At 43.2% G+C, this 57,671-nt stretch carries 58 protein-coding genes (1 of these 58 running past the window's edge); 1 reads left to right on the forward strand and 57 read right to left on the reverse strand.

Annotated features, from left to right (window positions below):
* The coding region (locus tag QZ995_RS09450; RefSeq protein WP_301805979.1) for a hypothetical protein at positions 1–241 on the forward strand (241 nt) is incomplete at its 5' end.
* Positions 242–255: 14 nt separating this feature from the next.
* On the opposite strand, the gene QZ995_RS09455 is transcribed toward QZ995_RS09450, so the two are convergent.
* From QZ995_RS09455 to fliM, 57 genes are all read right to left on the reverse strand, one after another.
* Positions 256–1,935, reverse strand: a complete 1,680-nt coding sequence (locus QZ995_RS09455; RefSeq protein ID WP_301805981.1) for a ribonuclease J — start codon at positions 1,933–1,935, stop codon at positions 256–258.
* A 441-nt stretch (positions 1,936–2,376) separates the two neighbouring features.
* Positions 2,377–3,240, reverse strand: coding sequence for a 4-hydroxy-tetrahydrodipicolinate synthase (dapA, locus tag QZ995_RS09460; protein ID WP_301805984.1), 864 nt, complete (start codon positions 3,238–3,240; stop codon positions 2,377–2,379).
* Between the two features lie 62 nt (positions 3,241–3,302).
* Positions 3,303–4,529, reverse strand: a complete 1,227-nt coding sequence (gene dapG, locus QZ995_RS09465) for an aspartate kinase (RefSeq protein ID WP_301805986.1) — start codon at positions 4,527–4,529, stop codon at positions 3,303–3,305.
* Between the two features lie 13 nt (positions 4,530–4,542).
* The gene (locus QZ995_RS09470; protein ID WP_301805990.1) at positions 4,543–5,583 is read right to left on the reverse strand and encodes an aspartate-semialdehyde dehydrogenase; all 1,041 of its coding nucleotides are present in this window, start codon (positions 5,581–5,583) and stop codon (positions 4,543–4,545) included.
* Positions 5,584–5,615: 32 nt separating this feature from the next.
* A complete protein-coding gene (locus tag QZ995_RS09475; protein ID WP_301805992.1) occupies positions 5,616–6,212 on the reverse strand; it encodes a dipicolinate synthase subunit B in 597 nt (198 codons plus the stop codon).
* On the reverse strand, positions 6,209–7,108 hold the full coding sequence (dpsA, locus tag QZ995_RS09480) for a dipicolinate synthase subunit DpsA (protein WP_301805994.1): 900 nt from the start codon (positions 7,106–7,108) through the stop codon (positions 6,209–6,211). The genes QZ995_RS09475 and dpsA overlap by 4 nt, the downstream gene beginning before the upstream one ends.
* Positions 7,109–7,271: 163 nt before the next feature.
* A complete protein-coding gene (locus QZ995_RS09485; protein ID WP_031413736.1) occupies positions 7,272–7,550 on the reverse strand; it encodes a YlmC/YmxH family sporulation protein in 279 nt (92 codons plus the stop codon).
* A 170-nt stretch (positions 7,551–7,720) separates the two neighbouring features.
* Positions 7,721–8,173 carry a dUTP diphosphatase gene (gene dut, locus QZ995_RS09490; protein ID WP_301806002.1) on the reverse strand — a complete coding sequence of 151 codons (453 nt, stop codon included), beginning with the start codon at positions 8,171–8,173 and terminating at the stop codon, positions 7,721–7,723.
* A 15-nt stretch (positions 8,174–8,188) separates the two neighbouring features.
* Positions 8,189–9,445 carry a M16 family metallopeptidase gene (locus tag QZ995_RS09495; protein WP_301806005.1) on the reverse strand — a complete coding sequence of 419 codons (1,257 nt, stop codon included), beginning with the start codon at positions 9,443–9,445 and terminating at the stop codon, positions 8,189–8,191.
* A gap of 170 nt (positions 9,446–9,615) precedes the next feature.
* Complete coding sequence (locus QZ995_RS09500) at positions 9,616–10,596, reverse strand: polysaccharide deacetylase family protein (RefSeq protein ID WP_301806007.1); 981 nt, start codon at positions 10,594–10,596, stop codon at positions 9,616–9,618.
* Positions 10,597–10,746: 150 nt separating this feature from the next.
* Positions 10,747–12,867: a polyribonucleotide nucleotidyltransferase gene (locus tag QZ995_RS09505; protein ID WP_301806011.1), complete on the reverse strand. Its 2,121-nt coding sequence runs from the start codon at positions 12,865–12,867 to the stop codon at positions 10,747–10,749.
* A 142-nt stretch (positions 12,868–13,009) separates the two neighbouring features.
* Entirely contained in the window at positions 13,010–13,279 is a 270-nt protein-coding gene (rpsO, locus tag QZ995_RS09510) for a 30S ribosomal protein S15 (RefSeq protein ID WP_301806012.1), read from the reverse strand.
* Between the two features lie 151 nt (positions 13,280–13,430).
* Positions 13,431–14,411 carry a bifunctional riboflavin kinase/FAD synthetase gene (locus QZ995_RS09515; protein WP_437124728.1) on the reverse strand — a complete coding sequence of 327 codons (981 nt, stop codon included), beginning with the start codon at positions 14,409–14,411 and terminating at the stop codon, positions 13,431–13,433.
* Positions 14,380–15,312 (reverse strand): tRNA pseudouridine(55) synthase TruB, encoded by a 933-nt coding sequence (gene truB, locus QZ995_RS09520; protein ID WP_301806017.1) that lies wholly within the window; start codon positions 15,310–15,312, stop codon positions 14,380–14,382. Before truB ends, QZ995_RS09515 begins: the two co-directional genes overlap by 32 nt.
* Positions 15,305–16,303, reverse strand: a complete 999-nt coding sequence (locus QZ995_RS09525) for a DHH family phosphoesterase (RefSeq protein ID WP_301806021.1) — start codon at positions 16,301–16,303, stop codon at positions 15,305–15,307. The genes truB and QZ995_RS09525 overlap by 8 nt, the downstream gene beginning before the upstream one ends.
* A gap of 1 nt (position 16,304) precedes the next feature.
* Positions 16,305–16,661, reverse strand: coding sequence for a 30S ribosome-binding factor RbfA (gene rbfA / locus QZ995_RS09530; RefSeq protein ID WP_003341340.1), 357 nt, complete (start codon positions 16,659–16,661; stop codon positions 16,305–16,307).
* Between the two features lie 35 nt (positions 16,662–16,696).
* Positions 16,697–16,978, reverse strand: a complete 282-nt coding sequence (locus tag QZ995_RS09535) for a DUF503 domain-containing protein (RefSeq protein ID WP_003336961.1) — start codon at positions 16,976–16,978, stop codon at positions 16,697–16,699.
* Positions 16,978–19,392, reverse strand: a complete 2,415-nt coding sequence (gene infB / locus QZ995_RS09540) for a translation initiation factor IF-2 (RefSeq protein ID WP_301806047.1) — start codon at positions 19,390–19,392, stop codon at positions 16,978–16,980. Before infB ends, QZ995_RS09535 begins: the two co-directional genes overlap by 1 nt.
* 14 nt (positions 19,393–19,406) lie before the next feature.
* Entirely contained in the window at positions 19,407–19,715 is a 309-nt protein-coding gene (locus tag QZ995_RS09545; protein WP_031413724.1) for a YlxQ family RNA-binding protein, read from the reverse strand.
* Complete coding sequence (rnpM, locus tag QZ995_RS09550) at positions 19,712–20,002, reverse strand: RNase P modulator RnpM (protein ID WP_301806048.1); 291 nt, start codon at positions 20,000–20,002, stop codon at positions 19,712–19,714. The genes QZ995_RS09545 and rnpM overlap by 4 nt, the downstream gene beginning before the upstream one ends.
* Complete coding sequence (nusA, locus tag QZ995_RS09555; RefSeq protein WP_003336958.1) at positions 19,999–21,093, reverse strand: transcription termination factor NusA; 1,095 nt, start codon at positions 21,091–21,093, stop codon at positions 19,999–20,001. Before nusA ends, rnpM begins: the two co-directional genes overlap by 4 nt.
* 22 nt (positions 21,094–21,115) lie before the next feature.
* Positions 21,116–21,574 carry a ribosome maturation factor RimP gene (gene rimP / locus QZ995_RS09560; protein WP_301806053.1) on the reverse strand — a complete coding sequence of 153 codons (459 nt, stop codon included), beginning with the start codon at positions 21,572–21,574 and terminating at the stop codon, positions 21,116–21,118.
* Between the two features lie 288 nt (positions 21,575–21,862).
* The gene (locus QZ995_RS23820; protein ID WP_366919690.1) at positions 21,863–22,339 is read right to left on the reverse strand and encodes a multidrug resistance efflux transporter family protein; all 477 of its coding nucleotides are present in this window, start codon (positions 22,337–22,339) and stop codon (positions 21,863–21,865) included.
* A 5-nt stretch (positions 22,340–22,344) separates the two neighbouring features.
* Positions 22,345–22,842 carry a multidrug resistance efflux transporter family protein gene (locus QZ995_RS23825; RefSeq protein WP_366919691.1) on the reverse strand — a complete coding sequence of 166 codons (498 nt, stop codon included), beginning with the start codon at positions 22,840–22,842 and terminating at the stop codon, positions 22,345–22,347.
* 187 nt (positions 22,843–23,029) lie between these two features.
* Positions 23,030–27,346, reverse strand: coding sequence for a PolC-type DNA polymerase III (locus QZ995_RS09570; RefSeq protein WP_301806057.1), 4,317 nt, complete (start codon positions 27,344–27,346; stop codon positions 23,030–23,032).
* Between the two features lie 163 nt (positions 27,347–27,509).
* Entirely contained in the window at positions 27,510–29,225 is a 1,716-nt protein-coding gene (locus QZ995_RS09575; protein ID WP_301806059.1) for a proline--tRNA ligase, read from the reverse strand.
* A 32-nt stretch (positions 29,226–29,257) separates the two neighbouring features.
* Positions 29,258–30,322 (reverse strand): flavodoxin-dependent (E)-4-hydroxy-3-methylbut-2-enyl-diphosphate synthase, encoded by a 1,065-nt coding sequence (gene ispG, locus QZ995_RS09580; RefSeq protein ID WP_301806062.1) that lies wholly within the window; start codon positions 30,320–30,322, stop codon positions 29,258–29,260.
* A 41-nt stretch (positions 30,323–30,363) separates the two neighbouring features.
* Positions 30,364–31,623, reverse strand: coding sequence for an RIP metalloprotease RseP (gene rseP / locus QZ995_RS09585; protein WP_301806065.1), 1,260 nt, complete (start codon positions 31,621–31,623; stop codon positions 30,364–30,366).
* Between the two features lie 145 nt (positions 31,624–31,768).
* The gene (locus QZ995_RS09590; RefSeq protein ID WP_301806452.1) at positions 31,769–32,920 is read right to left on the reverse strand and encodes a 1-deoxy-D-xylulose-5-phosphate reductoisomerase; all 1,152 of its coding nucleotides are present in this window, start codon (positions 32,918–32,920) and stop codon (positions 31,769–31,771) included.
* Positions 32,921–32,961: 41 nt separating this feature from the next.
* A complete protein-coding gene (locus QZ995_RS09595) occupies positions 32,962–33,810 on the reverse strand; it encodes a phosphatidate cytidylyltransferase (RefSeq protein ID WP_301806068.1) in 849 nt (282 codons plus the stop codon).
* A gap of 18 nt (positions 33,811–33,828) precedes the next feature.
* Positions 33,829–34,599 carry an isoprenyl transferase gene (locus QZ995_RS09600; RefSeq protein ID WP_301806070.1) on the reverse strand — a complete coding sequence of 257 codons (771 nt, stop codon included), beginning with the start codon at positions 34,597–34,599 and terminating at the stop codon, positions 33,829–33,831.
* A 71-nt stretch (positions 34,600–34,670) separates the two neighbouring features.
* Positions 34,671–35,228 carry a ribosome recycling factor gene (gene frr / locus QZ995_RS09605; protein WP_003341354.1) on the reverse strand — a complete coding sequence of 186 codons (558 nt, stop codon included), beginning with the start codon at positions 35,226–35,228 and terminating at the stop codon, positions 34,671–34,673.
* On the reverse strand, positions 35,229–35,954 hold the full coding sequence (gene pyrH, locus QZ995_RS09610; protein WP_003336945.1) for a UMP kinase: 726 nt from the start codon (positions 35,952–35,954) through the stop codon (positions 35,229–35,231).
* 90 nt (positions 35,955–36,044) lie between these two features.
* Entirely contained in the window at positions 36,045–36,929 is an 885-nt protein-coding gene (tsf, locus tag QZ995_RS09615; RefSeq protein WP_301806077.1) for a translation elongation factor Ts, read from the reverse strand.
* A gap of 144 nt (positions 36,930–37,073) precedes the next feature.
* A complete protein-coding gene (gene rpsB / locus QZ995_RS09620; RefSeq protein ID WP_003341356.1) occupies positions 37,074–37,778 on the reverse strand; it encodes a 30S ribosomal protein S2 in 705 nt (234 codons plus the stop codon).
* Positions 37,779–38,070: 292 nt separating this feature from the next.
* Positions 38,071–38,823: a hypothetical protein gene (locus tag QZ995_RS09625; RefSeq protein ID WP_301806081.1), complete on the reverse strand. Its 753-nt coding sequence runs from the start codon at positions 38,821–38,823 to the stop codon at positions 38,071–38,073.
* Between the two features lies 1 nt (position 38,824).
* On the reverse strand, positions 38,825–39,421 hold the full coding sequence (locus QZ995_RS09630; protein WP_301806083.1) for a DUF6115 domain-containing protein: 597 nt from the start codon (positions 39,419–39,421) through the stop codon (positions 38,825–38,827).
* Positions 39,422–39,443: 22 nt separating this feature from the next.
* Positions 39,444–39,773 (reverse strand): hypothetical protein, encoded by a 330-nt coding sequence (locus QZ995_RS09635; protein ID WP_301806086.1) that lies wholly within the window; start codon positions 39,771–39,773, stop codon positions 39,444–39,446.
* 18 nt (positions 39,774–39,791) lie between these two features.
* Positions 39,792–41,189, reverse strand: coding sequence for a DUF342 domain-containing protein (locus tag QZ995_RS09640; RefSeq protein ID WP_301806088.1), 1,398 nt, complete (start codon positions 41,187–41,189; stop codon positions 39,792–39,794).
* Between the two features lie 43 nt (positions 41,190–41,232).
* Positions 41,233–42,024 carry a FliA/WhiG family RNA polymerase sigma factor gene (locus QZ995_RS09645; protein ID WP_301806090.1) on the reverse strand — a complete coding sequence of 264 codons (792 nt, stop codon included), beginning with the start codon at positions 42,022–42,024 and terminating at the stop codon, positions 41,233–41,235.
* 18 nt (positions 42,025–42,042) lie between these two features.
* Positions 42,043–42,435, reverse strand: a complete 393-nt coding sequence (locus tag QZ995_RS09650; RefSeq protein ID WP_301806092.1) for a hypothetical protein — start codon at positions 42,433–42,435, stop codon at positions 42,043–42,045.
* A gap of 2 nt (positions 42,436–42,437) precedes the next feature.
* Positions 42,438–42,923, reverse strand: coding sequence for a chemotaxis protein CheD (locus tag QZ995_RS09655; protein ID WP_301806094.1), 486 nt, complete (start codon positions 42,921–42,923; stop codon positions 42,438–42,440).
* Complete coding sequence (locus QZ995_RS09660) at positions 42,910–43,545, reverse strand: chemotaxis protein CheC (RefSeq protein WP_031413699.1); 636 nt, start codon at positions 43,543–43,545, stop codon at positions 42,910–42,912. Before QZ995_RS09660 ends, QZ995_RS09655 begins: the two co-directional genes overlap by 14 nt.
* A gap of 3 nt (positions 43,546–43,548) precedes the next feature.
* Entirely contained in the window at positions 43,549–44,025 is a 477-nt protein-coding gene (locus tag QZ995_RS09665; protein ID WP_031413698.1) for a chemotaxis protein CheW, read from the reverse strand.
* A 16-nt stretch (positions 44,026–44,041) separates the two neighbouring features.
* Positions 44,042–46,099: a chemotaxis protein CheA gene (locus QZ995_RS09670; protein WP_301806099.1), complete on the reverse strand. Its 2,058-nt coding sequence runs from the start codon at positions 46,097–46,099 to the stop codon at positions 44,042–44,044.
* A 19-nt stretch (positions 46,100–46,118) separates the two neighbouring features.
* Complete coding sequence (locus tag QZ995_RS09675) at positions 46,119–47,261, reverse strand: protein-glutamate methylesterase/protein-glutamine glutaminase (RefSeq protein ID WP_301806101.1); 1,143 nt, start codon at positions 47,259–47,261, stop codon at positions 46,119–46,121.
* 44 nt (positions 47,262–47,305) lie between these two features.
* Entirely contained in the window at positions 47,306–48,196 is an 891-nt protein-coding gene (locus tag QZ995_RS09680; RefSeq protein ID WP_301806102.1) for a MinD/ParA family protein, read from the reverse strand.
* Positions 48,189–49,814: a flagellar biosynthesis protein FlhF gene (flhF, locus tag QZ995_RS09685; protein WP_301806103.1), complete on the reverse strand. Its 1,626-nt coding sequence runs from the start codon at positions 49,812–49,814 to the stop codon at positions 48,189–48,191. The genes QZ995_RS09680 and flhF overlap by 8 nt, the downstream gene beginning before the upstream one ends.
* Entirely contained in the window at positions 49,814–51,847 is a 2,034-nt protein-coding gene (flhA, locus tag QZ995_RS09690; protein WP_031413689.1) for a flagellar biosynthesis protein FlhA, read from the reverse strand. The genes flhF and flhA overlap by 1 nt, the downstream gene beginning before the upstream one ends.
* Positions 51,848–51,861: 14 nt before the next feature.
* On the reverse strand, positions 51,862–52,962 hold the full coding sequence (gene flhB, locus QZ995_RS09695; protein ID WP_301806104.1) for a flagellar biosynthesis protein FlhB: 1,101 nt from the start codon (positions 52,960–52,962) through the stop codon (positions 51,862–51,864).
* Complete coding sequence (gene fliR / locus QZ995_RS09700; RefSeq protein ID WP_301806105.1) at positions 52,962–53,741, reverse strand: flagellar biosynthetic protein FliR; 780 nt, start codon at positions 53,739–53,741, stop codon at positions 52,962–52,964. The genes flhB and fliR overlap by 1 nt, the downstream gene beginning before the upstream one ends.
* Before the next feature lie 3 nt (positions 53,742–53,744).
* Positions 53,745–54,014, reverse strand: coding sequence for a flagellar biosynthesis protein FliQ (fliQ, locus tag QZ995_RS09705; RefSeq protein WP_003336924.1), 270 nt, complete (start codon positions 54,012–54,014; stop codon positions 53,745–53,747).
* A 15-nt stretch (positions 54,015–54,029) separates the two neighbouring features.
* Positions 54,030–54,812 carry a flagellar type III secretion system pore protein FliP gene (gene fliP, locus QZ995_RS09710; RefSeq protein ID WP_301806111.1) on the reverse strand — a complete coding sequence of 261 codons (783 nt, stop codon included), beginning with the start codon at positions 54,810–54,812 and terminating at the stop codon, positions 54,030–54,032.
* Between the two features lie 2 nt (positions 54,813–54,814).
* A complete protein-coding gene (locus tag QZ995_RS09715) occupies positions 54,815–55,486 on the reverse strand; it encodes a flagellar biosynthetic protein FliO (RefSeq protein WP_301806112.1) in 672 nt (223 codons plus the stop codon).
* Between the two features lie 6 nt (positions 55,487–55,492).
* Positions 55,493–55,855 (reverse strand): response regulator, encoded by a 363-nt coding sequence (locus QZ995_RS09720; protein WP_003336921.1) that lies wholly within the window; start codon positions 55,853–55,855, stop codon positions 55,493–55,495.
* A 27-nt stretch (positions 55,856–55,882) separates the two neighbouring features.
* Entirely contained in the window at positions 55,883–57,259 is a 1,377-nt protein-coding gene (gene fliY, locus QZ995_RS09725) for a flagellar motor switch phosphatase FliY (protein WP_301806116.1), read from the reverse strand.
* Positions 57,252–57,671, reverse strand: partial view of a flagellar motor switch protein FliM gene (gene fliM / locus QZ995_RS09730; protein WP_018670832.1) — the end only. The gene runs 576 nt beyond the window's last position; only the last 420 of its 996 coding nucleotides appear in the window; its start codon lies beyond the right edge, outside the window; it ends in the stop codon at positions 57,252–57,254. Before fliM ends, fliY begins: the two co-directional genes overlap by 8 nt.

Raw genomic sequence — 57,671 nt, forward strand, 5'->3', positions numbered from 1 at the left:
CTCAACACTTATTTCTTCATGCTTTCCAACTCTAATTGAATCTGGAGCATCTAGGGAGATACTTTTGAATCTGGATGCTGCTTCTGCTGAACCGCCGCCGCCCAGCGATACAAGAAAAATAAACAATCCCAAAAAACATCACTTTAGTACAATAAAGACTGTCAAAAAGCTGTCAAAACCTCTTTTTAACCAAAACAAAAAGCCGAAAACCCTTGCTGTGCAAGGATTTCCGACTATTTAACTTCATGTCTGGAATTACACTTCCATGATGATAGGTAAAATCATTGGTCTTCTGCGTGTTTGTTCGTATAAATAACGTCCAAGTGTATCTTTTACATTATTTTTCAGCGACGACCATTCATTTACTTTTTCATCCATACATTTTTGCAGAGTTTGGGCTACGATACGATTTGCCTCTTCCATCAATTCTTCCGACTCACGCACATATACGAAGCCACGGGAGATGATATCAGGTCCAGACACGATAGTACCATGTTGTTTACTGAGGGTAACGACAACAACCAGAATTCCATCTTGGGATAATAATTTGCGATCACGTAAAACGATGTTACCTACATCGCCTACGCCCAGTCCGTCAATAAGAACGTTGCCTGCATGCACTTTAGGACCGTATCTTGCCTGACCCTTTGCAATTTCCACGGTATCTCCATTATCGAGTAAGAAGATATTCTCAGATGGTACTCCCACCTGTTCAGCAAGTATTGCATGCATACGTTGCATACGATACTCCCCGTGAATCGGAATAAAGTATTTAGGTTTCATCAGGTTAAGCATTAAACGCAGCTCTTCCTGGCTTCCATGTCCAGATACGTGAACAGTACCATTTGGACCATGTCCTCCATAAATAACTTCTGCACCTGCTCGGCATAAGTGATCGATGGTGCGGGAAACGTATTTCTCGTTCCCTGGAATTGGTGTTGCTGCAATGATTACTGTGTCACCAGGCATCATGTCAATTTTCCGATGGGCGGATCGGGCAATGCGGGTAAGCGCTGACATAGGCTCTCCCTGACTTCCTGTTGACAGAATAACTACTTGTTCTAATGGTAATTTATTACATTCATCGATATCTACAATTACCCCTTCTGGTACATGTAAATATCCTAAATCCATACTTATGGTAATAACATTGATCATACTGCGCCCTACTAACGTTACTTTACGATTGTATTGAACAGCAGCATCAAAAATTTGTTGGATGCGATGAACGTTTGATGCAAACGTGGAAACGATAATTCGCCCCTCCGCTTTATGAAAAACTTCTTTTAACGCTTTCCCTACTGAACTTTCAGATCCAGTAAAGCCTGGACGTTCTGCATTTGTACTGTCTGATAACAAGCAGAGTACGCCTCGTTCCCCAATTTCCGCCATTTTTCCGAGATCAGCTCTTTGATTGTTAACGGGGGTTTGATCAAACTTAAAATCTCCGGTATGGACGACATAACCTTCAGGGGTTTCTAAGCAAACGCCGACTGAATCAGGAATACTATGATTTACTCTAAAAAACGTTGCCGTTAATGTACTGCCAAGACTTACTTCTGAATCACTATTGATCAAGTGACGAGTAGTTGTATTTAGGATACCCGCTTCCTTCAATTTCACATCAATCAGACCTAGCGTTAACTTTGTTGCATATACCGGCACATTAAGGTGACGCAATACGTAACTTAGTCCTCCAATATGATCTTCATGTCCGTGTGTAATAATAATTCCGCGTACTTTATCACGATTTTCTTCCAAATAGGTAATATCAGGTATTACCATATCAATCCCCAGCATTTCCTCTTCTGGGAATTTGAGACCAGCATCAATTACAACGATGTCTTCATCGGTCTCTACTACGTACATGTTCTTACCAATTTCGCCAACTCCGCCCAGGGCAAAGATAAGAACACTTTGATTCAACTTAGACAATGAATGTACCTCCTATATTTAGTTGTCAAATTACACCTCAAATTAAACCGCCCCAAATCGCTTATCCCTATTATATCCGAATTAAAAACAGGAATACAAGTAAGAAAAGCATATATATAAATTTATCTAAACATTAGTACGCCAGCTCTGAAAAGGGGTTGCGGGTTTTTCCCTTTGAAATCCTGCTCTCTACTATTTGTAAAGATATGGGCAAATAAGAGTCAGCTAAGTATCTTCAGTCATCTTTAGTCATCCCATCCTACACTCCATAATCTTATAAACCAATTTGTAAACTGTAAAATTCAGACTCAAGACATATGCTTTAAACAAAAAATCGCTGAGTAGTCATTTAGATATGACATACCCAGCGATTTTGTCAAACGCAAGTAAAATAACGAATTTCATAGGTGCCAGAATGGCTGGCTCCTAAACAGCACCAATCTACAGCCATTCATCTATATAGCTGGCTTCTTCATCCGTCAACTCCACAAGCGGTAAACGAACACCGCCTACCTCAATCCCTTTCTTGTTTAGTGCAGCCTTAATCGGTGTAGGATTAGGATATTTGAATGCTCCTTCAAAGATCGGAACTAGCTTGCGATGAAGAGCTGCTGCCCCTGAAGTATCTCCCTTGAAGAACGCATCCATCATTTCCTTCATCTCTAAACCAATCACATGGCTCGTTACGCTTACTACTCCGACTCCGCCAATAGAGAGTACTGGAATCGTTAAACCGTCATCACCGCTATATAGCTCAAAGCCTTGAGGTGCACGTTCAATGATCTGTGCCATTTGGGTCAGATTACCGGACGCTTCTTTAATACATACTACATTCGGTAGCTCAGCTAAACGTAAGGTTGTGTCCGCTGTCATGTTAATTCCTGTACGTCCAGGAACATTGTACAGCATGATCGGCAGCTCTACCGCTTCGCTAATAGCCTTAAAATGCTGGTACAACCCCTCTTGCGATGTACGGCTGTAATAAGGAGCCACCAGCATGATCGCATCTATGCCCGTTTTTGCTGCTTCTTTTGAGAAAGAAATCGTTTCTTCTGTATCATTGCAACCTGTACCTGCGATGACTTTAACTCTGCCGTTCGCTTTTTGTACACTAAAAGCAAATAAATCAAGCTTTTCCTGATTAGAAAGAGTTGGTGATTCTCCTGTTGTACCACTTACCACGAGCGCTTCTGAGCCTGTGTCTATTAGGTAGTTGATAAGTTTTTCTGTGCGATCCCAGTCAATCTGACCCTTGTCATTAAAAGGCGTTACCATGGCAGTCACAATGCGTCCAAAAATAGCCATGTTTTCATCTCTCCTCTTTCTTCCACTTTCCTTATAGGCTCTCTAACTTCTGCTCCACATAACTATAAACGAGCATTAGACAAATCAAACTGCTGATGCAATGCCCGCACAGCCCTAGCCATGTCCTCGTCATGCACCAGCACCCAAATGGTCGTATGTGAGTCAGCAGATTGCAGAATCTGTATCTCCTCTTTCGTAAGTGCTTCTACAATATGAGCCATAACACCAGGTACTCCTGCAATGCCAGCCCCAATTACCGACACCTTAGCACAATGAGGCATTAGTTGAGGCTCATAGCCCATGTCAGCTAAGATAGTCGCCGCCTTTTCAGCCATATGATCGTGTACCGTATAAGCGACACCTAGTGGATTTACATTTATAAAATCAACACTGATATTATGTTGTGCCATTGCTTTAAAAACCTGAAGCTGGGTATCATATTGTCCTTCTTTAGAGAATACCTTGATCTGTGTAATATTAGGAACATGAGCTATCCCCACTACAAGTCGATCACTAAAGGATTCATTAAAACGGCCTAACTCATGCAGACTGGTAACCAATGTTCCCGGGTCGTCTGAAAATGTGGAGCGCACCCGTATTGGAATATTGGTTTGCATAGCAATTTCCACAGCGCGTGGGTGAATCACCTTAGCACCTAAATGCGCCATGTTGCAAATCTCAGTATACGTGACGGTATGAAGCGACTTAGCCTCGTCTACTATGCGTGGATCGGCCGTCATAATACCATTTACATCTGTAAAGATATCAACCATGTCAGCTTTTAAGGCAACGCCAAGTGCTGTTGCTGTCGTATCGCTTCCTCCGCGGCCTAAAGTGGTCACTTGCCAGTCTTCCGTACGCCCCTGAAACCCCGGAACGATGACAACACGCCCTTGTTCAAGCTCTTGTTGAATACGATCAGGTTCAATGGTAAGGATTTGTGCGTTATTAAAATCATTAGTAGTTATGATATTAGCTTGCCCACCCGTTAAAATTGTGGACTCGATGCCTCGCTCATTAAGCATGCTGGACATGACGCAAGCGGAAATAATTTCGCCTGTATGCAATAACAGGTCGTTTTCGCGCGCTCGTAGGCTGTCCCCATTTTGACGGATCAATTGTAATAGCGTGTCAGTGGCGTAAGGATCACCCTTACGCCCCATCGCAGACACAACTACTACTAAGGAAAAGCCTTCCGCCAGTGCTTTTTCAATGTGGCCAATTGCCCGATTGCGATGATCCTCCGTTGTTAAGGATGAACCCCCGAACTTTTGGACAAGTATTTTCATGAAAACCTCTCTCCTAGCTGTTGGCCTTGTTAAGCTCCTCGGCAATTTGTACGGTGTTCCACGCAGCACCCTTTAATAGATTATCTGATACAACCCACATATGGATGCCTCGTGGATGCGTTAAATCTCGGCGAAGACGACCGACAAAAACTTCAAGCTTATCCGCAGAATCGGTAGCCAATGGATATTTTTGTTCTTCAGGGGAATCGACAAGCACAATACCAGGTGCATGTGCTAGTAAAGATTTCACTTCTTCCAGTTCATAGTCATTTTTAAATTCGACATAAACGGACTCACTGTGACCTTTTACTACAGGAATACGCACACAAGTAGCTGCAACTAAAACTTGATCGTCACCCAATATTTTCTTTGTTTCGTTTACCATCTTCATCTCTTCATACGTAAATCCATTGTCTGTGAAAACATCAATTTGCGGAATCGCATTAAAAGCAATCTGATGATGAACAGGAAGCTTGGATACCGGCAGTACATTTGCTTCCGGCTCTTTCCCATCCAAAATATCTCTGGTTTGAGTCAACAGCTCATTGATTGCTTGAGCACCCGCACCAGATACAGCTTGATAAGTAGAAACAATAATCCGATCTATTCCAAAACGGTCATAAAGAGGCTTTAATGCCGCAACCATCTGAATGGTAGAGCAGTTAGGGTTTGCAATGATTCCTTTGTGTTTGCGCGCTGCATCCATGTTAACCTCGGGCACAACCAATGGGACTTCTGGATCCATTCGATAAGCACTCGTATTGTCAATGACAACTGCTCCGTGACGTACAGCATGCGGAGCTAATTCCTTACTGATCGCTCCTCCTGCACTGAACAGAGCAAAATCTACACCGATAAAGCTATCAGGTGTTGCCTCTTCAATTGTCACTTCCTGACCTTTAAACAGCACCTTTTTACCAGCCGATCTTTTTGAAGCCAATAGCTTCAGTTGACCGATTGGAAAATTTCGTTTCTCCAAAAGCTGAATCATTTGCTGTCCTACTGCTCCTGTCGCTCCCACGACTGCGACATTTACCTTCAGTTGGTTCTCCATCTTTTTCTCCTCCTAAGAGCCTGTTAGCTGCATCAATAATGGAATCTTTCTATAAGCAAAGGTTGCAACTGACGATGTTGAACCGCTAGCTCACACGTTTCCATGATGAGATCCATTCGTGCTACCAGCGAGTTTGGTTTTTTGTCAGGCGCATCCTGCCCAAACGGAACAAAATAAATATTTTTAGTGGCTAGAAGTTTTGCAATATTTGCCGCATTTAACCCAAGCCCATCATTGGTTGAAATCGCCAAGACGACTGGATGTAGATTGCGCAAGGTTGCTTTTGCAGCCATTAAAACAGGGCTATCTGTGAGTGCGTTCGCCAATCGGCTCGTGGTGTTACCTGTGCATGGAGCAATCACCATAACGTCAAATAGCTTGGAAGGTCCAAGCGGTTCTGCATCAGTAATAGTAGTGATAATCTCTTCGCCTGTAATCTGTTTTAATTGGTTCTGCCAATGGTCAGTCGTTCCAAAACGTGTATCAGTGGTCATCACAGTCTGACTCGCTATGGGCACAACGCGTGCTCCAGCGTCTACTAAGCGGTGAATTTGCGGCATAGTTTCTTCCAAGGTACAATGGGAACCCGTTAGCCCAAACCCAACCGTTTTCCCCCTAAGATTGCTCATGATGCACCTCCCTGATTCTCGGCTTGCTCCGATAATAGTCGCGCTAAGGTATTGGCAATTATTTGCCCGGCTGTTTTCGGTGCAACAATTCCAGGAAGGCTCGGGGCGAGAATCGCTTTGATTCCACGACGTTCTGCATAACGAAAATCAGTACCACCCGGCTTAGAAGCAATATCTAGGATAAATGCAGTCTGTGGCATCTGTGCTATGATGTCTGATGTAATAATCAAATGCGGGATTGTGTTAAAGATAATGTCTACCTTTGAAACATACTGCTTAAAATCATCCAGATCAAAAGCATCAATACCCATTTCATTACTACGTGCTATGTGCTCCGGACGTTTTGCCCCAACCTTAACATGTGCTCCCAATGCATGCAAAGCTCTGGCTAATGACATACCTACCCGACCTAATCCGAGAACAATCACCTCGGAGCCATGGATTGTAATATCAGTGTTTTGGATCGCCACCATCAATGCTCCTTCCACAGTAGGAATGGAGTTGTAGATAGCCACATCATCACGGTTCAATAGCTCTTTTAGTGGGACGTTATGCAGATTTAACAGCTCTCTCAGATAAGGCTTTGCCATCCCGGTATAGACAACGCATTTTTCTGGTAAAGCTTCAATATGCTCCTTAGATAGCTGGATGCTTTTTGTAGAAAAAATGCTTTCAATCGTTCCTTTGTCATCTGTACCGACGATAGGTAGGATCAGGGCATCAACATCCTTTAACACATCGCATGTTAATGGTTTCTTCGTTGCTCCTGTAAAGCTACTCTCCAAGTTATCAAAGCCAATAAGAGTAACTGTGGCGTCCAGCTGGATGCATTTTTTGATGACTTCCAGCTGACGAGCATCACCGCCAATAAAAGCAACATGTTTTCCCGTCAGCATGCCGTGTTCCCCTTTCCAAACATTTTACGCAAGATAACCTGGAAACGCAAAGAATTTTTCCAAGTCCCATGGAAAATGTAAAATAGTTGACGGACCGTTTTTTGTTCACGGTCGATGTATATGTCGTGCACTGCGGTAATCTACCGTCATCCTATTCGAACACCTAACGTTTCGTTACTGAAGTTTCCTGTGGGAAATGGTTTTGTGTAGGTTGTAACTGTACAATTATCATATCCGGACCAATTTGTACAATAGACCTCCAAGGAATCATCGTATCAGCTTTTTTCTTTCCTATCCCAAAAAAAGAATGATTGGAAACGACAATAGAAGCAATTTCTCCTGTTATTGGATTAATTTCCATATCGGATTGTGCTACCACTCCGCGTTTTTCTCCATAATCAACATCTACAATCTCTTTGCCGCTAAACTCGCTTAAGCGCATCCTACTTCCTCCTTTGTTTGTCCACTCACAGCAGAATATACGAAAAAGCTGAACAGTTTATACGTAAGATTGTAGTAAAGGGTATTTTTTTCATAATCTGTATAAGATCAACAATAAAAAGGCTTCTCACTAAGCCTAATATGACTTAGGAGAAGCCTTTCTGCCCGCAGTTATTTACCTGTAGAACCGAATCCGCCTGCACCACGTTCTGTTTTTTCCAACTTGTCAACAATCTCTAACCGTGCTTGCATCACTGGCATAAAGAGGAGCTGGGCAACCCGGTCCCCTTTTTTGACCACAAATGGTTCAGTGGTGTCCAGATTCTGCAACAGCACTTGAATCTCACCTGTATAATCGCTGTCAATTACTCCAACAGCATTCGTTAATGATATTCCGTGTTTAAACGCGTTGCCGCTACGCGGGAACACCAGACCTACCATACCCGCGTCAGGCATTTGCACAGCAATCCCTGTAGGAATCTTGGCGCGTTCCCCAGGAGCAATCGTGATGTCCTGTTCAATACATGCTGCCAGATCAAGTCCCGCAGAGCCTGGTGTCGCATAATGCGGTAAAGGAATATCCGTTCCAATCATTGGAGACATTTTTTTTATGTTTACAAACACAAAAGACACCTCTTTTTACGTTAAGAATACATTTGCATCAACATTTTCCGGGAATGCTTCCAATGGGCTGACCATTGCCATCGCCATTTTGGAGTGGAATAATTCTTTAGCCACTGCCAGAACAGATTCCTGACTTACATGATCTACCTTCGCAATAATTTCATCTAGTGTAAGGTGTCTGCCATGTAGCAGCTCATTTTTACCCAAGCGGTTCATGCGGCTGCTAGTGCTTTCTAGGCTTAGCATCAAACTACCTTTAAGCTGTTCTTTTCCTTTGTTTAATTCTTTTTCTGTAATTCCATTTGTGCGAACATCATGAAGAACATTAGACACTATGTCAAATACTTTTCCTACATGCTCTGGTGCTGTTCCCGTATAAATATTGAAGGTACCAGATTCCTTATAGGAAGAGTGATAAGAATAAACAGAGTAAGCTAGACCGCGTTCTTCTCGGATTTCTTGAAACAGACGAGAGCTCATGCTGCCACCCAAAATATTATTTAAAATAATTAAGGAATAAACATTGTCATGCCCCACAGCATAACCAGGCATAGACAGGCATAAATGAGCCTGCTCGGTCTGCTTTTGATGTACGATGCTTTGACCTGTAAAGGTTGGTGTAGCGATATCCATTGTTTTTCCTGCACGCTGGTACGTCGAAAATAATGATTGCACCAATGTGATCAACTCATCGTCAAAGTTACCTGCGACTGTAATCACCGTGTTCTCTGGTAAGTAGCGTTGTTCGATATATGTCAACAAGTCCTCGCGTTTCATGCCTTTTAGTACGTCTTCTTTTCCCAGTATCGTGTAGCCTAGCGAATGATCGGCATAGGAAGCACGTGCAATCAGATCATGCACCAAATCATCTGGTGTATCCTCATACATACTGATTTCTTCTAGCACTACGTTCTTCTCTTTCTCTAGCTCCTCTGCATCAAACACAGAATTAAAGTACATATCAGATAAAATATTGAGAGCAAGCGGTGCGTGACGATCAAGTACACGTGCATAATAGCAAGTGTATTCTTTGGATGTAAAGGCGTTTACGTTCCCACCAATTACATCAAACGCTTCCGCTATTTCTTTTGCACTGCGAGTTGTAGTACCTTTAAAAAACATGTGCTCCAAGAAATGTGAAATTCCGTTATTTTGCTCATTCTCATATTTTGAACCCGTTCCTACCCAAATCCCTAAAGCAACGGATCGAACACTAGCTATTTTTTCGGTAACAATCCGGACACCATTTGCACACGTATATGTTTGAATCAAATCTGATCCCCCTCTATCAATCTGCTATCTCTGGCTTATGCCACACAGGGAAGCGATCATAAAGTCGCTTCCCTGTTATACATGTTACTGATAAGCGTTTCGCTTTCAATAGAAAATAACATGTCTTACTATAGCAAAAAATAGCGTCCGGTACAATATTCCATAAGCTTCTACGGCAATCGTCGACTAGAGATTACCTCGGAAACCGTCGTTGGTTTCAATCCTTTTTTCTCAGCTAGTGTCAGCATTTGATCTAGTCCTTTAGATGAGGAATCAGTTGGGTGCATCAGTATGAGTACCCCTTTATCCAGCTTCTTGCGAATGCGCTCTACCATCGCTCCTACCGGCGGGTTTTTCCAATCAACTGTATCTGCTGTCCAGAGAATGGTCTTCATTTGGTAATCCTTGTGTGCAATTTCTACCACCCGTTGATTAAAGGAACCAGACGGCGGAGCAAATAGAGAGGGCTTTAATCCGATTGTCTTAGAAATAATATCTTGTGTTTTGCTAATCTCTTGGCGAATACGGGCCTCTCCCAGCTTGCTCATATCTGGATGGGAATAGGCATGGTTGCCTATTTCATGACCTCTGTCATAAATTTTTTTCGCTAGCTCAGGATTTCGTTTGACCCAAGATCCATCTAGAAAAAAGGTAGTTTTTACTTTATGCCGATCCAATGTAGCAAGAATTTTATCCAGGTATTCATTCCCCCAGGCTACATTTATCATGAAGCACACTGCCTCTTTTTTGGGATTCCCTCTATAAATAGGATGAGCCCCTAGCTGTTCTACCTGTACCTTTGGCATCTGCTCTTTATAAACAATTGAACTTTCATCCTGCTTTCCTGTTTTCTTCATTTGAGCAATTGTTGCATTAACATCAATCACTCGTCCGTTATATCCTGGTATCGCTTTCCAGACAGGGTCAAGATATGCGTCTTGTGGTGCTTCCTCGCGCTCTTTTTGCCATTGCTCTATCTTTTCTCTATATGGCTCCTCAATGGCAATCTGACCTTGCACAGGAGTAACGCCAACTTTTAGTTGTGTAACATATGTGTTAATTGGAGAAGAGGTTACTAATCCAAACAGTAACGCTCCACAAACAGTTGCTACCGTCATATATTTTCTTGTCTTTTTAGAATGCTGTTTCACGGTTTCATCACCTTTGCTTTTATCTATCGAGCTCTTACTCTTATTCTCTATCCTCTTTGTCCAATCTATGTAGAGAAAATGCTCGATAGAAGCAAAAAAAGCTTGCACCCACATAGTTTCCCATGATCGGCAAAGCTTTTTGGCTATCTATTATTCAGTTGCTTGCGGTGCAGCCTGCGCTTGTTCTTTCAAAACAGCTTTTCGAGAAATATTAACGCGGCCTTGGTCATCAATCTCGGTGACTTTAACCAGGATTTTATCCCCTACAGAAACTACATCTTCCGTTTTAGCAACACGCTCTTCCGCTAGTTGTGAAATGTGGCAAAGTCCTTCTTTACCTGCAAACAACTCGATGAAAGCCCCGTATTTTTCAACACGTTTAACAGTTCCCAAGTAAGTTTGACCCACTTCTACTTCGCGTACCAAATCCTCGATGATTTGTTTTGCACGTAGGTTCGCATCTGCATCCGTAGAGGCGATAAAGATACGACCGTCTTGCTCAATATCAATTTTAACGCCTGTCTCTTCGATGATCTTATTGATAACCCGACCCTGTGGCCCAATCACATCGCGAATTTTTTCCGGGTTAATTGACATTGTCATGATCTTAGGTGCATAAGGAGACAAGTGGTCGCGCGGAGCATTGATTGTAGCTAGCATGCTCTCCAAAATATGCATTCTGCCTTCCTTCGCTTGCGTTAATGCTTGTTCCAGGATTTCCCGATTGATACCTTCAATCTTGATATCCATTTGAAGAGCTGTAACCCCTTCAGCGGTACCTGCTACCTTAAAGTCCATATCTCCCAGGTGATCTTCCATACCCTGAATGTCTGTTAGGATGGAGAAATGTTCACCATCTGTATCCATGATCAAGCCCATTGCGATGCCGGCAACTGGTGCTTTAATTGGTACCCCTGCATCCATCAGAGCAAGAACACTGCCACAGATAGACGCTTGAGAAGTAGAACCATTCGATTCAATTACCTCTGATACTAGGCGAATTGTGTAAGGGAATTCTGCTTCACTAGGGATGATTGGTTCAATTGCTCTTTCACCCAATGCACCGTGACCGATTTCACGACGACCTGGGGGACGAAGCGGACGTGCTTCCCCTACGCTGTAAGGAGGGAAATTATAGTGATGCATGAAGCGTTTTGTTTCTTCAAGACCAAGTCCATCCAAAATTTGTACATCACCAAGAGCTCCCAATGTACAAACGCTTAATGCTTGTGTTTGACCGCGAGTAAATAAACCTGAACCGTGTGTTCTTGGCAAAATGCCCACTTCGCTCGACAATGGACGAATTTCAGTCAGTGCACGACCGTCCGGGCGAATTTTTTCATGCGTAATGAGACGGCGAACTTCCTCTTTCACCATGTTGTAGAGAATTTCGCTAATTTCTGCCTCGCGTTCTGGATACACTTCAGCAAAATGTGCTTGCGTCTCTTCTTTAACAGCGTCAATCGCTTCTGCACGGGCATGTTTCTCTTCAACACGGACTGCTTCACGTATTTTAGCATCAGCAAAAGCACGCACAGCTTGATCTACTTCCTCGTCTACGCTATGCAAGACAACTTCCATTTTTGGTTTACCAATTTCAGCTACGATGTCATTTTGGAAAGCAACAATTTTCTTGATGTAATCGTGACCATACATGATCGCTTCTAGCATGATTTCTTCCGGTACTTCTTTTGCACCAGCCTCTACCATGTTAATAGCGTCCATCGTACCTGCCACCACTAGATGGATATCACTTTTTTCCTGCTCAGCAATCGTAGGGTTGATAATAAATTTACCGTCAATACGACCTACAATAACACCAGCAATCGGACCATTAAATGGGATTTCAGATGTACTCAATGCAGCAGAAGTACCAATCATTGCTGCGATTTCGGTTGAGCAATCCTGATCAACGGAAAGAACTGTATTTACTACTTGTACATCATTGCGGAAGCCTTCCAAGAATAGAGGGCGAATTGGGCGGTCAATTAATCGGCTCGCCAAAATAGCTCTCTCGCTTGGGCGACCTTCTCGCTTAATAAATCCACCTGGAATTTTACCTACTGCATATAAGCGTTCTTCATAGTTTACCGTTAATGGAAAGAAATCCAAGTCTTTTGGTTCTTTAGAAACGGTAACCGCAGATAGAATGGTGGTGTCTCCGTAACGCACTAAGACCGAACCCTGTGCCTGCTTTGCAACTTTTCCAAACTCAAGCGTAAGTTTTCGGCCTGCTAAATCAAAGTCAAAAGTACGATATTGTTGCTCCATTCTTTTAGCAGTCCTCCTTAATTAGACCATTGTCTAACATGATTCTTTTCTATCTCTATGTATTATTTCCTGCTGTGGCAGAAATAAAATAGATATCATAATAGAAAAAGCGGGAATTCACCCGCTTTTTCAGACGTGCCGATTAACGGCGAAGACCAAGTTTGTCAACCAATGTACGATAACGAGCAACGTCGCTGTCTTTTAGGTAACCTAAAAGGTTACGGCGTTGACCTACCATTTTCAACAGACCACGACGGCTGTGGTGATCTTTCTTATGAATGCGTAGGTGTTCGTTAAGATTGTTGATGTTTTCCGTAAGAATTGCGATTTGAACCTCAGGAGATCCAGTATCGTTATCATGTGTACGGAATTCATTGATCAATTGAGTTTTACGCTCTTGAGTAAGTGCCATTCGTACTCACCTCCATTAAATTTCCCACTAGCTGAGCATGCCGTCGGTGAGAATCGGACAGCCAAGCTAAAGGGGCGTTCTGCTTAGAACAGTACAGATTATAGCATACTTTTTTTCATAAAGTAAAGGAAATCATTCACTTAGTTAGCAATCAAGCCAACTTAGCAAATTTATCCTTAGCAAAATTCACGTCTTGCTGGATTTGGGCGACAAGAGCATCCACGCCAGAAAATTTAATTTCATCGCGGATCATGAAGAGTAATTCTACTTCTACATTTTTTCCATAAATCTCATCTTTAAAACCCATGATATGAACTTCCAGCGATTTTTCACGCTTCTCCAGTTCAAAAGTCGGCTTAATTCCAATATTCATCACACCGTCATAGGTTTGACCGTCCACGGTAATTCGCACGCCGTATACACCATTTTTCCCGATTAAATAAGGCTCGTCCACACCGACATTTGCCGTAGGAAACCCGATGGTTCGACCGCGCTTGTCTCCGTGAATCACTGTTCCCTTTACCTTATAAGGGCGTCCTAACAGATGACGGACTTGCTCTACTTCTCCCTGGTGCAGGTATTCCCGAATAATGGTGCTGCTCACCTTTTCGCCTAAACGATTTACAGGGCCAATGATGTCTACCGTATATCGGTCCTTGCTTAGTTCTAATAGCGTCTGTGTGGTACCCATTCCCCGATAAGCAAACGTATTGTCAAAGCCAACCACAATATGCTTGACCTGAAGCGGCAAAATCACTTCTTCTACAAAATCCTCAGGGTAAATAGAGGAGAAGGCAATATCAAATTGCATGACAAAGACAATGTCTACTCCCATTTTTTCAAATTGCTCCAGCTTATCATCCAACGGGGTGATGTATTGAGAATAACCACTTCTGCCTAGAACTTCACGTGGATGCGGGTCAAAGGTCAAGACGCCACTTTTTATTCCGTGTGTCTGGGCATGATCAATCGCTCGCTGAATGACGCGACGATGCCCGATGTGAACACCATCGAAGTATCCCATGGCGACCGCGCATGGTTGCAATTCGATCTCAGATGAAAGCGGATAGGATAGTCGTATTATGTTCAAAGTCCCCACCTCATGTGCGAAAAACTTTTTCTGGTTTGGCATATAGACCTCGGTGGCTCTTATATACCTTATGAATGCCAAGTAATTGACCATTACTATACAAACAAATGAGCTTCCCTTCCTCAACCTGACAACCTGGCAAGCCTGTTTCCAATCCGTTTCGTACAGCCTTAGCTCTGTCCGCAGTAATTTCATAGCGAGGCAAATAAGATAAGGCTTCTCCGATTGGAATCACAAGTTGCTCAATGCTCTTAGAGCCCCGCTCCTGGTTCATGCTGGCTTCCAATTCCTCAAACGTATGGGCATGCTGCATTGTAAATGGTCCGCTTTTGACACGAACTAACTTGGCCATATGCGCAGGATACCCCAGTTTTTGTCCAAGGTCAACACATAACGTGCGCATATACGTCCCTTTGGAGCAAATACAATAAAACGACACATCTACATATTCTTCATTAGATTCAATGTGATGGAGCTGTAATTCATAAATAGTAACCTCGCGAGCCTTTCGCTCAATCGTAATTCCTTCACGAGCTAAATCATACAGACGCTGTCCATTTACCTTAATAGCAGAGTACATAGGAGGGGTTTGTTCGATTGCGCCAAGCATTCCCTTCATTGCTTCCTCAACTCGTTCTCTGGTAATGGTCGCAGCATCCACCTTAGCTGTCTCCAATACCTCACCAGAGGCATCCTCGGTCGTCGTGGTTGAACCAATACGCATGACAACCTCATAAGCTTTTGGAAGCTCCTGTAAGTACTCCACAATTCGTGTCGCATTATTTATGCAGATAGGTAACACACCTGTCACATCAGGGTCTAGTGTTCCTGTGTGCCCCACTTTTTTCGTTTGAAAGATGCGACGAATTTTGGCAACACAATCATGTGAAGTCATTCCTGCTGGTTTATGTAAAACGAGAACTCCATGCTGCTGCTCATTCATTTCTTTCCACTCCAAGCACTTGATCTACCAATGTCAAAACGGACTTCTTGGCTTCTTCCAAAGTTACGCCCTTCATCGTGCAACCTGCTGCGCGGGCATGTCCACCACCGCCGATATTCTTAGCTATCTGAGCTACATCTACCTTCGCTCGTGAACGCAGGCTAATTTTGATAATGCCTTCTTCTACCTCGGTGAATAATATTCCAACCTCGACGCCTTCAATATTACGTCCGTAGTTTACAATGCCACCTGTATCATCATTGGTTGAATTGGTTTCTAAAAAATCCTGTTTTGATATCTGCATAGTGGCCACGAGTCCCTCGTTAGTCAGCTCCAGAGATGCTAAAGCACGTTTTAGAATCTGTACATGCTGCAATGTAATGCTCTCCAGACAACGTTCTGCAATCTCGGCTGAAGAAACTCCATATGTAAGCAGATGGGAGGCGATTTCCATCACGTGCGGTGTCGTATTGGAATATCGGAAACCACCTGTATCCGTAAGTAAACCTGCATAGATACATGTAGCAATTTCTTTTGTTAATGAAAAGGAAGAAGCAACACACCAATCATACATAATCTCTGCCGTTGCAGCAGCATGAGGCAGAAGAATGTTATGCGTACCAAACGCATCATTGGTAGGATGATGGTCAATATTTAGAATTTGTGCATCTGGAGCAAACAAATGAGTTACTTCTCCCATCCGACTGCTATCCGCCGCGTCTACAGCGATAACGCAGGTGAATTTCTCATCCACAGTTTGTTCCGATAGGTTGATGATGTGGTTGAAGCGCGGCAAAAAGGAGAACATATCAGGTGTAGACCCTTGGTTTACAATCACATAGCTTTTCCCCATCTGTTCTAACAACAAAGCCATAGCCAGTGCAGAGCCCGTCGTATCACCATCAGGATTTACGTGGGAAATAATTAAGAAACGCTCGTTTTCACGAACAAAACGAGCGGCATCTAAGAAAACAGTTTGGTCGATGTTCATCCTATTTCTCTCCTTCATTTGGGGAGATTTCACGCAAAAGGTTATCGATTTTATTTCCGTAATCAATGGAAGCATCCAGTTTGAATAGAAGCTCAGGCACATGTCTTAATTTGATACGGCGCCCCACTTCTGTGCGTAGAAAGCCTTTTGCTTTTTGCAAGCCTTTCAGCGATTCTTCACGTTTGCTCTCATCTCCGAAAACGCTAATATACACTTTTGCTTGTTGAAGGTCACTAGTTACTTCCACATCTGTTACTGTTACAAAACCGATGCGTGGATCTTTCATTTCACGTTGCAACAGAATGCTCAATTCTTTTTTGATCTCTTCACTTACGCGACTCATCCGGGTTTTATTCATACTCATTTTGTTCACCTCCGAACGTAAATCGTACCTTAGTCGTAGTATTCCGTATCCGCACGAATTAACTCTACGTCGGAAAATGTTTCTACAAACCGCACGATGGTGGTAATTTCTTTTTGCAAAAAGGAGTATTCATTGGCAACGGCAGCTACCTCAAGTAAGGTACGCTGCCATTGCTCGTGAAAATCTATTTCAGCAATTGATACATTGTACTTATTTCGAATTTGACTCATGACGCTTTTTATAATCGAACGTTTTTCCTTAAGAGAACTCGTATAGGGCATAAACAATTCTAACTGCGTCACTGCTACCATTAGGCTTTAACTTCAACCATAATGAAGGCTTCGATAATGTCGCCCTCTTTAATATCCGTAAAACGTTCTAGAGTAACACCGCACTCATAGTTCGTTTGCACTTCTTTCACATCGTCCTTGAAACGTTTAAGCGTATCTAATTTACCTTCGTAAATAACTACGCCATCACGAATCAATCTCGCACCTGCGTCACGGCTCAGTTTACCTTCCGTAACGTAGCAACCTGCAATTGTACCCACTTTAGATACTTTGAAGATTTGACGCGCTTCCGCTTGACCAATGATCTCCTCTTTATATACAGGATCAAGCATCCCTTTCAATGCGGATTCAATCTCTTCAATCACAGTGTAAATAACGCGGTGTAGACGGATATCAATTTGCTCCTGCTCAGCCATACTGCGAGCATTCGGCTCAGGACGTACGTTGAAACCAATGATAATTGCGTTGGAAGCATTTGCTAAAGTAACATCAGACTCTGTAATCGCACCAGCGCCTGTGTGAATGACCTTCACGCGAGTACCATTCACTTCAATTTTCTCTAAAGAACCTCGAAGAGCCTCTACAGAACCTTGAACGTCTGCTTTAATAATTAGGTTTAATTCTTTGATATCGCCTTCTTGAATTTGAGTAAACAAGTCATCCAAGGAAACACGCGCACTTGCACGGCGTTCAGAATCACGCTGTTTAACTGCACGAGATTCACCGATGGAACGAGCTTTCTTTTCATCCTCGAATACCATGAATTGATCTCCAGCCTGAGGGACATCATTTAAACCGGTGATTTCAACTGGCATGGACGGCGGTGCTTCTTTCATGCGGCGACCTTTGTCGTTCACCATAGCACGAATGCGACCGTAAGCAGAGCCTACAACGATTGGATCACCGACACGTAGCGTACCATGCTGTACCAATACAGTTGCAACAGGACCGCGACCTTTGTCCAACTCAGCCTCAACAACCGTACCGCGAGCACGTTTGTCAGGGTTAGCTTTTAATTCTTGTACTTCAGAAACCAATAGAATGTATTCTAAAAGCTCTTCAATACCTGTACGCTGTTTTGCGGATAGCGGGCAGAAAATAGTGTCGCCGCCCCACTCTTCCGATACTAATTCGAATTGCATTAATTCTTGTTTTACACGATCTAGATCAGCAGCTGGTTTATCAATTTTGTTGACAGCAACGATAATCGGAACATTTGCCGCTTTTGCATGGCTGATTGCTTCGATTGTTTGTGGTTTAACACCATCATCAGCAGCTACAACAAGAATGGTGATATCCGTAACTTGAGCACCACGAGCACGCATTGTAGTAAACGCGGCGTGACCAGGTGTATCCAAGAATGTAATTTTCTTGCCTTTAATTTCAACTTGGTAAGCGCCAATGTGCTGTGTAATACCACCAGCTTCTCCTGCAACAACATTCGTAGAGCGAATTGCATCTAGCAATGTTGTTTTACCATGGTCAACGTGACCCATGATGGTAACAACCGGAGGACGTTCACGTAGATCTTCTTCTGCATCCACCTCAGCGATTGTTTCGAAGTTTGTTTCATCAATGACGATTTTTTCTTCTACTTCAACACCGTAGTCAGCACAAATCAATTCGATGGTATCTCGATCTAGATCCTGATTGATCGTAGCCATGATACCCAAGGCGAATAACTTTTTAATAATTTCTGCTGGCTCTCTTCTTAGCTTTTTACCCAATTCGTTTGCAGTAAGTGACTCTGTAAACGTAATTTTGCTAGGCAATTCTAACACAGGACGTTGTGCAGGGGTTCCGCCTTGACGTCCATTTGAACGTTTTTGGTTTTTATTAAACTGCGGTCCTTTTCTGTTATCTTCAAAGGTTTTTTTAGTTTGTGGAGCCTTCTTAATTTTTTCGCGTTTTTCCATTCCAACTTTTGCTGGAATTTTCGCTTTGTCTGCTAGCGTTTCTTCCTTACGTTCTGTCTCAAAATTGGACGTTTGATCTTTTACTTCATTTTGCTTTGCATCTTGTTTTTTGTTTTGACTCATAGTATTTGCTCTTCGCTCCTGATTCTTCCCCTGATTTTGGTTTTGCGTCCCTCTACTCTTTGCTTGAGCTGAGGTGTTACCAGCAGCATGTGCAATTTGCGGTTTTTGACCGTCTTGTTTGGGGGATTTTTCCGATTGGGATGTGGCTCGCGCCTCGCTGCTCGTTATGGTTTGTGGCTTATCTTGCTTTGGTTGTTGCACTTGTTTTGCTTGGGTGTTAACACTGGAAGCATTCGCTCGTAAATTCGCTAAATGCTGTTCCAATTTTTGTACCGTTTCTTCGTCCATAATACTCATGTGATTGCTGACATCTATATTGATTCTCTTCAAGAGAGTAACAATTTCTTTACTGCTCATGTTATGTTTCTTTGCGTATTCATATACGCGTGTCTTCATGTAATCACCCCTTGTTATGGATTAGGTGTGAGAAGGTTCTCCATGCTCTTCGCCATTTTTGTATCCGTGATGGCGATCGAGACTCGAGCTTCTTTACCAATCGCACTTCCAAGTTCGTACCTGGTCGAAAGCGAATAACAAGGCACCTTATAATACAGGCATTTGTCGGACACTTTCTTGGTCGTGTTAGCTGATGCATCTGTAGCCAGAAGGACAAGCTTTGCCTGTCCGTTACGAACCCCATTGATCACGAGACCTTCACCCGTTACTACTTTGCCTGCCCGCATGGCCAACCCTAGCAATTGCGCTACTTTTTGATTCATTTCCCCATCATCTCCAGCCATTTCTCGCGGAAGCTCTCATATTGTTCCTGTGAAATGCTGGTGTTTAGCGCACGCTCCAAAACTTTTTTCCATTTTCCAGCAGTGAAAGTATCTGGTGTGCGGCAGCTTTCTTTTTGACAAACATAAGTGCCGCGTCCGGACGCCCTTCCGCTCGGATCAATCAAAATTTGTTCATCCGGCGTTCGAACGACGCGGAGCAATTCCTTCTTCGGGTACATTTCCTGACAAACGATGCATTTACGTAACGGAACTTTTTTTATTTTCATTCCATACCCACATCGCTAGCGTCTTCATCGGAAGGCTTAGGATAGGAAATCCCCTCTTGTTCAGCTTGACTTTCACTCTTAATGTCTATTTTCCATCCAGTAAGTTTGGCTGCCAGGCGTGCATTTTGTCCGCGTTTTCCAATAGCTAGCGACAATTGATAATCAGGTACGATTACGCGCGTCATTTTCTCCTCTTCGTTCACTTCCACGTGAACTACTTTAGACGGACTTAACGCGTTAGCTACGTACTCAGCCGGGTCCTCGGACCAGCGAACGATATCAATTTTTTCGCCCTTAAGTTCGTTTACGATCGTTTGTACGCGTAGACCTTTAGGACCTACACAGGCACCAACTGGATCGACTTCTTCATTTGTGGAGTGAACCGCAATTTTAGAGCGATCTCCAGCTTCTCTCGCGACTGATTTAATTTCAACCACACCGTCGTAAATTTCAGGTACTTCCAATTCAAATAGACGTTTTAATAGTCCTGGGTGCGTACGGGAAATGACGATTTGGGGACCCTTTGTCGTTTTTTCTACTTTAATAATATATGCTTTGATTCGGTCTTGTGGTTTAAAATCATCTGTTGGCATTTTTTCTGTGAGAGGCATTACCGCTTCCACTTTACCCAAGTCCACAAAATATGCGCGGGAATCTTGGCGTTGAACGATACCATTTACAATATCTTCTTCACGATCAATAAATTCATTATAAATAAGTCCGCGTTCTGCTTCACGAATGCGTTGCGTAACGACTTGCTTCGCAGTTTGAGCCGCAATGCGCCCAAAATCACGAGGCGTTACTTCAATCTCAACGATGTCATCAATGCGGAAGTTTGGATCAATTTCATTAGCAGCTTCCAAAGAAATCTCCAAACGAGCATCTAACACATCTTCTACAACATTTTTACGTGCAAACACGCGAACTTGACCTGAATGGCGGTTTACATCAACACGAACGTTTTGTGCGGAGTTAAAGTTGCGCTTGTAACCAGAGATCAGCGCTGCTTCAATCGCCTCAATCAAAACCTCTTTGTCAATCCCCTTTTCCTTTTCCAGATCATGCAGTGCTGTAATAAACTCTGCATTCATTGTACTAATGTCCTCCCCTCAATTAAAAGACGATAGCCAATCGGGCTTCGCTTATTTGATCCATTTTAATTGTATATTTGTTTTTTTGTTCAGAAATCGTTAACGTCTCACCGTCAAACGCTTCTAGTGTACCTTCAAACAACGCCTGACCGTCCACCGCTTCTTTGGTGGTGATATGTACGTGTTTGCCTACAGCCTTGTGATAATCTTTTTCTTTACGTAAGGGACGCTCCGCTCCAGGCGAAGAAACCTCTAAGAAATATGCGGTTGGAATCGGGTCCAGTTCGTCCAGCTTTGCGCCTAGTTTTTCACTAACGGTACCGCAATCTTCAATATCGATGTTGGACGACTCATTGTCGATAAAGATACGCAAAAACCAGTTGCTACCTTCCTTCTTGTATTCGATATCCACCAGTTCCAATCCTGTTTCTTCAAGGATAGGAGTCAGTAGTTCCTCAACAATTTGCACTACCTTGCTCAAGCAAGTTCCTCCTTTAAGCAGATCCATACTGTTATAAATGTGTAACCGGCTACCAAAGTGGCACCGGGTGGTCACAAATCTAATTCTTTGCCATGAGAAGCTTTCTGGCTAGAAATCCTCTATGGTCAAGAAGAAAGAGTGGGTTTCCCCACTCTCGTACGTGTATAACCAGTATTTCCAAAAAAATTATAGCATAATACCATGGGTCTTGACAACCACTGCCTCATTTGATCAGACTTGCCAAACTCCTGCTGGATCCCTATTATACCAGGCATTGTGAAGCCTATTTTACTCAATCTGATACATTAATAGGGTTGTTTCCTTTTCTTTCCGCACCGATACCAGGCTGTGTAGAACCATTCCCAGCATGATAAGCATAAGCCCCGCTGAAGCCACTGGTGTAGGCAAGCTGGCGGATAACCACACGACCTCTCCCTGGCTGTAGCAAATAAGATTTCCATCGATTGTGTTGCTTCTACAGCCGCTAGGCGACGCATGTTGCCTTTCACCATTTCCGTAGCTCTGAAAAATAACACAGTTGCACATATTCCTGAGAAAATAGCAACGAGAGAGGTTTGAAAACACCTGACTTTGACTTGGCGTTCCATCTACACCCAAAGCCGTTACTGATAACAGCATCCAAAACGGCATACTGCAAATCGTCATACCAAGTACACGCTGATAGGTATCGACTCGCTCTCCACAAATTTGCATCATTTTACGATTCCCTAACGGATAAGCAAAGGAAGCTACTACAACTGGCAAAAATCCTAACAGCACCTCTTCAGGCCTGTAGTACACTCGCTTGTTCGCTCTGCATGAAAACAATTCCAAGCAAAATGATGCTTGACATCCATAACCCCGGAATCGAGATTTTCCCTCGCACTAATTGTACGCCCTGAGAGCCTGTTTTTTGCTCGAAAAAGAACGGGGCCAGCAAGGGAGCCAGAGATGATTGTGATCTGCCATGTTCCAGCTATTAGCCATCCAGGACCATATGCTTGAACAAAACAAAATGGGGCGTAAAAAAGGCCAAAACCAACCGTGCTCCATACTATCCATTCTTTTTGGCGCTTTTTAATCTCTATCCATAGCATTCCCAGATTTCCTCGTAAAAAAACCAAAAACAATAATGATCGGTAGCATGAAAAAAAGCGAAGTGCTGCACTCCACATCCAACTGCCTCCAGCAAGCTCCATGGAACGATTCAATACAAAGGTAAATGCAAAAAAGAAGGAAGCTAAAATCCCAATCCAAATCGGTCGCACAATTCGTACCATCTCTACTTCAAGCTTTACAACCTACGTTACTTTACTAGGAAAAATCACTTAGAAAAAGGCAACTTAACAATCCCCATCCTACCCTACCAAAAATAAAACATAGTAATATACGTATAAATCGTTAAAGTTGCCATTCGCAAAGTATTATCAATAAACTGCACTATGTTTTTTAATGTTAGAACAAGGACAATTGATTTGATTCCGGCATACCCTGCAGGGCTCCCTGCTCATCAAGATATTCCAAAATTGTTTTGGAAATTTTGGAACGGCTAAGCAGGTCTTCTTTTGATAAAAATTCTCCCTGTTCACGTGCTTCTACAATGCTGATTGCTGCGTTAGTTCCTAATCCTGGAATCGCATTAAACGGTGCAATTAGTTTGTCTCCATCAATCAGGAACTTCTCAGCGTCTGAACGATATAAATCGACGTTGGTAAAGCTAAAGCCTCGCTCTACCATTTCCAAGGCCATCTCTAATACAGTCAAAAGAGATTTTTCTTTTGGTTGGGCATCGTGACCTTTTTCCTCAATCTCTTCAATTCGTTGGCGAATAGCTGCCGAGCCTTGTACCATTAACGGAATATCGAAATCATCCGCACGAACAGTAAAATACGTAGCGTAAAATTCTAGCGGATGATGTACCTTACAATAGGCGATCCGAACCGCCATCATTACATAAGCAGTCGCATGCGCTTTCGGGAACATATACTTAATCCGTTGACAAGACCCTATGTACCATTCAGGTACATCATGCTTGCGCATCTCCTCTTGGTCTTCCTCGCTGACACCTTTTCCTTTACGCACTGATTCCATTATTTTAAAGGCTTGGGACGGTTCCAGTCCTTTATAGATCAGATATACCATGATATCGTCACGACAACCGATAACCTCAGACAGCTTACACGTCTGATTACGTATTAATTCTTGTGCATTGTTTAGCCATACATCGGTTCCGTGCGAGAGACCAGAAATCTGCACCAATTCAGCAAAGGTGGTTGGTTTTGTATCTTCTAGCATCTGACGCACGAATTTTGTACCGAACTCCGGTATTCCTAACGTCCCCATATTCGTACGAATTTGTTCAGCCGTTACGCCTAGCGCTTCTGTTGAACTAAAGATAGACATCGTTTTTGGATCGTCTAACGGAATTTGTTTCGGGTCTAATCCCGTCAAGTCCTGAAGCATCCGGATAACGGTCGGATCGTCGTGACCCAGTATATCTAGCTTTAATAGATTGTCATGGATGGAATGGAAGTCGAAATGCGTTGTTCGCCATTCAGATTTAACATCATCGGCAGGGAATTGGATCGGACAAAAATCCTCCATATCCATATAATCGGGCAAGACAATAATTCCCCCTGGATGCTGTCCAGTCGTACGTTTAGCGCCCGTACAACCATTTACCAAGCGAGCAATCTCTGCTCCGCGAAGCATTAGCTTGCGCTCTTCCGCCCATTTACGAACATAGCCGTACGCTGTCTTTTCGGCGACGGTACCTATCGTTCCTGCACGAAAAACATTATCGATGCCAAATAGGTCTTGTGTATATTTATGCGCTCTTGGCTGGTAGTCACCTGAGAAATTCAAGTCAATATCGGGAACCTTATCTCCTTTAAATCCAAGGAAGGTTTCGAAAGGAATATCTTGGCCATCTTTCATATATCTAGTGCCGCATTTCTCGCAATCCTTGTCCTTTAAGTCGAATCCAGAACCGATGGAGCCGTCCATAATAAACTCGCTATGCTGACAGTTCGGGCATACATAGTGAGGCGGCAGTGGATTAACCTCTGTGATATCGGACATGGTTGCTACAAAAGAAGAGCCTACTGATCCACGTGATCCTACTAAGTAGCCGTCGCTAAGTGATTTTGTCACCAATCGCTGCGAGATCAGATAAATAACACCGAATCCGTGTTTAATAATACTGGTCAGTTCTTTTTCTAGACGTTGTTCAACAATTTCCGGCAACGGATCGCCGTAGATGCGCTTTGCTTTTTTATAGCACATATCACGCAGCTCTTCATCTGCCCCTTCGATTACAGGGGTATACAAACGATCTGGGATCGGGCTAACTTCTTCAATCATGTCAGCAATGGCATTTGTATTGTCTACAACAATTTCTTTCGCCTTCTGTTCACCCAAATAAGAGAATGCCTCCAGCATCTCCTCAGTAGTCATGAAATATAGTGGAGGCTGGTCGTTGGCATCTGGGTCTCCTTTTGATAGCAAGAATACTTCACGAAACGTATGATCCTGAGGGTGTAGAAAATGCACATCCCCTGTAGCCACAACCGGTCGTTCCAAATGTTCAGCAATGCGTATCATTGTTTCGTGATATGTCTTCACTACGTCCGTATTAGGGATCGTCTCATTGCGCAATAAAGGTTTGTAATGTTCTAAGGGCTGCAACTCGATATAATCATAGAATCTAGCGATCTCTTCTAATTCTTGTTCAGGTTTACCACGCAGAATGCCTTGGAATAGCTCCCCTTCTTTACAAGCTGTTCCAATCAACAAGCCTTCTCGATATTTTGTAATCTGGCTTCGCATAATTCGTGGTACGCGGAAGAAGGTTTCCGTATGCGAGATAGACACCAGCTTATACAGATTTTTTAAGCCTTCCTTGTTTTTCACTAAAATCGTAGCATGGAATGGACGGGTACTCTTATAATCCGCTTGAGCGTTGCTGCGCTCATTTAGCTCTGAGAGTGTTTTGATCTCTGCTTCCTTCACGTCTTTTAACATGAGCTGGAAAACCTTTGCTAGTGCAACAGTGTCGTCCAACGCCCGGTGAGCATTGATTAGTTCAACATTAAAGCGTTTTGCAAGCGTTCCTAATCGATAATTGCGCATGCCTGGATACAGCATACGTGCAAGCGGCAAAGTGTCTAAAAAAGAATTTGTCCACGGTTCCATTCCTACTCGAATGGCACACGCATTAATAAATGCTTGGTCAAATTCGGCGTTGTGGGCCACAAGAATCGAATCCCCAGCAAACTCTTTAAAACGGCGCAAAACAACGTCCAGCTTCTGTTTTCCCCGTAGCATTTCGTTTGTGATCCCCGTAATCTCCGTGGTTTTTGGGCCAATCAAAATACCAGGATCAATTAATTCTGTCCATTCTTCAATGATTTCTGAGCCTATCATTTTTACAGCAGCGATTTCAATAATGGTATGTTCATTCGCATTTAAACCTGTTGTCTCTGTATCAAATACGACATAAGGAGTCGTATCATCAATGGCGTAATTCGTTGCTCCCCGATCTAGGTTATATACAATGTTAATACCATCTTCCACTACATAGGCTTCTAACCCTAGAATACATTTGACACCGTTCTTTTTCGCTACACTGTAAGCCTCAGGGAATGCCTGTACGACACCATGATCCGTAATCGCAACAGCTTTGTGCCCCCATTTAGCAGCTTGTGAAATGTAAGATTTAACGGAAACAACTCCGTCTAACATGCTCATCGGAGTGTGGGCATGCAGCTCAACCCGTTTTTCCTCTGCTAGATCCTTACGTCCTTGCTGTTCAATCTGGTTGATGTCATTTGCCATCATTACCAGCTCGCGCATAAAGGTATCATGCTGAACGCTGCCGCGCGCTTTAATCCACATACCGTCCTTAATCGCTTCAAGTACTTTAACATCTTCCTTATCACGCGAAAAGATTTTGACAGTTAACGAATCCGTATAATCTGTCAAATGGAAAGTTAAAATGTGGCGTCCACTTTTCAATTCTTTAATTTCTGCATTAAAGACTGTACCCTGTATCGTAATTCGTCTTTCTTCCTCTTGAATCTCACTGATAGGTACAGGTTCCTCCTTGATGTCATATCCAATGGTAACAGTGGTAATTGCTTCAGCTTCTTGTCCATTCTGACGCTCTTTCTCTGCTTGAGCCTGCTGCGTCATGACATTTTTAACCAACGCTCGTTCTTCTTCTTTACGTTGCTCAATAAAGGCTTGCATAGCCGCGTCATTTTCTTCGGCTTGAAACAGAAAGCGCGGGCTTACCTGTGCAATCTTCCAAAATGCTTGGGTCAGTTGTTCATCTGCTTTTTTCGATTTCATAATATCTACTGCCATCTCAGTAGGTAACAATAGCTTTACTTGGTCCCCCGCTGTCTCCACTCGTCCTGTTTTAAGGGTACCTACCAATGTTTGCAAATGTGCATCTGGATCGCTTAGCAAGTAATCCCAGTATTCTTCCACCACAATATGTACGGGCGGCTGCAAGGAATAACGAAAAATCGCGTCAACCTTAGCTAAATGCGCAAAGGTTTGCTGCAATCGTTTCGTAAACGCACGATATATATCAACTGGCATCATTTTTTCAAATGTAAAGTGAAATATCCATTCTTTGGTTTGTTTATATACTTCCAGCTTCTCAATATACCCCTCGGTAAAATATCGCTCAACCATCTCTTGGGGAACCTCTAATTGCTTGAGGAGCAGAGAAAATCTATGTTTTTGTTCTGTTAATAGATCCATTTTTTCTCACCTCTCGCTTTTCTCCTTCTCTACCTTACGACAAAATGCTAAGCAGAACCAACGGTAATATCTACATAGAAAAGGTACCCCTTGCGCTTCTGGGGTACCTTTTTCTCTTCTACAAATTTCAAAGCAAATCCTGCATTGCTTTTGATACCTAACTCTATAGGTTTGCTAGCTGTTCTTTTACATAAGGAACAAGCTCGCTCACAGCTACCACAGTAGCTTCACCAGTACGTCTAATGCGAACTTCAACAGTACCTGGTTCCAATTTATCAGACACCGTGATTCGAAGTGGCAAACCAAGTAAATCGGCATCCTTAAACTTAACACCAGCACGTTCCGTACGGTCATCGTACAACACTTCTACTCCCGCTGCTTCCAATGCGGCTGTAATCTCTTCACTCATTTCACGCTGTTGATCAGATTTTACATTGATTGGAATTACATGAGCATGATAAGGAGCAACTGATGCTGGCCAGATAATACCATTCTCATCGTTGTTTTGTTCAATTACCGCCGCCAGCGTACGAGATACGCCGATACCGTAGCAGCCCATGATCATTGTTTGTTCACGGCCATTCTCGTCTAAAAATTTTGCTCCGATTGGCTCTGAGTATTTTGTACCCAATTTAAATACGTGACCTACTTCTACACCGCGGGCAAAAGCGATTGGAGCTTGTGTACGTGGGCAAACGTCACCCTCCTGAATATTTCGCAGATCAGCAAAACGAGATACGTGATAATCCCGTCCATACTGCGCGTTCTTCAAGTGGTAATCTACTTCATTTGCCCCAATGACGGCACTAGCTACCTCTTGAACGTAGTTGTCCGCTACTACCTCAATTTTTTTCCCCTCAGCACCGACAGGACCAACAAAACCAACTGGAGCACCTAGCTTCTCAGTGATTTCTGCTTCAGTTGCCATGCGTACATCAATTGCGTCAAACATATTTTTAAGCTTCACTTCGTTCAATTCGTGATCACCACGAATTAAAACAAGTACAAACTGATCATCCACCATGTATGCTAAGCTTTTCACGATGTCTTTGCCTTCAACGCCCAGACCCTCTTTTAATTGCTCGATGGTTTTGATGTTTGGTGTGTGAATTTTTTCCAATGGGGCTACATCTACTTCTACGGAAGTTGGTCCGTTATACAAAACTTCCGCTTTCTCCAGATTAGCTGCATAATCGCCGTCTGTAGAATATGCAATCGTATCTTCACCGATTTCACACAATGCCATAAATTCATACGTTCCGGTTCCGCCAATAGAACCCGCATCTGCTTCCACCGCACGATAATTGAGTCCAACACGCGTAAAAATACGGTGATAAGCATGGAACATATCATCAAAGCTCTTATCCAAGCCCTCTTGAGTTGTATCAAAAGAATAAGCATCCTTCATCATAAATTCCCGGCAACGAATGAGTCCAAAGCGAGGGCGTACTTCATCGCGGAATTTTGTTTGAATTTGATACAAGTTAATTGGCAGTTTTTTATAGGAGTTGATTTCACTGGCTACTAAAGTAGCTACAACCTCCTCATGAGTTGGCCCTAAAGCAAAACGACGATCATGACGATCGCGTAAACGCATCAATTCAGGACCATAATGATCCCAGCGGCCACTTTTCTCCCAAATTTCTGCCGGCTGAATCGTTGGCATTAAAATCTCTTGTGCACCTGCGTTATTCATTTCTTCACGCACGATATTTTGAATTTTTTGGAGGACACGCAGAGCTATCGGCATAAATGTATAGATACCGGAAGCTAACTGTCTTGCAAGACCAGCACGCAACAACAGTTTATGACTGGCAATCTCTGCGTCTGCTGGTACCTCGCGTAAAGTAGGGATTAGTAATTGGCTTTGCCTTAACACACAAGTTCCTCCTTTGATCAAATCAACACGTTCTATTTCTCTTCCATGATTGTGTTGATTTCTTTCATTAACTCTTCAAAAAGTTCATCTTCTTTTACTTTACGGACGATTTCACCGTTGCGGAAGATTAGTCCCTCTCCATTACCGCCGGCTACACCCACATCAGCCTCACGTGCTTCACCTGGTCCGTTAACTGCACATCCCATAACAGCTACCTTCAATGGTTTCTTCAGCGTGCTAACTGCGTCTTCCACCTTTGTTGCCAATCCGATCAGATCAATGGCACAACGACCACAAGATGGGCACGCAATTACTACTGGATCATTATTTACGATATCTAGACTGCGCAAAATCTGTTTCGCTACCTTAATCTCTTCAACAGGGTCGGCAGTGAGGGATACGCGAATTGTGTCACCGATCCCCATGGATAAAACCGTACCAATTCCTACAGCAGATTTAATGCTACCAGAGAACTGTGTACCAGCTTCTGTTACCCCTACATGTAACGGGTAAGGGCGACGTTGGGCCATTAACGAATACGTCTGAATCATGGTTGGAACATCTGAAGATTTTAGTGAGATCGTAATATTATCATAGTTCAGGTCTTCTAAAATCTCCACATGGTTCATAGCTGATTCCACGATCGCTTCTGGACTAGGATATCCGTATTTATCTAATAAACGTCTTTCTACTGAACCTGAGTTTACACCAATACGGATAGGAACATTTCGTTCACGACAAGCATCAACTACTGCCTGAGTTCGTTTCCGATTTCCAATATTCCCTGGATTAATTCGTATTTTATCAATGCCGCTCTCCAATGCTGTAAGCGCTAGTCGATAGTCAAAATGGATATCAGCTACTAACGGCAATGGAGAACGTTCCTTAATTTGCTTGATTGCTTTTGCAGCATCTTCATTAACAACCGCTAAACGAACAATTTGGCATCCAGCTTCATGCAATTGCTCTATTTGTTTGAGCGTAGCTTCTACATCACGCGTATCAGCGGTGGTCATAGATTGGATAACCACACTTTTTTGTCCTCCAATTTGGACTCCGCCTACAAATACCGGTTTGGTCTCCTCGCGCTTATACAAAGTAAGCACACTCCTTTATCTGTTTCTCTCTACATGTTGAATTACTGTAAAAAGAGACGTTGTATATCATTCCAAGTCACAACTAGAATTAACATCATCAATAAAGCAAAACCAACAAAGTGAACCATGCCTTCTTTGTTAGGATCAATTGGTTTACCGCGCAATGCCTCAATGGCAATGAACACAAGGCGTCCACCGTCTAAGGCAGGAATTGGCAGCAAATTAAAAATACCAAGGTTAATACTCAAAAGCGCTGTCCATGTAAAGAGTGCCGCAAGACCATTTTGTGCGAATTGACTGGTCATTGTAAAGATCCCTGCTGGCCCACTTAAATCCTTCACACTTACATGACCCGTAAAGAGCTGTGCAAGATTGGTGAAGATGGTTTTCGTCCAGAAGATCGTTTGGTCAACACCATGCGTCAGCGCTAATCCGATCTCTCTTTTAACACCGGCACCAACCATTATTTTACCCTGTTCATTTACCTGTACGGGTACGACCATGTCTTGCCCATCTCTGTTGATCTTCATTTCAATATTTTTATTAGGGGATGCATTAACAGCTCCCACAAACTGGTTCCAATCATTTATTGGTGTCCCATCGATGCTAATAATGCGATCTCCCTGTTTCAGCCCGGCCTGATAAGCAGGTCCATCCGGAATAACTTGGCCTAAAACAGCATCTTTTGACGGAGTTCCGAAGAATAAAGCACCCATCACAAAGATAACAAAAGCTAAAATAAAGTTAGCAGCAGGTCCAGCAAAAATAGCTAGGAAACGTTGCCATATTGTTTTCCCTTTAAATTGACGATTAAAAGGAGCAATCTGTACTTCCTTGCCTTCAATCACTAGCATCGTCTGAGGATCAACAGCAAATGTCTTCACTTCTCCCTGTATATCCAAAGTCATGATCAAATCATGCTCCAGATCATGACGAACCACATTACCAATCGTTGCATGATTGGGGATATCTTTAGGAGTAACATAAATGTGAGAAATCTGATTAGCTTGGTTGAATAAAACCCCGACCTCCATATGAGGTTGTAACACTTCCATCTCAGGGTCTTCACCTGCCATTCGAACCATACCGCCGATCGGTAACCAACGCAACGTATATTCTGTTTCGCCCCTCTTAAAGCTAAACATTTTTGGTCCCATTCCCAGAGCGAACTCACGGCATAAAATACCTGCCCGTTTTGCTAACAAAAAATGGCCCATTTCATGGAAAAAGACCAACAATCCAAAAATAACTACGAAGGCGATTACCGATCCAAAACCAATCTGTACGGGAGGCATTTGCATAGATATAGCCACCTTTCCTTCTATTTCGTGATTGAGAAGCACTCACCCGTTCTATCGAAACAGGACCACTACTCTACTATATGTAGGTAAAGCGTCTAATCAGTACCCTGTCTCTGGCAAAGCTTTTCGCTCGTTTCTTTCCCTCTTATCTGCTCCAGTCTCGTGCAGCTTGCCGTGCCCATGCGTCAACTTCGTCAATCTCTTCTAAGGTAGGATGCGGACTCGTGTTGTGTAAGGCACATACCTGATGAACAAGCTCTTCAATTCCTACGATTGTTAGTTCATCCTGCAAAAACCGCGACACGGCAACTTCATTGGCTGCATTTAGCACAGCGGGCAGTGTACCGCCAACCTTGCCGCAATCGTACGCTAGTTTTAAGAGTGGATAGCGGGTGAAATCCATCTCTTTAAAATGAAGCGTCCCGCATTTCACGAGATCAAGTGTCTCAGTCGGCAACGGCCAGCGGCTTGGATAGGTAAGAGCGTACTGAATGGGAACCTTCATATCCGGTGTTCCCAATTGTGCTATCACGGCTCTATCTTTGTATTCTACCATAGAATGAATAATACTTTCATAGTGAAGAATTGTCTCTATCTGTTCATACGGCATTCCAAATAGCCAATGAGCTTCTAATACTTCAAATCCTTTATTCATCATAGTAGCTGAGTCAATCGTTATTTTAGCTCCCATGCTCCAATTCGGATGTCGCAAAGCATCTTCTCGAGTTACATGAGCTAACTCATCTCGAGACAGATGGCGAAGTGATCCTCCTGAAGCAGTAATAACGAGTTTGGAAACATCCTGCCGATTCTCACCGTTTAGAGCCTGAAAAATGGCAGAATGCTCGCTGTCAACAGGAACAATTGTCGCCTGATGCCTTTGGGCAGCCTCCATGACCAGATGTCCTGCACTTACCAGGGTTTCCTTATTAGCAAGTCCAATTGTTTTGCCACGTTCAATCGCAGCCAGAGTTGGTTTTACTCCTACACTGCCTACTACTGCTGACATAACAAATGATGCTTGTGGATGTGTCGCTACCTCAATCAAGCCGTCTAATCCATGCACGATCTCTGCGGATAAAACTCCAGCAAGGCGTTTCGATAACTCTCGTGCAAGCTCTTCTGTCCCTACGGAAATGAGTTCCGGTTTCGCATATAAAGCTTGTTCTTCTAGTAAGTCAATGTTAGTACCGGCTGCCATGGCTACAATGTTAAACTGATCGGGGTGCTGTTTCACTACTTCCATGGTACTTGTCCCGATCGAACCGGTAGAACCTAACAGCGATATGTTTTTCACCCATCTCACCTCAAAACCCCTATTTATCTACGAGCTACTGCTTAAAACAAGCCAAACAAGTACAGTATCGGAAACACAATAAGCATACTATCAAATCGGTCGAGAATGCCTCCATGCCCGGGTAGAATATGACCTGAATCCTTTACTGCGAAATGACGCTTGTAAGCTGATTCTACTAAATCTCCTAGCGGACCGACAATACCTGTAATGGCTGCAATTGCTAAAGCTTGTCCCCACGGAAGAGCTCCGGGCACTTGCCAAAAGATCAAAAAGGCATCAATTGCCCCGACAATCACAAGGGAGGCAAGGAAACCTCCAAGCGCTCCCTCTACTGTTTTATTTGGACTAATATCTGGCCATAATTTACGTTTACCAAATGCTTTTCCTGCAAAATAGGCTCCAGAATCGGTTGACCATACAGATAACAAGATGATAATCGTGAGCCAAAATCCAGTTAAACCTATCCCCCCGCGAGCGACGGCAACGTAGTGAAAACCATATCCTATGTATAACGCTCCGAGTAATACCAGAGCGGCATGTTCAATATGAAAGCGATTTTTACTAAGTACAGTATAAAATAGCAGCAAGAATAAAGGTAACAGCAGAATTTGACCCCATTCTACTGTGATTGCACCAATACCATTTACCTTCAAAAACCCGAGCACCGGGAATAATAACGCTGCGAGGTCTGGTTGCCATGCACTTATTAAAATCACATAGCCCAGTATGCCTGGAAAACTGAATGGCTTTATGCTGGCCATGCGTAAAAATTCAAAAAGGCCGATGAAGGCCATAAGTAATACAAGGGACGAGTACCAAATCCCCCCCAGATATACCAGGGTGAGAAAAACAACACCCCCAAGTAATCCGGTAATTATCCGTTCCTTCACTTGTTCCACCTCTCCAGATCAAACTGCGCCGTATCGACGAGCTCGACCTTGGTATTCAGCAATCGCCTGTACGAAATGCTCTCTGGAAAAATCGGGCCAATACACATCCGTGAACCAAAATTCCGTATAAGCTAGTTGCCATAGCATGAAATTGCTAATACGAATTTCTCCGCTCGTGCGAATTAACAAATCAGGTTCGGGAATTCCTTGTGTATATAAATGTGAGGCAATTGTTTCCTCATCAATTTGTTCAGGTGTCAGCTTGCCTTGGGCAATCAATTGAGCAATCTCTTTTGTCGCTTTTAAAATTTCATCACGCCCTCCATAATTAAGGGCAAAATTAAGTTGTAAGCCTGTATTATTTTTTGTCTTTTCCTCTGCTTCGATCAATGCGTTTAAAGTATGAGAAGGTAAGCCTTCTCGTGAACCTATCATACGTATCCGAACATTTCGTTCAACTAATTCTACCAATTCAGTCGACAAGAACTCCTGTGGGAGCTTCATTAGAAAATCAACTTCGTCTTTAGGACGCTTCCAATTCTCTGTAGAAAAGGCGTACATCGTTAATACACCTACACCGATTTCATCAGCTGCTTTTACAACTTCTTTTACGGTTTTCATACCCTGATGGTGTCCAGCAACACGCGGTAAATTACGTTTTTTAGCCCAGCGTCCATTACCGTCCATAATGACTGCTACATGGTGCGGAATGACTCCTGCCTGATCAAACGCATTGCTTTTATGTTCTTCCTGCCTACCGCTAAACATTTTTCCTAACCGTTCTAACATACAGGTTTCCCCCAAAAAGAGAGATATAGACATAGCTCCCCCTCATTACAGAGGGGGAACATTTTCTCACATTATACCTCGAGAATGTCCTTCTCTTTATCTTTTACGATTTTGTCAACTTCCGCAATAAACTTATCGGTCGTTTTTTGAACCGTTTCTTGATGACCGCGGGATTCATCCTCAGAGATTGAAGCCGCTTTTTCCAACTTTTTAATACCATCATTTGCATCGCGACGTACGTTGCGAATTGCTACTTTTGCATCTTCTCCACTCTTGTTTGCAACTTTTACTAAGTCGCGGCGGCGCTCTTCTGTAAGTGGTGGAACTGCAATGCGGATTACGGAACCATCATTAGTTGGTGTAAGTCCGATATCAGACTGCATGATTGCCTTATCGATATCTTTTAGAGCATTCTTATCCCAAGGCTGAACTTGTAGCATACGCGGTTCTGGAGCAACTACGTTAGCCAATTGATTGATTGGTGTTGGTGTACCATAGTAGTCTACCATGATTTTATCCAACATAGCCGGAGTCGCACGGCCAGCACGCAATGTCGCTAGGTCCTTTTTTAATGTTTGAATCGCCTTGCTCATGCGATCTTCCATATCCTTTAAAATGTTTTGTGGCATTTAAGCATCCCCCTTTACTATAGTCCCAATTTTTTCTCCCATGACGGCCCGACGAATGTTGCCCTCTTCCGTTATGGCAAAAACAATAAGTGGTATATGATTATCCATGCAAAGACTGGAAGCGGTAGAATCCATGACGCCTAAGCCTTTGTTTAAAACTTCAAGGAAAGTTAGGTTATCGTATTTTGTAGCGCTTTCGTCAATGCTTGGATCCGCTGTGTACACACCGTCTACCTTATTTTTTGCCATCAGGATAACCTCTGCTTCGATCTCGGCAGCACGCAATGCTGCAGTTGTATCGGTGGAGAAGTACGGGTTACCTGTACCAGCCGCAAAGATGACAACTCGCCCCTTCTCTAAATGACGAATCGCCTTTCTGCGAATGTATGGCTCAGCTACTTGACGCATCTCAATAGAAGTTTGAACACGGGTAGGTACGCCGACCTGTTCTAACCCATCTTGCATCGCAAGTGCGTTCATAACAGTTGCAAGCATGCCCATGTAGTCAGCCGTTGCGCGATCCATTCCTTTGGAGCTTCCGGAAAGGCCTCTCCAGATGTTTCCTCCACCTACTACTACGGCTACTTCTACACCTAGCTCTACGATTTCCTTTATTTGATTTGCAATCGAAGCGATAACTTTTGGGTCGATTCCATACCCTAGTTCCCCAGCTAGTGCCTCTCCACTCAGCTTTAGTATGACTCTTTTATATGCAGCGTCTGGCATGCGAAAAGACCTCCATTTTCATTTCGTATTGCTCTTATTTCGTGTCTTTCTTTAAAAATAGGGAACACAGCGGTGTTCCCTATTTTCATCTTATTGCTTATTCACTTGCGCCATTACTTCAGCAGCAAAATCTTCTTGTTTCTTTTCAATACCTTCCCCAACTTGGAAGCGAGCAAAACCTTTGAAGCTAGCTCCTGCTTCTTTCAACAATTGAGAAACGCGTTTGTCTGGGTCTTTAACGAATGGTTGCTCTACTAAGCAATATTCTTCAAAGAATTTTGCCATGCGGCCTTCTACCATTTTGTCTACGATGTTAGCAGGCTTTCCTTCAGACAACGCTTGGTTTTTCAATACTTCACGCTCACGGTCAATAACGTCTTGAGAAACTTCTTCTCTCACGCCAAAACGTGGGTTAGAAGCTGCTGCGTGCATTGCAATGTCTTTTGCCAAAGCTTCATTGTCAGTGTCATTTAAAGCTACCAACGTACCGATTTTTCCACCCATGTGCAGGTATCCGCCGAAAATGCCGTTGTCAGCTTTTTCAAGGATTTCAAAGCGGCGGAAGCTGATGTTTTCACCAATTGTTGCGATTTTCGCGTTGATGATTGTACCCAAATCTTCTCCACCTTGGAAAGCTTGAGTCAAAGCTTCTTCAACAGTAGCAGGGCGAGCGTTTACTACATGTTCAGCGATATCTTTAACTAGTTGCTGGAACTCAGGGTTTTTAGCAACGAAGTCTGTTTCACAGTTAACTTCTACTACTGCACCAAAGTTTCCGTTAATTGCAAATCCAGTCAAACCTTCAGCAGCGATACGTCCGGACTTTTTCGCAGCCTTTGCGATACCTTTTTCACGAAGTAGGTCAATCGCTTTTTCGATATCACCGTTTACTTCTTCTAGTGCGCGTTTGCAGTCCATCATACCCGCGCCTGTTCTTTCGCGCAATTCTTTAACTGTTTGTGCCGTAATTGCCATTGAATTACATCCTCCTTCAACTAATCCGCAAGCATCTTATTTTGCCTACGTATGTAATGTGTGAAACTCTTCGTCGGGAGATACAATTGTATTCGTAGAAAAAGGTGGACGGGGTTCTGAAAACCCTCAGTCCACCCTCATTCATTACGCCGTGGTTGTTTGCTCTCCGCCTTGGTTTCCTTCAGACAGAGCGTCAGCCATCTTGCCAGTTAATAGTTTAACAGCACGGATAGCGTCATCGTTACCAGGAATCACATAATCGATTTCGTCTGGATCGCAGTTAGTATCAACGATCGCTACGATTGGGATACCCAATTTACGAGCTTCCGCAACAGCGATGCGCTCTTTGCGAGGGTCGATTACGAACAATGCGTCAGGCAATTCTTTCATGTGCGCAATACCGCCCAAGAATTTCTCTAGGCGATCCATTTCTTTGTTCAATACGATAACTTCTTTTTTAGGAAGAACATCGAAAGTACCGTCTTCTTGCATACGTTTTAGTTCAGCAAGACGAGCAGTACGTTTTTGAATAGTTTCAAAGTTAGTCAATGTACCACCCAACCAACGTTGGTTGATGTAGTAGTGACCAGTGCGTTCAGCTTCTTCTTTAACAGATTCTTGCGCTTGTTTTTTCGTACCAACGAAAAGTACTTTTCCTTCGTTAGCAGCAACTTCGCGCATGAAGTTGTACGCCTCTTCTACTTTTTTCACCGTCTTTTGCAAGTCGATGATGTAAATTCCGTTACGTTCTGTGAAGATATAGCGATCCATTTTTGGGTTCCAACGACGAGTTTGGTGACCGAAGTGAACACCAGCCTCAAGAAGTTGTTTCATAGAGATTACCGCCATATTTCACACCTCCTCTAGTTTGGTTTTTTGTGTCAACCTCCGCCGACCGCATTTTTCAAGCAAAACTACCAGATGGTAGCACCGTTGCCGAAATTAGCCTGCGTGTGTATTTAACACCGAAGAAAACTATATCATATCAAAATAACAAATGCAATAAAGAGTGTTAGAAAAGTTGCTTCGGCTTACCGTTATTTTCACCTAACTATATCCATTTTATCCAAAAATGAACATCACATCATCAGTAAACCGTTTTTTTAAGAAATTTATTAAGAAGCATTCTATTATCTGTCGCTTATTTATGTTCAGATAGTGGATCAGCTTCAGGAGTTTTAGGCGGCTCAGGAGGAGTCGGAGGAACTGGCGGCGTTATGCTTGATGTATCCTTTTTCTCTGCTCCCGGCTTATTATTCGTAGTTTGTTCAATTGACTGCTCCTGCTTTTTGGCAGGCTCTTTTTCGCTTGTAGTGGATGTAGATGGCTCACTGTTCTCTTTAGAGCTATGATTCTGTTTAGAAGCATCCTTCGCTGGTTGTTGCGTTGTAGATGACGAGCCTTTAGCGGACTGAGTAGTTTTATTGCTTTCTTTTTCGTTTTCTTTCGTTTTCTTATCCGATTTCTCGTTTAATTGTTCCGCCTTCTTTTTCTCTTTGCTGGACTCATTCATTCTCTGCTTCTCTGTTGCTGATGGAGAAGCCTTCGTTGCGTCCTTATCATGCTCAGAAGCTAGCTTCTTTTTCTCACTATTTGCTGTTGGAGCAGTATCAGGCTTCTTCTCTGGTTGCTTTTGTCCAGTTGGTATAGAGATAGCCGGTTGCCCGCTTTGTTTTTCTTTACTCGTATTTGGAGTTGCTTGTGGCTGACCTTTCAAAGGCTCCTGTGCTTGCATACTCTGAAATTCCTCTTTGGAAAGAACTACCCACTCCTGAGTAGCAGCGATTTTCTTTAGTTCATCTATGCTAATCGCCTTCTGTCCGAAGACTAGAAGAAACACGGCAGAGAACACAACCCCTAGTCCAAAACCCATCCACCCGATTCTCGTTTTCATGTCAGGCCTCTCTTTCAATCGGCTCGGCAAGCGTTAAAATTAATTCAATCTCCCCATGACCAGCTCCAAGCTTTTTAGCTATCTCAGGAGTAGTAAGCCCTTGTTTTACTAATTCAAACACTCGCTGGTACCGATCTTTTAATGCCAACACGTCTTGAGAAATCTCTGGTTGCTGGTCAGCGCCAGCTTGGCTCAACATCTGGGATTGCTCTACTCCCTTTTTTAATAAATCGTGGGATTTTTGCAACTCACTAAATTGAAGATGCAGTTTTTCCATCTCCTGCTGAAGAGAAAGATTGTCTTGTGTACATTGCTTAGCAGAAGCGAATAATTCCTGCTGACTTTTTCTGATTTGCTCGATGTTCGCATGCAAATTCTCAGCTAATTCTTCATTTTCCTTTTTTACCTGTTGAACAAAGCGTTTAAGCGTTGTTTCCATGCTAGTGCGATCCAGGCTGGAGAGCTCTGAATGCTTCCGCGAAGAAATTGCTTCAGAACCTATCTCGTGATGTTTTCTTTTAGATAACCAAAGGGAGAGGCCTGAAAGCACAATAGCAATTAGGCCAACCCCTAGTAGTATATATAACAATTGAGTCATTTTCTTCACCTAGTTAGAATAGTTACAAAGAAATATCAATATGATGCCCACGGATTGGATCAGGTGACGGATGGGTTTGCGCTTTCATTTCTCCTTCTGCTTGTCCCTCCCGCATTTGTTCAGGATGTCCCCCATGCTTCTTTGCAGACTCTTCTTGTTTATTTTTAACCTGCTGTTGTTCTGATTTATGCACATTCTCCGTTTTATTCCGTTTTGCTTCAGCTAGCTTCTTTTGTTCTTCCTTAATCTGCTGTTGCTCCGCTGCGGCCCGTTGTTGCAGTTGTTCTTGCCATCTGCCTATCTCTTGTGTCCTTGGAATAGCATGCTGTAATTCGAGTGCTTTAAAACTCATCAGCATCTCTCTCCTTTTCTAAATGAGAGTGGAAGTAGAGATCTCTCCATCCAAAACGAGGAATCGAGTACGGCTAAACTCTTGTTTAATAAAACGCACATGCTTACCAAAAACCAGTTTTGCTCCTGGGAAAATTAGCTGAGATACCTCAATATAGGATGGGATTTCTTGGTCTAATTCTGCCTCGAGCCGTCGTTTTTCTTCTTCTAACGTTTTTATTTCTCTATCCAATACGAGCTGTGTATTGGTCAATTTAATCTGTAACGACTTCTTGTCAGAAGGCAAATCTCCATAGGCTTGCATCATTTGCGACAATACCTGCAGCCCTTGATCTGCCTTGCGCTTCTGATCATGAAGGTCGGTTAATTTCTTTTTAATTTGGCTGACTTGTTCGCGGCATTGGGGCTTAGCACCCACTTCAAGACTGGTTGGCGTAGAACTCATATTGCCAACTACCTGTGCAATAATCTTCTCGCCTGCTTGAACGACACCACCAATAATAATCCCCTTGGTTCCTTTGCAAACCACCTGCTTCCCAGCCTTTACGTGTGAAAACATGATGCTTTGTTTAACGAAAACGTTATTGCCAGCAGTTACATTCCCATTTTGAATATAAGAGGTCGTCACGTTATTTCCTGCTTGAACACGTCCCTTATCCTGACCAGCAATACCGTTTTTAATATCAATGGAGCCTTCTGCAATCAGCTCCGCACCCTCTACACTTCCATAGATTCGAATATCGCCTGTGGCTTTTATCGTAAAACCAGTTGGCACATGGCCACGAATAACAACCGTTCCAACAAAATCAATATTACCTACACTAAAATCAACGTCTCCATTGACTTCATAGACAGGGAACACATGAATCTTGTCATTGTCCACCGATACTTGGCCGTCTATTACAGCGTATGCCAATGTTCGTTCTTCATTTAACACAATCCCTTTACCAGGCTTTAATAACGCTTCTTTACCTGGCTTTGGCGGGATCACTTCATCTGTTACCGTTCTACCTGGTACTCCCGGTGTTGCCATAATCTTTTCTGCTAAAAGTTGACCGCGTGTCACATTAGCAATATTGAGAACGGAATAATAGTCCACTCGTCCATCTTCAAGCACTTTGGGGGAAGTTTTCTCTGCTGACTCATCTTGAAATAGATAACGAATGCTGCCATTCTTACCCGGTATCGGTTCCACTCCTCTAGCAATACTGAGAGGAGTATTGACATATTGCGACGGGGAAGAACAGATAGCACGTACATGATTTTCTATTATTCCATATCTCACACCTTTTGTTTCACAAAATCGAATCAAGTCTTCCTCTTTTAGCGGGACATCACTTGTTGCTTTTAATGTAATCTCAGCAAGAAGTTTGTCAGATGAAATGTGAATTTCCGCGTAATCGGCAATTTGATTCACGAAAAACCCCCCTTTTTCTGCGCTTCTGGGCGCCACCAGTTTTCTACATTAACTGCGATTTCCATTTTGCCAACGTATTGCGTAGACGAAAAATCGCTTTGGAATGCAACTGGGAAATACGTGAAGGGGATAAGCTCATGACCTCAGCGATTTCAGACAAAGTTAACTCTTCAAAGTAAAAAAGTGAAACAACGAGGCGCTCTTTTTCTGGTAGTTTGTCAATAGCTTGAGTTAAAACTTCCTTCAAATTCTGCATTTGGGCGACGTTTTCAGGATTTGGCATAAGATCATCTATTAAATAAGCATGACGAGCAATTTTCTGTTCATCTTCATCACCTACTGCTTCGTCAATCGACAACATACTGGATAGCGAGGTATCATACATCACCTGTTGAACTTCTTTTTCCGTTATTCCCAAATGAAGACTTACTTCTTGCTCAGTGGGAGAACGTAACAGATTTTGCTCTAAATATGTATATGCTTCTTCGATTTTTTTTGCCTTATCCCGCACCGTGCGAGGAATCCAATCATTTTCACGCAACCCATCAATCATAGCTCCACGAATTCTCCACATGGCATACGTTTCAAATTGCAAGCCCCGTTTATAATCAAACTTGTTTAAAGCATCAAGCAACCCGAATCGACCATAGCTGATGAGATCATCCTTATCCACGTTGTTAGGCAAACCAATGGAAAGACGCATTGCCACTTTATTTACTAGCGGCAAGAATTTTTCCACCAGTTCTAATTCCGCTTCTCGACTCCCGTTTTCTTTCCATTCCATCCATTTATCAAATTCTTTTGTTACCTTCTCTTGATTATATACGCGAGCCATGGTTTAATCACCTGCCTTTTACTCATCAGTAAATCTTCTTAACGTTTGGGCAATTAATTTTGGGTCATGCTCTGCAGATTCAGCTTGTACATGCTCTACTTTTAATGGAATAAACTCTTCTTCTGGATGTAAAGACTCGTTCGTTTCTTTCGGATCAGTGGCAGCTTCCTGCTCTTCTCCTGCTGCTACTTCCTCGTCACCATCTGTGTCCTTTAGCTCATTAGGATCTTCTTTTGGAAAGAGAATGGATAATACCCACTGCACAAGAAAGGCGATGATAAAAATAACCAGAAAAGCCATAACTCCACGATAAAACGATACAACAAACAAATTGCCAGTAATGGCAGCCAAAAACGTTAGTAGAAATGCAATGCATCCTAACCAAAGACTTCTTTTCACGGTTTGGTTCATGGTTATACTTCCTTAGTTCCTTGATTTACGGTCCGGATTTGCAATAACCCAGTTTCCGCATCAACTTCAATAGTTCGTCCGCAATTTCCACCAGTATCCTCTGCAATAATCTGAATGGAGAATTGTTTTAAAGCTGCTTTGCAAGCCTCTACATTCCGCGGTCCAATTCTCATTGCATCGTTGGTAGAAAGAAAGGTAAACATTTGGGCGCCTCCAGCCAGCTTAGCAGTCATATGACGGGTTTGGGCTCCCAGCTTCTTCATTCGTTCAACTAATTCAGGAATTGCTGTATCAGCATACTTTAAATGATTGGTCTCTGTATTTTTCCCTAGGCTTGAATCCGGTAACATGACATGCGCCATTCCCGCAATTTTAGTACTACGATCATAAAGTACAACCCCAACGCAAGAACCTAAGCCTGTCGTGCGAATATGGTTGGGGGCACTAGCTACTCCTGCGTCTGCCATTCCAACTTTAATAATTTCCATCTAACGGGACCCCTAATGCTTGGAATAATGTTGCAAATGAATCCGGATCTGGGATGAGGAAAAAGTGACCTTGCATTTTTTCGTTGCCTTCCATAAAAGCTGTGTCGATCGTTAAAGCAAAATCACCAGCCCGACCTAGTTCAATAAGTCCATAGCTCAAAAGAGCGCCTGCCATATCAATCGCAAGAGCAGGTACAGTCGGTTGCATATTAAGCTTCGTAAAATCAGCCAGTGATGACAGATAAGAACCAGCCATAATGTTACCGATCTCATGCAAAGCCGATAATTCCATCTCACTAAAAATCTCTTCCTGCTCTTCTTGTGGCACAATACCCAGCAGATGCTGCAACAGATTTTTAGCGGAAGGGATATCAATGATAAAAAACATATTTCCAGGGCAATCGCCTTCCACACGTAAAAAGACTGCGATTACCACCACTTCATCTCCACCCAGGAAATCAGCAATTTCCTGGAAAGAGATGATTCTTACTTGTGGAACGGTCATGTCGATTTCTTTTTGAATCAATTGCGAAAGTGCCGTGGTTGCATGACCGGCCCCAATATTACCTACCTCACGAAGCACATCTAATTGAAATTCGCCTAATTTCTTAATATGAGTCATAGACTAAACCTCAAACGAATCCAATTGTTTAATCTCTTCTGTGCTCAACACTTTATCTAGATTTAATAAGATGAGTAGACGTTTTTCTAATTTAGCTACACCACGTAAATAGGTTGCTTCTACCCCGCCAACCACGGCTGGTGGCGGTTCGATTGCATTAACAGGGATATCAACCACGTCGTTTGCAGAATCAACAATTAGTCCAACTTCTAGTTCGTCTACAGCTACGATGATCACCCGCGTAGCTTCTGTGCATTCTGTTTCTGCCAATTGAAAACGACTGCGTAAATCAATAATGGGTGTAACCACACCGCGTAAATTGATAACACCCTTTACAAACTCTGGTGTGCGAGGTACGCGGGTAATATGTTCCAGCTTCTCAATCGATCTAACCTGCTGAACCTCTACACCGTACTCTTCGTCTACCAATCGAAAAATAATTACTTTTACTTCCTCAGATGCTGCTTTCATATCCAACATACTCATGACCTCCTACCTACTTAATTAAGGCATTGCAATCGAGAATTAATGCGACCTGTCCATCACCTAGGATCGTTGCTCCGGAAATGGCGAAGACGTTAACTAGATACTTGCCTAGCGATTTCAGCACGATCTCTTGTTGCCCAATAAAGGAATCTACAACTAAGCCAGCCATTTTTTCGCCTTTTCGAACAATAACGACAGCTACCTCGTCCTCGCGAGCTTTTCCACTGGATGGAATTTGGAAAATTTCTTTGAGAGACACAAGAGGTACAATACGTCCTCGGAAGTCAATCACTTGTTGACGATGAGCCATCATGATTTCGCTTTTTTTGAAGACAGCAGTCTCAATAATGGAGCTTAACGGAACCGCATACTTCTCATTTTCAACCTGAACCAGCATTGCAGAAATAATAGAAAGGGTCAGTGGTAGCTGAATACGGAACACAGAGCCCTCATTTGGCGCTGAATCCACTGATACGGAGCCACCTAGCGATTCAATCTTGGTTTTCACAACATCAAGACCTACACCGCGTCCTGAGATGTCAGATACTACGTCAGCCGTACTAAAGCCTGACGAGAATAAAAGTTCATATATCTGTCTATCCGTCATCGTTTCAGCAACAGCAGCACTTACTACTCCGCGGCTGATCGCTTTGTTACGTACCTTATCCTTATCTATACCTGCTCCATCGTCTCGCACTTCAATAAAGACGTGGTTTCCGCTATGATACGCTTTTAGCTGAACCACACCCTCTTCTGGCTTACCAGATTGTTTACGCTTCTCAGGAGACTCAAGTCCATGGTCGATGGAGTTACGCAATAGGTGAACAAGCGGATCGCCAATTTCATCAATTACGGTACGATCAAGCTCAGTTTCAGCCCCAAAAATCTCTAGACTTACCTTCTTGTTTAATTCCTTAGCCAAATCTCGAACCATCCGAGGGAATCGATTGAACACCTGCTCTACTGGAACCATGCGCATGGTTAGGATGATATTTTGTAGATCACCGCTAATTCGGCTCATGTGTTCCACTGTTTCATGTAGCTCTGTTTTACCGATTTCTCTGGCTAACTGCTCTAAGCGTCCGCGATCGATAACTAGCTCGCTAAACAAATTCATTAAGATGTCTAGACGTTCAATATCTACACGGATGGTTTTGCTAGCAGCAGGTCTTTTAGCGGGGGTTGCCGGAGTTGCAGGCTTTTGCTCTTTTTCAGGCTTGGCAACTTCCTTGACAGGAGCTGCCGCAGCTACTTCCTTGTCACCCTCTGCCAATTTAATCTCCTCAATCAAAACCTCCTCGATCTCAGAGATATTGCTGATTGCCTTATGGATCTCTTCTAAAGATTTTGAAGTGATATAAACAACCTCAAAGGATCTATCAAATTTTTCATTTTCAATTTCTTCTACGGAAGGAGTTGATTTGATTACCTCGCCATGTGTGTCCAGTTGGTCAAATACCATATAAGCACGAGCTGCTTTTAGTACACATTCCGCTTGCAGGCTTACACGAATCCAATATAAATTATTTCCTGTTTCCTGCGATTGGCGCATAATTGTAATCGCATAATCATCTAACTGATAGTCACGTGTTACAGCTTGGGCATCTTCGACCTGATCACTTGTTTCAGAATCAGAATCATCACCCTCAGCTATTGTAGCGGCAGGCTCAGAGGATGATTCGTTAAAATCTCCCGCCACTATGGAACGAAGGACTCCTACTAACGCGCTAACGTCAGCGGCTCCGTCGCCACCTTCCATGATGTTTTGAACCATACCTTCCATAATATCCACACTTTTGAAAATGACGTCCATGATGTCGGTTGTAATCATTAGCTTCTGATTACGGATCAAATCAAGCACGTTTTCCATTTCATGTGTTAAGCTAGCTAAATCCTCAAAGCCCATCGTTGCTGCCATTCCCTTTAAGGTGTGGGCTGAACGAAAAATTTCATTAACGATTCCAATGTCATGCGGATCGGTCTCCAGAGTCAATAGATTGGAGTTAATCGCCTGCAAATGTTCCTTGGATTCTTCAATAAACATATCAAGATATTGATTCATATCCATGTATCTATAACCTCCCCCATCATGTTACGAGTCGAACTAACGTCTCTGCCATGTGGTCCAGTGGAACAATATGATCCGCTAATCCAGCTTGAATGGCTGCACGTGGCATTCCGAACACGACACAACTACTCTGATCTTCTATCAATCCTACAACGTGATGAGCTTCCTTCATCTGTCGTAAGCCCGCTGTCCCATCAGCTCCCATGCCAGTCAAAATGACCGCCCACTGCCTTGTATGCGTAAGTTTGCTCGCTGATTCAAACAAAACGTCAACGGACGGACGGTGACCGCCACGTGGCGCCTCTTGATGTAATTTAATGATGATTTTTCCACCGGATGGTTGCATGGCTTCCATATGATAGCCTCCCGGTGCGATATAAGCCGTACCTGCTTTCACTTCTTCTCCGTCAGTTGCTTCCTTTACTGTGATTTGGCACATGCTATCTAGGCGCTGAGCCAAACTTTTTGTAAACCCTGGCGGCATATGCTGCACAATCAATATCGGCGCTGGAAAATAAGCAGGTATCTGAGTTAATAAAGTTTGTAAAGCACGAGGTCCCCCTGTGGAAGTTCCTAAAAACACAACCTTCGTCCCTGACTTATCCGTCAATTCCGCATGTTGCACTCCCATACTTTCTTTCGCAGGAAGGACTTGCTCATTCGTCTTTTCTGTTTGAAATAGCTTCCTCTTTGGCTCTGTTAGTGATGTTTTAACAGGAGCTTTCGCGATTGGAGCTATTTGTTTATGCCTGAAACGCCCCTTTGCTGCCGCAGCTTCCTTCACGATTTCGACAAGCTGTTTGCCAACTTTATGGATGTCTAAGGAAATGGGCCCAGAGGGTTTGCCAATAAAATCAAAAGCACCTAGCTCCAGCGCTTTTAAAGTGGCATCCGCTCCTTCTTTAGTCAAGCTACTTAACATGACAACCGGCAGAGGATGCTCTGCCATCAGCCTCTTTAATGTTGCAAGTCCATCCAAAATAGGCATTTCCACATCAAGCGTAACCACATCTGGCTGTAGTTCTCTTACTTTTTCTAAGCATTCCATTCCATTTCGAACGCGAGCCACCACTTCAATGTTGGGATCGCTTGTCAAAATGTCAGAAATGACCTTGCGCATGAAAGCGGAATCGTCTGCCACTAGTACTTTTATTCTCGTCATGTTACCGCTCCCTTCTAGTCACTTCAATCGTTTACACCATCTGTTTACATCCACTTTCTTAATTTAGCAAGAAATCCTTTTAATCCGCCTTGCTCTTCCCGATCTGTTGAAGATGGGTTGAGCTGGGCAGTATATTTTGCAGCCAGTTGGCGAATGCCTTTTGCCATCTGAGACTGTGGATAAACGAGTAAAAGGGGGTGCTGCTGCTTTACTGCCTTTGAAACATACGGGTCGTCCGGCAATATTCCAAGTACTCCTATAGGAAAGTCCAAAAAACGTTGGGCTACTGTAATCAGCTTGTCTGCGGTTTGCTGACCTTCCCGTGTTGTTGAAGTACGATTTATAATCAACTTGATGTTAGCATCTGGTTTTTGCAAATGAACCATCTTCATCATGGCATATGCATCCGTGATAGCTGGTGGCTCTGGCGTAGTCACCAGCAGAATTTCATCAGATGCCATAAGAAATTGCAAAGATTCTTTGCTAAGTCCAGCCCCTGTATCAAAAAGGATAATATCGGCATAACCTTGTAATTTTCCCAATTCATCAAAAACCTTGCTCAATTCCCGATCTTGGAGTCGAGACATTTCGCTAAATCCTGAGCCACCTGCAATGAATTCCAGACCTTTAGGACCTTTTTCAATGATATCCCATACAGTATGGTCTGCTTCAAGAAGATGAAATAAGTGTTTCTTAGGAGTAACTCCCATTAAAACGTCAAGATTAGCTAAGCCTAGATCAACATCAAATACAAGAACCTTCTTGCCTTGCTCCATGAGACCTAGGGCTAAATTAAGCGTGACATTTGATTTACCAACGCCACCCTTTCCGCTAGTAACGGCTACGAGGCGCGTTTTGCGCGTCTCTATTTTTGCTTCGTACGCTTGCTTCTTCCGTTGAAACTGTTCTCGCAACTTTTGAGCTTGATCATGCATATGCCTCTTCCCCCACGATCAACTTGGTCAGTTTCTCCGTAGTAATGACTTCGATATCGTCAGGAACATTTTGTCCTGTAGTCAAATAGGAAAGAGGAAGATCAAATTGCTCGAGTAACGACAAGATGGGTCCATAATGTAGGGTTTCGTCAGCTTTTGTTAAAATAACCTGCGAGATAGGCACGTTCTTGAACTGCTCCACGATTGCCTGCATGTCCGCAAATTTGGAGGTTAAACTCATGACTAATAGATGCTCGCTCATTTCTTCCCATTGTAAATACTCTTTTATTTTGCTTACAAACTCATCATTTCGATAGTTTCGCCCCGCTGTGTCAATGAAAATCAGATCATAGCCCTGCATTTTGTCCAAGGCATTCTCCATTTCATTTGCAGAGAAGACGACTTCTAATGGTACATTTAAAATATTGGCGTATGTCTTTAATTGCTCTACTGCTGCAATTCGATAGGTATCGGCAGTAATAAACCCGACCTTTCGTTTTTCCTTTAACATATGCCAGGCTGCCAGCTTGGCAATTGTCGTGGTTTTACCCACTCCTGTTGGTCCAAAAAAGAATAGATATTTTTTAGGATTCTTCGTTTTGGTTTCATCAGGTACATGCTTAGCGATTCGCTCTGCTATCCTTTGCTTCATCAAGCTGTCTACTTCTTCTTGGGCAGCATGGTATGGATCAGACATCTCTAGCAAAATATCATGCAATAGCGCAGCAATCGTGCTTTCTTGCATTTCATTTTGTAAAAGCTTCTCACGCCATTCGGCAAGGGCTGGAGGTAATTGCTCACTGGCCTGTTTGGCAAACAAGAGCTTGTGGAGCATTACTCTCATATCTTTTAGCTCCCCAATCATATCCCGATATTCTTGCATACCTGTTGCTTGATCAAGTCGTTTCTCTTGATGCGCTTTTTCTGTAGAAACAGAAGTCCCAGTCTGATTCATTGATAAAGAGGATGCCAAGCTCTGAGAATGATCTGGCAAAGAAGACTCTTCCGCGATAGGATTAGAGGTCACCCCTACTGATGGTGCTATAAGTCCCACGTCTTCCTCTCGCTCCTGCGCTAGCGGAGCATGATCTGGAATTGACTTCGGTAATACTGTACTCGCTTGCTGATTGGAATCTGTAAAGGTATTTATTGCTTGTTGATAACGGATGGCCGCAAGCGCTCCTGCCAATGACTTGGGTTGTCCCTCTTGCTGCACAGCATCTCCACCGTGTGCGGGAGGTGCCAATAGCTCCTCTTTTGGAGTTGTTTGAGGAGCTGCGTTGGGCTTAGAAGCTGTTTGAATAATCTTGGGACTCTGTCCAACAGAGGATTGCTCATTGTTTTTAGGCGCTTGATACCCTTGCTTGCCTATCAACGAATTCCCAGTCTCTTGCCTATCCAGTTTAGGAACGGAAGTAGCAGGCTTTGCTGGAGCCTGCTTTTCTTCCTTGGTTTCCGCTGCTGCGATCACTTCGATTTGCTGTTTTTTAAACAGCCCCATGAAGCCGCCTGTCTTAACTTGCTTCGTATTTAAAATGACAGCATCTTTCCCGAGTTCGACACGAATCTTTTCCAAGGCCTCTGGCATTGATTCAACCAAGTATCGTTTGACTTTCATTATACATTCACCACTCCTACACTCTGCACTTCAACATGAGGCTCTAATTCACTGTACGACAGAACAGGAATGTCAGGCAACATGCGCTCCATCAATTGTCGCAAATACATGCGAGTCATAGGAGAAGATAGGATAACAGGCTGTTGACCCATATTTACCATACGATTTACTTGCTCAGACACATTTTGATAGATGCGCTGAGAGGTATCCGGGTCCATGGCTAGATAACTGCCTTGTTCGGATTGCTCGACACTCTCGGAAATGGTTTTTTCCAAACTTGGTCCTGCCGTAATGACTCGGAGCGGTTCTCCAGGCTGTGTAAACTGTAAAGTAATTTGTCTAGCTAATGCCTGTCTCACATATTCAGTCAATACTTCTGGGTCCTTAGAGAACATAGCATGATCGGCCAATGCTTCCAAAATGACTGGAAGATTACGAATCGAAATTTTTTCTTTTAATAGTTTCTGCAGAACCTTCTGAACGTCACCAATTGAAAGCAAAGATGGGATTAATTCATCTACTAACACTGGTGCTGTTTCACGTACGTTATCAATTAACGCTCGTGTCTCCTGACGTCCGAGTAATTCATGAGCGTGACGCTTAATAATCTCTGTCAAATGGGTAGCAACTACGGATGGCGGATCAACAACCGTATAGCCAGATAGCTCAGCCATCTCTTTATTTTCCTCAGAAACCCAAAGAGCTGGTAGGCCAAACGCCGGTTCCATCGTAGGAATGCCCTCCACAGATTCATCCTCAAATCCAGGACTCATTGCCAGATAGTGATCCATTAAAATCTCACCAGTTGCAATCACGTTGCCTTTGATTTTGATGATGTATTCATTCGGTTTCAGTTGAATGTTATCCCGAATACGGATAACCGGAACAACAAGTCCTAATTCAAGGGCGCACTGGCGGCGGATCATAATGACTCGATCGAGTAGATCTCCGCCCTGCTTCGTATCTGCTAACGGAATTAACCCATAGCCAAATTCAAACTCAATCGGATCAACCTGTAGAAGATTAACCACACTTTCTGGACTTCGAACTTCCTCAAGCTGCTGCTCTTCTTCCTGTGTAAAGGATTCGGCCAATTCGCTCTTCTGCTGTTTGGTTAATCTCATTGCCGCAATGCATAAAATGACTGCTACTATAGCCGTAGGAAGCAAGCTGATTGGTGTCAACAATCCGAGTAATAGCATCGCTGCAGCAACCACATACAGCAATTTAGGATGGGCGAACAATTGTTCTGTAATATCCTCCCCTAGACCACCTTCCGAAGAAGCACGTGTTACAATAATACCTGTTGCTGTCGAAATGAGAAGCGCAGGAATCTGGCTTACTAAGGCATCACCAATCGAAAGTAGTGTAAAGGTACTTAAAGCTTCCATAAAGCTTAATTTATGTATAGCTACCCCGATAATAAAACCGCCAATAATATTGACGATAAAGATAACGATACCTGCGATAGCGTCCCCTTTTACGAATTTACTCGCCCCGTCCATGGAGCCGTAAAAGTCTGCTTCCCGTTCAATTTTACGGCGTCGCTGTCTCGCATCTTGTTCACTAATCATTCCTGCATTCAGGTCTGCATCAATACTCATTTGCTTCCCTGGCATCGCATCTAATGTAAAACGAGCAGCAACTTCCGCTACACGTTCCGAACCTTTCGTGATAACGATGAACTGGATGATGATCAAGATCAGGAATACAACAAAACCGATAACAGCGTTACCACCTACTACGAAATCTCCAAACGCTTCGATAACTGTACCACCCTGACCTGTGGACAGGATGTTACGGGTAGTTGAAACGTTTAGAGCCAACCGGAATAGTGTTGTTAATAGTAATAATGTAGGAAAGATGGAAAATTCCAGAGCCTCTTTGGTATACATCGAGACGAGCAGGATAACCAGGGCCAACGATATATTAACAATCAGTAGCATATCTAACAATCCGGACGGTAACGGGATTACCATCATTACGACAATGCTTAACACGAAGATGATCATGCCCAACTGTTTTGCACCCATCTCGTCTCCTCCTTTCATCGTTTCACTTTACCTTGAAGTTTATAGACATAAGCCAATACCTCTGCTACCGCTTTGAACAGTTCCTCTGGAATGGTCTGACCAACCTCAACCTTTGCGTACAATGCTCTTGCAAGCGGTTTGTTTTCCATTGTAACTACGCGGTGCTTTTTGGCGATTTCTCGGATTTTCAAAGCTAAAAAATCCTGACCTTTAGCAATCACCGTCGGCGCCATCATTTCAGCAGAATCATACTTAATCGCTACCGCAAAGTGTGTCGGGTTGGTAATAATGACATCTGCGTTAGGAACTTCCTGCATCATGCGGCGCATGGCCATCTGTCTTTGGCGTTCTTTAATTTTACTTTTGATGAGGGGGTCACCCTCCATTTTTTTATGTTCATCTTTAATGTCTTGTTTTGACATGCGTAGATTCTTTTCATATTCGTAGCGTTGATACAGATAATCAAGGAACCCTAAGATAACCAACAGCATACCGACTGAAATTCCCAGCTTCACGACCTGCCAGCCTGTAAACTCCAGCACTGCTTCGATTGTGGAAAAGGAAAGCCGCGGAATCTTGTCCTTGATGTCCCATAAGATCATGTAAACCACAATCATTCCTGCTGTGATCTTTAAAATAGACTTAAACAATTCAACAATAGTCCGGATCGAAAAAATTTTCTTAAAGCCTTCGATTGGATTTAGTTTTTCTAGTTTAAATTGAATTGGTTCTAACGAGAAAAGCACCCCGACTTGCAAATAGTTGACCACTAACGCGACCAACATGCAGACGCCAAACACCATACCCAGAATCTTGGCTGCCTCCTTGACGACCTGCAGGGTAATCACCTGAAGATTTTCAGCATTTACTTCCCAAGTCGCATAACTGCCCAACGATTCGCGTAGAATGCCTTCAAAGATGCCCAACATCCAAGAGCCAGCGATCATCAGCAGAAAAAATACGGAGCTGATCATGAAAGCGGGAGCCAAATCTGAACTTTTGGCAACCTGCCCTTTTTTGCGAGAATCCTGACGTTTTTGAGGAGTTGCTTTTTCTGTTTTTTCGCCGTTAAAAAATTGCAGGTCTACTGTCACAAAAAAACGTGGATAACTCATCATGCTCCTCCCAAAATCAAGATCAATTCCGCCATGGCCTGAAACATCTTGGAAATATAGTTACTAAGCACTAAAAAGAATCCAGGCATTACGAAAATGAGCATTAAAAAGCTAACTAACAGTTTCAATGGAAGACCTACCACAAAAATATTAAATTGTGGAACCGTTTTGGCGATAATACCAAGAGAGAGGTCTACCAGAAATAAAGCAATAACAATCGGGATTGCCATCATGAAGGCGCTCAAAAACATCTGTGAAAAAGCCTTCAGCATAAACTCTCCAAATGCTTCGGAGGAAAACGAAACTCCGAGTTTGCTAATCGGGATGGTCTGATAGCTTTTCAGAATGCCCTGAATCATCAAATGATGTCCATTAATACTCAAAAAATATAAGGTAGCTAGGATTTCCTTCAATCGACCCGATACTGGCACATAAGCACCTGTAGCCGGATCTACAACGTTAGCCATAGCTAAACCCATTTGCATATCCATGAGTCCACCCGCTACCCGTACAGCCGAAAACATGAGCTGTAACAAGAACCCCAATAACAAGCCCACGATCGTTTCCTTTACCACATAAGCAGCAAAAGTGATATCCATCGGAATTTTATCCAAAATAGGTACATAGGCAAAACTGATGAACGCCATAGCAGCAGCGAAGCCAATCTTAAACTGGTTAGGCATACCGCGTTGCGTAAATAGTGGAGCCGACACCACAAAGGAAATAATCCGCACAAATACCAGCAGGTACATGGGCAAGAACGTTTCAATCAGTTGCATATTCTACCCCACAAATCTGTACAGGTTACCCATGATATTTGCTGTAAATTCAATGACAATTCGCAGCATCCACGGACCAAAAATGAGCAAGGAAAGAAACACAGCTACGATCTTGGGAATGAACGCCAACGTTTGTTCTTGAATTTGTGTTGTTGCCTGAAAAATACTCACCATTAGCCCGACTAACAGCGCAATTCCCAAAATAGGGGCAAGCACGATCAATATGGTATATACTGAGGATTGCGCAATTTGTAAGATCATATCTGATGTCATGTTTCATCAGGCCTCCTAGAAGCTTAAAAAGAGTGATTTCACAACAAGATACCAGCCGTCCACCATGATGAACAACAGGATTTTAAACGGCAGTGAAATCATGACAGGCGGGAGCATCATCATCCCCATCCCCATCAAAATACTGGCCACAATCATATCGATAACCAAAAATGGAATAAACAACATAAAACCGATTTGAAAAGCTGTTTTTAATTCGCTGATGGCAAAAGCAGGAACCAAGGCTACTAAAGACACATCTTCCACTGACTTTGGTTTTTCAGACTTCGAGTATTGCAAAAATAACGCTAAATCCTTTTGTCTCGTCTGCTTTAGCATAAACGATTTTAGAGGAGTAACTGCTTTATCCAACGCTTGTTGCTCCGTAATTTTCCCCTGCATAAACGGTTTTACTGCGGTATCGTTAATGGTTTGAAATGTAGGCGCCATGACGAAGAATGTTAGGAACAAAGCCATACCCACAATCACCTGGTTGGGTGGCATTTGTTGAGTAGCCAAAGCCGTCCGTACAAACGACAACACCACTACAATACGCGTAAAGCAAGTCATTAAAATTAAGATGCTGGGTGCTAAGGCTAAAACCGTGAACAGTAACAGCAGTTGAATCGTAGAAGCTGTTTTCTCAGGAGTATCTGCTCCCCCACCGATCTTAAACTCTACCTGTGGAATTTTGTTTAAAAGCCCTGCTGCATCTGATGTACTTGCTTCAGCAACCTGTGTATAGGTCATCAAACAAAGAAACGTTGCACATATTAATAGAAGTGGCAAAAATCTGTTCATGACTAATCCCCTTTGCGGCGGTTCTGTTCCCATTGATTCTTTTGTTGCTCCGCATGGGAGACTTCCCGCCACTGTTCGTCCAGTAGCTGATCAAAAGAGGCATCTGTTTGTTGAGTGTGCGTGGATGTAGTCTTAGATTGTGCTTGAAACAAATGACCAAGCTTATTCCATGACCAGTCAGGAGTTGATTTATTCTCGATATCGGCCAAAATAACATCCAACTCATCACCAGGTGGAATTTGCCGGATAAGTTGAATATTTTCCCCCACGCCTAACACATAAAGCGAGTCGCCAATCATCACCAATTGAATGGACTTACCTGTTCCAAGAGAAAAGCCTCCTAAAGTTCGAAATGGGCCACTTTCTCGAAAACCGCCAGCTTGTCTCTTTCCTAACCATTTGAATAAGAGATAGATTAGGCCGACAACTACTGCTAATGAAAAGACGATTTGGACCACATACCCAAGAATACTAGGGCTTTTTGGAACTGGAGAATCCGTAGATAATTCTCCCCCAGTCCCTTGTTTTCCCTGTTTTGCATCCTGCTGTAACCAGTCAAAAGCTGACCCTTCTGTCTGTTTTGCCTCCGCATAACTAACTGTTGATGAAGGCGCAACTACAGCAAAAACTAGTAACATTGCCACGAACAAACTACGAATGTTCATTGCATTCATAATCGTTTAGCTCAACGTCTTTTTGATGGCTTCGATTACTCGATCCGCTTGGAAAGGTTTTACGATAAAGTCTTTCGCACCAGCCTGAATAGCATCGATAACCATAGATTGTTGTCCCATTGCGGAACACATGATAACACGAGCATTAGGGTCAAGCTTGCGAATTTCCTTCAAAGCCGTGATACCATCCATCTCTGGCATTGTAATATCCATTGTTACTAAGTCAGGACCTAGCTCCTTGTACTTTTCAACTGCTTGGGCACCATCGCTTGCTTCCCCAACAACCGTAAAACCATTTTTCGTCAAGATTTCCTTTACCATCATTCTCATAAATGCTGCGTCATCCACGATTAACACTTTGTTAGACATCCTACTGTTCCTCCTTAAAGAATCTGCTTATTGTAACTTCTGTACACGATCCCATTGACTAATTATATCGGTTACACGCACACCGAAGTTTTCGTCAATGACAACGACTTCACCTTTTGCGATCAGCTTGTTGTTGACTAATATATCAACAGGCTCGCCCGCTAATTTGTCTAACTGAATAATAGAACCAGCAGACATCTCTAGTATATCGCGAATTAGTTTCTTTGTACGACCTAACTCAACAGTTACCTGAAGCGGAATATCCAATAGCAAACCTAGGTTCTGCTCATCTGACTGAGCGGCATTGTTCCCTTGGAATGGGGCAAATTGTGCTGGTTGAACATTCGCTGCCGCTACCTGTGAGTTAACCGCTCCCCCAGCCTGTTGAGGAGCCTGAGCATATGGCTGCGGATATGGCGGGTATGGATACGGATATGGAGCATACCCTTGATTTGGCGGATAGCCATATGGTGCTGGTTGCGGCGGATATGGATGCGGTGGTTGTTGTTCATAACCACTCGGAGCCGCGCCCATAGGCATACCAGGTGTTTGTTCCATCACTGGTTGTTGAGGCGCTGATGCTGCTGCCATTGGTGCTTCTGCTGCAGGTGTTCCTTGCGGAGCTGCTGCTGGTTTTCCAAAATCCATGATAGCTTCATGCATGATAGAAGCTGTTGCTGATGTATCAACCATCTCCGGTCCTTCACTTCCCATCAAACGACTAATCATTTGTTTGGCAAAATCAATTGGTAAAAGCTGCATAATGTTAGAATCAATTAGCTCTCCTTGATCTCCAACCTTAATCTGGAACGAAATCTTGACAAGCTCCTCACCGCTAGGCAAACCTTCTTCTCCTTGCCCATTCTGTAAATCCATCATATCTATTCCAGGCGGAGAAATATTGACTAATTGATTAAAAATAGTCGACATCGAGGTTGCGGCTGAGCCCATCATTTGGTTCATCGCTTCCTGCACAGCACTCAAATGCATTTCTGATAGCTCAAGAGCGCTATTTCGACCATCGCCACCCATCATTAAATCTGCAATGACAGAGGCATCTGCTACCTTGATAACAAGCATGTTGATTCCTTGGAAGCCATCTGTATATTCAACATGCACCGCAACATGAGGTCGCGGGAATTCATCGACTAACTCACTTCTCTTCACGATGGAGACTGTTGGTGTCGTAATATCTACCTTTTGACTTAGCAGAGTAGATAATGCGGTTGCTGCACTGCCAAACGTAATATTGCCGATTTCACCTAAAGCATCTTGCTCAAAGGGAGAGAGATATTCATCAACATCAGGGATGCTGTTCTCCACTTGCGTTGGCTCCTCAGAGAGGTTATCGTTGGCTTTTAGCAAGGCATCAATCTCTTCTTGAGACAACATATCTCTACTCATAGTTTTCCTCCCCCTCCTCTATCACTTCATCGATTTGTACAGCTACCTTACCTTTTAATGTACCTGGCTGCCCGTAGAATTTTAAGCAATCTCCTACTTTGATATGTAATCTGTTATCGATGGTTTGGTCCAATTGAATGACATCACCTTGCGTTAATTGTAAAAATTCTCGTACGGTGATGGTGCTTGTTCCTAGTTCCGCACAAATCGGCAATTTAGCAGTTTTGACTTGATCTTCTAAAAGCTGTCTTTCTGCTTCATCTCGTTGTCGTCGCTGTGTTGAGAACCAATATTGCCCGGATAATTTTGGCATGATCGGTTCTAATACCACGTGCGGCAAGCAAAGATTAATCATGCCTGTCGTATCACCAATCTTGGTGCTAAAGGAAATAACAGCAACAATTTCATTAGG

Origin of the sequence: Brevibacillus laterosporus (assembly GCF_030489605.1) — a bacterium.
In the GTDB taxonomy this organism is placed as follows: Bacteria; Bacillota; Bacilli; order Brevibacillales; family Brevibacillaceae; genus Brevibacillus_B; species Brevibacillus_B laterosporus_E.

Excerpts from the sequence above, each read along its gene's own strand:
- dapA (WP_301805984.1), bottom strand. The coding sequence starts at position 3,240 with ATGGCTATTTTTGGACGCATTGTGACTGCCATGGTAACGCCTTTTAAT.
- dapG (WP_301805986.1), bottom strand. The coding sequence starts at position 4,529 with ATGAAAATACTTGTCCAAAAGTTCGGGGGTTCATCCTTAACAACGGAG.
- QZ995_RS09470 (WP_301805990.1), bottom strand. The coding sequence starts at position 5,583 with ATGGAGAACCAACTGAAGGTAAATGTCGCAGTCGTGGGAGCGACAGGA.
- QZ995_RS09475 (WP_301805992.1), bottom strand. The coding sequence starts at position 6,212 with ATGAGCAATCTTAGGGGGAAAACGGTTGGGTTTGGGCTAACGGGTTCC.
- dpsA (WP_301805994.1), bottom strand. The coding sequence starts at position 7,108 with ATGCTGACGGGAAAACATGTTGCTTTTATTGGCGGTGATGCTCGTCAG.
- QZ995_RS09485 (WP_031413736.1), bottom strand. The coding sequence starts at position 7,550 with ATGCGCTTAAGCGAGTTTAGCGGCAAAGAGATTGTAGATGTTGATTAT.
- QZ995_RS09505 (WP_301806011.1), bottom strand. The coding sequence starts at position 12,867 with ATGGAGCAACAATATCGTACTTTTGACTTTGATTTAGCAGGCCGAAAA.
- rpsO (WP_301806012.1), bottom strand. The coding sequence starts at position 13,279 with ATGGCACTTACTCAAGAGCGTAAAACTCAATTGATCAATGAATTCCGT.
- QZ995_RS09515 (WP_437124728.1), bottom strand. The coding sequence starts at position 14,411 with ATGCCAAACCAGAAAAAGTTTTTCGCACATGAGGTGGGGACTTTGAAC.
- truB (WP_301806017.1), bottom strand. The coding sequence starts at position 15,312 with ATGAATGAGCAGCAGCATGGAGTTCTCGTTTTACATAAACCAGCAGGA.
- QZ995_RS09525 (WP_301806021.1), bottom strand. The coding sequence starts at position 16,303 with ATGAACATCGACCAAACTGTTTTCTTAGATGCCGCTCGTTTTGTTCGT.
- rbfA (WP_003341340.1), bottom strand. The coding sequence starts at position 16,661 with ATGAATAAAACCCGGATGAGTCGCGTAAGTGAAGAGATCAAAAAAGAA.
- QZ995_RS09535 (WP_003336961.1), bottom strand. The coding sequence starts at position 16,978 with ATGGTAGCAGTGACGCAGTTAGAATTGTTTATGCCCTATACGAGTTCT.
- infB (WP_301806047.1), bottom strand. The coding sequence starts at position 19,392 with ATGAAGACACGCGTATATGAATACGCAAAGAAACATAACATGAGCAGT.
- QZ995_RS09545 (WP_031413724.1), bottom strand. The coding sequence starts at position 19,715 with ATGAATCAAAAAGTAGCGCAATTGCTAGGGTTGGCCATGCGGGCAGGC.
- rnpM (WP_301806048.1), bottom strand. The coding sequence starts at position 20,002 with ATGAAAATAAAAAAAGTTCCGTTACGTAAATGCATCGTTTGTCAGGAA.
- nusA (WP_003336958.1), bottom strand. The coding sequence starts at position 21,093 with ATGAATGCAGAGTTTATTACAGCACTGCATGATCTGGAAAAGGAAAAG.
- QZ995_RS09570 (WP_301806057.1), bottom strand. The coding sequence starts at position 27,346 with ATGGATCTATTAACAGAACAAAAACATAGATTTTCTCTGCTCCTCAAG.
- rseP (WP_301806065.1), bottom strand. The coding sequence starts at position 31,623 with ATGCAAATGCCTCCCGTACAGATTGGTTTTGGATCGGTAATCGCCTTC.
- QZ995_RS09600 (WP_301806070.1), bottom strand. The coding sequence starts at position 34,599 with ATGTTAGAACGGTTAGGAAAAATGTTTAGCGGTAGGCAGGAAGAACAT.
- frr (WP_003341354.1), bottom strand. The coding sequence starts at position 35,228 with ATGCCACAAAACATTTTAAAGGATATGGAAGATCGCATGAGCAAGGCG.
- pyrH (WP_003336945.1), bottom strand. The coding sequence starts at position 35,954 with ATGCCAGACGCTGCATATAAAAGAGTCATACTAAAGCTGAGTGGAGAG.
- tsf (WP_301806077.1), bottom strand. The coding sequence starts at position 36,929 with ATGGCAATTACGGCACAAACAGTTAAAGAATTGCGCGAAAGAACAGGC.
- rpsB (WP_003341356.1), bottom strand. The coding sequence starts at position 37,778 with ATGGCGGTAATCTCTATGAAACAACTTCTTGAGGCTGGTGTTCACTTC.
- QZ995_RS09625 (WP_301806081.1), bottom strand. The coding sequence starts at position 38,823 with ATGAAAACGAGAATCGGGTGGATGGGTTTTGGACTAGGGGTTGTGTTC.
- QZ995_RS09630 (WP_301806083.1), bottom strand. The coding sequence starts at position 39,421 with ATGACTCAATTGTTATATATACTACTAGGGGTTGGCCTAATTGCTATT.
- QZ995_RS09635 (WP_301806086.1), bottom strand. The coding sequence starts at position 39,773 with ATGAGTTTTAAAGCACTCGAATTACAGCATGCTATTCCAAGGACACAA.
- QZ995_RS09645 (WP_301806090.1), bottom strand. The coding sequence starts at position 42,024 with ATGGCTCGCGTATATAATCAAGAGAAGGTAACAAAAGAATTTGATAAA.
- QZ995_RS09650 (WP_301806092.1), bottom strand. The coding sequence starts at position 42,435 with ATGAACCAAACCGTGAAAAGAAGTCTTTGGTTAGGATGCATTGCATTT.
- QZ995_RS09655 (WP_301806094.1), bottom strand. The coding sequence starts at position 42,923 with ATGGAAATTATTAAAGTTGGAATGGCAGACGCAGGAGTAGCTAGTGCC.
- QZ995_RS09660 (WP_031413699.1), bottom strand. The coding sequence starts at position 43,545 with ATGACTCATATTAAGAAATTAGGCGAATTTCAATTAGATGTGCTTCGT.
- QZ995_RS09665 (WP_031413698.1), bottom strand. The coding sequence starts at position 44,025 with ATGTTGGATATGAAAGCAGCATCTGAGGAAGTAAAAGTAATTATTTTT.
- QZ995_RS09670 (WP_301806099.1), bottom strand. The coding sequence starts at position 46,099 with ATGGATATGAATCAATATCTTGATATGTTTATTGAAGAATCCAAGGAA.
- QZ995_RS09675 (WP_301806101.1), bottom strand. The coding sequence starts at position 47,261 with ATGACGAGAATAAAAGTACTAGTGGCAGACGATTCCGCTTTCATGCGC.
- QZ995_RS09680 (WP_301806102.1), bottom strand. The coding sequence starts at position 48,196 with ATGCATGATCAAGCTCAAAAGTTGCGAGAACAGTTTCAACGGAAGAAG.
- flhF (WP_301806103.1), bottom strand. The coding sequence starts at position 49,814 with ATGAAAGTCAAACGATACTTGGTTGAATCAATGCCAGAGGCCTTGGAA.
- flhA (WP_031413689.1), bottom strand. The coding sequence starts at position 51,847 with ATGGGTGCAAAACAGTTGGGCATGATCATCTTCGTGTTAAGCATTGTC.
- flhB (WP_301806104.1), bottom strand. The coding sequence starts at position 52,962 with ATGAGTTATCCACGTTTTTTTGTGACAGTAGACCTGCAATTTTTTAAC.
- fliR (WP_301806105.1), bottom strand. The coding sequence starts at position 53,741 with ATGCAACTGATTGAAACGTTCTTGCCCATGTACCTGCTGGTATTTGTG.
- fliQ (WP_003336924.1), bottom strand. The coding sequence starts at position 54,014 with ATGACATCAGATATGATCTTACAAATTGCGCAATCCTCAGTATATACC.
- fliP (WP_301806111.1), bottom strand. The coding sequence starts at position 54,812 with ATGAACAGATTTTTGCCACTTCTATTAATATGTGCAACGTTTCTTTGT.
- QZ995_RS09715 (WP_301806112.1), bottom strand. The coding sequence starts at position 55,486 with ATGAATGCAATGAACATTCGTAGTTTGTTCGTGGCAATGTTACTAGTT.
- QZ995_RS09720 (WP_003336921.1), bottom strand. The coding sequence starts at position 55,855 with ATGTCTAACAAAGTGTTAATCGTGGATGACGCAGCATTTATGAGAATG.
- fliY (WP_301806116.1), bottom strand. The coding sequence starts at position 57,259 with ATGAGTAGAGATATGTTGTCTCAAGAAGAGATTGATGCCTTGCTAAAA.